The organism is Sphingobium sufflavum (genome assembly GCF_021403115.1).
Taxonomy (GTDB): Bacteria; Pseudomonadota; Alphaproteobacteria; order Sphingomonadales; family Sphingomonadaceae; genus Sphingobium; species Sphingobium sufflavum.
Map to the genome: position 1 here is coordinate 1 of NZ_JAJSSH010000011.1, position 57,671 is coordinate 57,671.

The window sequence follows — 57,671 nt, forward strand, 5'->3', positions numbered from 1 at the left end:
CGCCTGCCTCAGCTTCCCGCAGAACCCCGATAATCTGCTCTTCCGTAAACCGTATCCGCTTCATCAGTCCGTCCTTCCATGGGCCGGACTCTAATCGTATCTGGAGGAAAATCAGGGGGTCAGGTCACAGGAGCCACGGTCCCGGAGATCCTTGATGAAGCGTCTTCTCTATATCAGTACGGCTCGCTCGCCCCTACGCCCATCCGAGTTGGATGCCCTGCTGACTAGATCGCGCAAGGCGAATGCTGCTGCGGACGTGACAGGCTTGCTGGTGGTCGGCGGCCGTCGCTTTCTTCAGGTTCTCGAAGGCCCCGAGCAGGCTGTCACCGCTACCTACGAGCGGATTACGCGTGACCCGCGTCATTTTGCATTGGTCAAACTGCACGACAAAGAGGTCGCGACGAGGTCATTTCCATCGTGGGCCATGGGATTTGAGCAAGGCGGAGTAGCAGTGGCGTCGGCGTCGCTGGAGGAACAGGTAAATGCCATCGTAGCGCCGATTGCCGATCCTACGCTACGCGCCTATTTTACCGGCTTCGCCAAAACCCACACTTCGGCATAGGCGACTGTCGGCTTACCGGGCGCCGCTGTTGCTGGTCGAATGTCGGGAGATGGCGCGAAGCGGTCATCGCGAAAGCTCGTCCGGGCCTTCATCCATCTGATCTCTCCATCAGAGCCCCATTTGACTGTGCCCGGAAATGTGCTTGCGAATGTGCCATCCACTGTGCAAAATGCGGCCAGTCGCGGTGGTTCGCATGGCGGCAGGCCCGGTTTTCTGCGGTTTTTGGCTGGCAGGAAATAATGACTTGGGGATCCTGTCTCCCCGACCACTTTCCTTTTGATGATGAGCAAGACGCGGTCGCCGTCCATGCACGGCCTGTGTGCGTCGCTATCCTGAAAGTGATGCGCTGCGAGCGCCGTTCAGCGTTCAGGATCGAAGCCATAGTTCGGTGGGGTTGCGTAGAATAGGGCGATCCGCCGCTCGTCAGGCTATGTGGTGCCATGCATGGGCAAAATGGCAGCGGCATCAGCCGCAAGGCGCATCGGTAAGCCGCAAGACGCGTCCGTACAGCGCATCCGCTAAATCACTGGCTTAGTCCATGTCTCGAAATGGGACAGTTTTCCCCTGGGCCATGGTCGCTTTCCTGCTTCAGACGGGCCGGTTCAACCTGTGTTCAGGTGGAATGGCGGACAGGAAAAAGGGCGATCCCACACGAAGCGGGATCGCCCTGAATTCTTGCACCAAAGGCGCGCAGATTAGTGCGCGTTGGTGACGTTCGCAGCAGCGTTCTCGGTCGCGTTGGCGGCGTTCGAGAGGTTCGAAGCAGCGTTGTCGAGCGCGTTCGCAGCGTTCTCGGTCTCGTTGATGACGACCTCGTTGGCAGCGTTGTTCGTCTCCGCAGCGGGCTTCTCACCGCACGCAGCGAGGGCCAGCAGGCCGGTCGCGGCGAAAACAACAGCGATCTTCTTCATCTTGTAGGCTCCCATAGCAACAACCCCGCACATGGGAGAACCCATGCACGAGAGGCCCCAAATAACGACTGCATCGGTCAAATCAACGCTTTTTTATCAACTGAATGGGTCAGCATTTCCTCGGCGGACCGTTGTCCCTGCGCGACGGATCGTTTCGGCTCCACGGAAACGCTGGACGGGAGGTGGTTTTGCGCCCCTGTTCACGCCCCGGTTTGCGTTGCGCGCGACGCTCGTTTAGAAGCCGCGCCATACCGGCCGCCGCCCCTGGGCGCGGCCCGTTCGAACAGCTATTCTGACCGGAGTCGAGACCCAATGGCGGTGCAGTATTCCTTTGTGATGAAAGGTCTGACCAAGACCTTTCCCGGCGCCAACAAGCCGGTGTTCAATAATATCCATCTTCAGTTCCTGCCGGGTACGAAGATCGCCGTCATCGGCGTGAACGGCGCGGGTAAATCGACCCTGATGAAGGTCATTGCCGGCATGGATACCGATTTTCAGGGCGAGGCATGGGCCGCCGAGGGCCTGCGCGTCGGCTATCTGGCGCAGGAGCCGCAGCTCGACAACACGAAGACGGTGATCGAGAATGTGAAGGACGGCGTGCGCCCCGTCGCCGATCTGGTCGACCGCTTCAACGAGATCAGCGCGATCATGGGCGACCCGCCGGAAGATGTGGATTTCGACGCGCTGATGACCGAGATGGGCGAGCTTCAGGAGAAGATCGACGCCGTCGATGGCTGGACGCTCGACAATCAGCTGGAGATCGCCATGGAGGCGCTGCGCTGCCCGCCGGGCGACTGGGGCGTAGAGAGCCTGTCCGGCGGTGAAAAGCGCCGTATCGCGCTGTGCCGCCTGCTGCTGGAAAAGCCGGACATCCTGCTGCTCGACGAACCAACCAACCATCTCGACGCGGAAAGCGTGCAGTGGCTGGAACAGCATCTCATCAACTACACCGGCAACGTCATCCTCGTGACCCATGACCGCTACTTCCTCGACAATGTCGTGGGTTGGGTGCTGGAACTGGATCGCGGCCGGGGCATCCCGTACGAAGGCAATTATTCCGCCTGGCTGGAAGCCAAGGGCAAGCGGATGGAGCTGGAAGAGCGCGAGGAAGCGGGCCGCCAGAAGGCGATCAAGGAAGAGCTGGAGTGGATTCGCCAGTCGCCCAAGGCACGCCAGACCAAGTCCAAGGCGCGTATCCGGGCGTTCGACGAACTGGTCGAGAAGCAGGAAAATCGCGCGCCCGGCAAGGCCCAGATCGTCATCCAGACGCCCAAACGCCTCGGCGGGCAGGTGATCGAGGCGCATGGCCTGTCGAAAAGCTATGGCGACAAGCTGTTGTTCGAGAATCTCGAATTCCTGCTGCCGCCGGGCGGCATCGTCGGCGTGATCGGGCCGAACGGCGCGGGTAAGTCCACGCTGTTCAAGCTCATCACAGGGCAGGAGCAGCCGGACGAGGGCAGCATCAAGGTCGGTGACACGGTCCAGCTTGGCTATGTCGACCAGAGCCGCGATTCGCTCGACCCCAACCATAATGTCTGGGAGGAAATCTCCGGCGGTCATGACCTGATGACCATCGGCAAGCATGAGATCCAGACGCGGGCCTATGTCGGCGCCTTCAACTTCAAGGGACCGGACCAGCAGAAGAAGGTCGGCCAGCTATCAGGCGGTGAACGCAACCGCGTCCACCTCGCCAAGATGCTGAAGCAGGGCGGCAACGTGCTGCTGCTCGACGAACCGACCAACGACCTCGACGTCGAGACGCTGCGCGCGCTGGAGGATGCTCTGGAGAATTTCGCGGGTTGCGCCGTGGTCATCAGCCATGACCGCTTCTTCCTCGATCGCCTCGCGACGCACATCCTCGCCTTTGAGGGCGACAGCCATGTCGAATGGTTCGAAGGCAATTTCGAGGCGTATGAAGAGGATAAGCGCCGCCGTCTGGGCGATGCCGCCGACCGTCCGACGCGACTTGCCTACAAGAAGCTGACCCGCTGATTCGGCGGGCGGGGCAGGGGAGAGACATCCCCGGCCCAACCCATGGACATTGAAAAAGGCCGCCCGGTGGATGCCGGGCGGCCTTTTCATATCCGGGGCGCTTCCGGTTGGTTGGTCGTGGTTAGTTGGCCGCAGTTAGTTAGCGAGGTTCGCCTGCGTCGTGACCGTGGTGGTCGTGGTTTCGGCGGCGCGGACGGGCGTGCTGCTGGTGCTGCGACGCACGACCTTCTTCTTCGCCGCGGGCTTGGCGGTGGTGGAGACGGACACGCGCGGCGTCGTCACCTTCTCGGTCGTGACGGTGGTCGTGGTCGCCTGTGCGGCCTGCGACGCCCTCAACCGGGCCGCTTCGGCGGCGGAGGCAGCGGCGGCCTGCTCGGCATTGGCGGCGCGCGAGGTGGCGTCCTGTGCGCGGGCGCTGGCGTCTGCCGCCTGCTGGCGGGCGAGGTCGGCCGAAAGCTCTGCATCAGCCTTGGCGGAAGCCGCCGCTGTCTTGCGCTTCTGCGTCTCACCGATGGTCACGTCGGCGATCTGGGAGGCGCGGGTGGCGGTGGCGATGGCCTCCTCCTTGCGACCGGCGGCGAGATGCTCCTCCGCCGTTTTCAGCGTGGCGCGGGCCTCCGCCTGTTCGGCTGGCAATTCGGTGGTGGCGCCTGCGGCGTCGGCGGCGCCGATCTTGCCCTTGGCTTCCGCGATCGCCGCACGGGCGCGATCGGCTTTGCCCGCGCCGATGGCCGGACTGCCGAGCGCAAGGGCCAGCGCCGACAGCGCGAGGACGGGGGCGAACAGGGTTGGGTGACGCATGGGAAACTCCTCAAATCATGATAACCGCTCGGCGGCATCAAACGCGCCCAAAGACGGGGCGGTTCCGACTTGAGGAAAATCGTTACCCAGCCGATGGGCCGTGGCCGGGATGCGCGGGCCGGTTGGTCCAGTCGCCGGACGGGATGGCCCGCGACGGGTGGATCGGGAAATTATAGGTGTAGATCCAGGCGCTTACCCGCCCCTCTGTGATGACCGGGAGGCGCAGATATTCGGAGTCGTCGGGGCTGGCCGGATCATATAATTCAAAGGCGTCGAGCAGGGCGAGAACATCCGCGTCGCGCGGCATCAGCAGTTCTCCGACGATCCAGCCGGTGCCTTGCAAGGGAGCGGTTGGCAAGAGAGCGCCGGGATAATCGCCAAGGTCGTACAGCGTTCCCGCAACCCGGTCCGGGCCGATCCTGTCGACCCGCCCGGAGAGGTTCAGTTCGTCGAACCCTGGCTGTCCCGGTCGCAATGTCCCATAGACGAAGACCGGCAGCGGCCCCGCGTCGTCGCCCGTCACGCGGGAGCGAACTGGCCCGTTTCCTCGTCGAGGATATTGAGCAGGCCGTCCGCGATGGCGAAACGCGTGCCGATCAGCCGCAAGGTGCCCGCCGCTTCCTTCTCCTGCACGCAGGGGAAGGTGCGCAGGTTGGCGAGGCTGACCTTCACCGCCTCCTGCTCCATCGCGCGCAGGGCGTCGCGTCCCTGATCCTCGCCATGGGTCGCAACCACGGTTTCACGCGCGCCGTCCAGCATCTCGATCCAGTTGGCGATGAAGCCGCCCCGGCCCGGAGGAGCATCGCGCAATTCCTGCGTCAGCGCGGCCTTGCACCCGCCGCACAGGCCATGGCCCATCACGACGATCTCATCGACCTTCAGCACCTGCACCGCAAATTCCAGCGCGGCGGACACGCCATGATGGCCGGGCGTCGTCTCGAACGGGGGGACCAGAGCCGCCACGTTGCGCACGACGAAAATCTCACCGGGATTGGTGTCGAAAATCTGGGCCGGGTCGACTCGGCTGTCGGAACAGGCGATGATGAGAACGCGCGGGCTTTGTCCTTCGGCCAGTTCGTCCCATCGGTCCCGCTGGGCGACCCAGGCGTTGGAGCGGAAACGGGCATAGCCGGTGAGCATGTCGGAGAAGCGTGTCATACCATTGCCAATGCCCGATCATCTGCGGACTGGCAAGAAGCCGCCATCATCGCTATTTGCGCTATATGACTCAGCCGCCCCAGAACGCCGCCCCCGAAATGGCCCCGCAGATCACCACCGTCCAGCGTCCGCGCAAGCCGGACTGGATCAGGGTCAAGGCGCCCGCCGGATCGGCCTTTGCCGAAACCAAGCGGCTGATGCGGGAGAAGGGACTGGCGACCGTCTGCGAGGAGGCGGCCTGCCCCAATATCGGCGAATGCTGGACCAAGAAGCATGCGACCGTCATGATCCTGGGCGACACCTGCACCCGCGCCTGTGCCTTTTGCAACGTCAAGACCGGTATGCCGCGCGCGGTGGACGCGATGGAGCCGCAGCACACCGCCGACGCCTGTGCCGAAATGGGACTGGAGCATATCGTCATCACCTCCGTCGACCGGGACGACCTGCCCGATGGCGGCGCCGGCCAGTTCGTGAAGGTGATCGAGGCGCTGCGTCGCACCACGCCCAACACCACCATCGAAATCCTGACCCCCGATTTCCGCAACAAGCATGAGCGGGCGGTGGAGATGATCGTCGCGGCCCGGCCCGACGTGTACAACCATAATCTGGAAACGGTGCCCCGCCTCTATCCCACCATCCGTCCCGGCGCACGCTATTATGCGTCACTGCGCCTGCTGGAGATGGTCAAGCGGCTCGACCCGTCGATTTTCACCAAGTCCGGCGTCATGCTGGGCCTGGGCGAGCAGCGGCTGGAGATCCATCAAGTGATGGACGACATGCGCTGCGCCGACATCGACTTCCTGACGATGGGCCAATATCTCCAGCCGACGCCGAAACATGCGAAGGTGATCGAGTTCATCCCGCCGGACGGGTTCAAGGCCTATGCCGCCGTTGCGCGCGCCAAGGGCTTCCTCCAGGTCGCGGCCAGCCCGCTGACCCGGTCCAGCTATCATGCGGGCGACGACTTCGCTCAGATGCGGGCGGCGCGCGAGGCGAAACTGGCGAAGCAGGTGATGGCCAAGCATGCCACGGCATGAGGAGACGCGGCATCTGCCCTATTCGCCGGAGCAGATGTATGATCTGGTTGCCGATGTCGCCGCCTATCCGCAGTTCCTGCCCTGGGTAAGCGCGATGCGCCTCCGTTCGGACAGTCCGACGGAGACGGTCGCGGATATGATCGTCGGCTTCAAGGGGCTACGCGAGACGTTCACGTCGCGGGTGCGCAAGGTGCGACCCGATTCGGTGCATGTCGATTATGTCGACGGGCCGCTCAAGCATCTCTCCAACGACTGGCATTTCCGCAGCGACGGGGCGGGGGGCGTGCTGGTCGACTTCACCGTCGACTTCGCGTTCAAGAACCGGATGTTCGAGATGCTGGCCGGGCAGATGTTCGACAAGGCGCTGCGCAAGATGATCGGCGCGTTCGAGACGCGGGCGGCGGCGCTCTATGGCGAGCCGGCGGCGTAGGGGAACGGCCCGGTCTTGGCGGAACATTCCCTGTCATCCGCGCTGTACGTCATCCCGGACTTGATCCGGGATCACGCTACCTCTTCAACCGCGTGGCTTGAGGAAGGGTCAAACCCCGGATCACATCCGTGGCGACAGGATGAGGCCATAATTTTTCAGTACCCTCAGTCCGCTTGTTCGGGCAGCAACAGTTCCAGCGCGCACAGCGCCGCCTGAAGCCGCACCCCGGCGCGGCCATTATCGTCGAACAATTTCTGCTGGGCGATCACCTTGTCCGGGTCTTCGCCGCGCACGGCGCGGGCAAAGACGACGGTGCCCACCGGCTTGGCCTCTGATCCGCCCCCCGGCCCGGCGACGCCGGTGATGGAGACGGCGACATCCGCCTCCGACTTGTGCAGCGCCCCCTGCGCCATGGCCCAGGCGGTGGCGATGGACACCGCGCCGAAGGTGCTCAGCACATCCTCGTTCACGCCCAGCGCGCTCATCTTCGCCTCGTTGGAGTAGGTGACGAAGCCGATCTCCACCACGTCCGACGATCCCGGAATTTCGGTGAGGGCGGCGGCAACCAGACCGCCGGTGCAGCTTTCAGCCACGGCGATGCGGCGGCCGATGGCGGCATTTTCCTCAACCACTCGTCGGGCGAGCGTCACGAGGTTCAGCGGCAAAATCGTATCCATGGGGTTCACTTGCCTTCTTCACCATCGCACAGCCGAAAGGATGACGGGCGAGCCGCCCCCGTCTTGCCGGGGCTATTGCCCGCCCGCAGCAACATGCCAATCAGTTTAGCCATATTTTGCGGCGGAAGGGGAGCGGTCAATTCCACGACCGTGTCGACCGTGGTGCAATCCCTGGGCTTCAAATTGCCGCCGATCGCCTCCGCGATACCTATACCCAGCAGATCCCGCAGTGTCCCGTCCTGCATAGTCTTCATCTGTGCGGCTTTGATCCCGGTCATCTTGCCGAAAGCGTGGCGCGCGGTGGGCAGGGCGGGCGCCGCGGCCTGCCTGTAGCGTGCGATCAGATCGCCCCGGTTGCGGGTCAGATAGCCGGTGGCGGGCAGGCTGGTCGCGCAGGCGGCGCCCAACTGGTCGATGATGTCGGGCAGGGCGTATTGCACCAGTGCCTCCGCCTCTGCGTCCGTCATGCACGCGCCCTGGGTTGCCGCTATCGCGGCACAGGGCGTGAGCGCCAGCATCAGCACCATGGCAGCCGTTCGAACCTGTTTCATCCCTCAGCCCCCAGCAGCACGGTGGCGACGGCCTGCGCGGCTATGCCTTCGCGGCGGCCGGTGAAGCCCAGCCCTTCGGTCGTGGTCGCCTTGACGCTCACCCGGTCGGGGGCGATCGCCAGTATCTCCGCCAGCCGGGCGCGCATGGCGTCGCGGTGCGGGCCGACCTTGGGCGCCTCGCAGATGATGGTGACATCGACATGGGTGATGCGTCCCCCACGTGCCGCGACGCGATCCCGCGCGAACTCAAGAAATTGCCAGGACGCCGCGCCGCGCCATCGCTCGTCGCTGGGCGGGAAATGCTGGCCGATGTCGCCCTCCGCCAGCGCGCCGAGGATCGCGTCGACCAGCGCATGGATGGCCACATCGGCATCGCTATGCCCGGACAGGCCATGGCTGTGGGCGATTTCCACCCCGCACAGCCACAGCGGCTTGCCCTCCACCAGCCGGTGAACGTCATAGCCGGTGCCGGTGCGGATATCCGGCAGGCCGTCGATACCGTTCAGCGCGGCGATACGGGCGAAATCATCGGCCATGGTGATCTTCTCCAGCCGCTGGTCGCCCTCGACCAGCCGCACATCATGCCCGATGGCGCGGACCATCTGGGCGTCGTCGGTTGCGGCGGACCCTGCGGGCCAGCGATCATGCGCGGCGAGCAGGGCATCGAAGCGGAACGCCTGCGGTGTCTGCACGCGATAGAGGGCGTCGCGCGGCACTACGTCGACGGCGATCCCGTCCGCCCCGCGCACCAGCGTATCGGCGACCGGCAGCACCGGCATGGCGGCGACGGCCCCATCCGCCAGCGCCGCGACGAGCCTGTCCCACACCACATCCGGCACGAAAGGCCGGGCGCTGTCATGCACCATGATATGAGAGGGGGGCGAGGGCAGGGCGGCGGAATGATCCAGCGCGCGCCGCACCGACTCCTGCCGCGTCGCGCCGCCGGTGATGAAGGTCAGGGAGGCGGGAGGCGCGCCGATGGCCTGCTCCGCCTCTTCGCGGGCATCCGCGCCGACGACGACAATGATCCGCTCCGCCCGCGCCAGCGACCGCACGGCATGGGCCAGCACGCTCTGCGGCCCCAGCGTGCGATATTGCTTGGCAACGCCGCCGCCCGCCCGCTCGCCCTTGCCGGCGGCCAGCAGGATGGCGGTCAGCCCTGTGATGGTCGTGGTCGTGGTGATGGTCGTGCCCATGTTCGCCATGGCGCGCCCTTAACCGAGGCCATGCTTGTCGGCCAGCGCCTTTCGCGCTAAAGGGCTGCCTGTTTTTTAGGCAGTTTTGAACCATGGCGCGTCTTTCTCCCATCTCCATCGGTCCGGTAACCATTGCCGAACCCGTCATACTGGCGCCGATGACCGGCGTGACCGACCTGCCGTTTCGCAAGATGGTGCGGCGCTACGGCTCCGGCCTGAACGTGACGGAGATGATCGCGTCGCCCGCCGCGATCCGCGAGACGCGCCAGTCAATCCAGAAGGCGGCATGGGATCCGGTGGAGGAGCCGGTGTCGATGCAGCTCGTCGGCTGCGCACCGCACGAGATGGCGGAGGCGGCCAAGCTGTCCGAGCAGAAGGGCGCGGCGATCATCGACATCAACATGGGCTGCCCGGTGCGCAAGGTGACAAGCGGCGACGCCGGCTCCGCCCTGATGCGCGACCTGCCGCTGGCCGCCAGCCTCATCAAGGCGACGGTGGAGGCGGTGTCCGTGCCGGTGACGGTCAAGATGCGGATGGGCTGGTGCCATGACAGCCTGAACGCCCCGGAACTGGCCCATATCGCGGAGGATCTGGGCGCGAAGCTCATCACCGTCCATGGCCGCACCCGTAACCAGATGTACAAGGGGTCCGCCGACTGGGCCTTTGTGCGCGGGGTCAAGGATGCGGTGACACTGCCCGTCATCGTCAACGGCGACATCTGCACCGTCGAGGATGTCGACACCGCGCTGGAGCAGAGCGGGGCGGACGGCGTGATGATCGGCCGGGGCGCCTATGGCAAACCATGGCTGCTGGGGCAGGTGATGCACTATCTCGCGACCGGACAGCGCCGGGAAGACCCCGACCTGGAGGAGCAATATCATCTGATCGTCGAACATTATCGCGCCATGCTGGAGCTTTATGGCGAGACGGTCGGCGTCAACATGGCCCGCAAGCATATCGGCTGGTACACCAAGGGGCTGAACGGGTCGGCGGAGTTTCGCAACAAGGTCAACTTCGTGCCCGATTCCGCCGAGGTGCTGGACATGCTGGCCCGCTTCTACGACCCTTTCCTGTCGCGCGCGGCGGCGTGAGCCAAGCCGGCGGACCGGGCGTGGCCCGTCTGGTGTCGGGCGAGGGGGTGAGCGTGCGGGACGGCTTTTCCTCCCACCCGGTCGCCACTCTCATCATCGACGATGGCGACCTGATCGTATCCGCCAACCCGCGCGCGGAGAGCCTGCTCAACATGGCGCGTTCCGCATTGATCGGCAGCCGGTTGACCGACGTTCTGCGGCTGGACGATCCCGCGATGGACCCCAGCTTCTGGCACACGGACAAGCCGCTGTCGGCCTATGACGTGCGCCTCTATGCCGGGCGGTCCGACGCGGTGGAGATGGACATCCTCATCAATCCGCTGTCCGATGCGCCCGGCTGGCGGGTGCTGGCCATGCATATCCACAGCCAGAGCCACGCCATCGGCTTTCGCCGCGCGCCCAGCGGGGCCATGTCCGCGATGGGCGCGGCCGCGATGCTGGCGCATGAGATCAAGAACCCGCTGTCCGGCATCCGGGGTGCGGCGCAACTTATCCAGGGCGAACTGGCGGAGGGCAATCACCAGCTCACCGGCCTGATCGTGGCGGAGGTGGACCGCATCGCCTCCCTGATCGACCGGATGCAGGGCTTCACGACGGAGCAGCAACAGCAGGCGGTGACGCAGAATATCTATCCCCTGCTGGACCGCGCGGTCGATGTGGCGCTGGCCGGGTTCGGGAGCGGGGTTCGGCTCGACCGACAGTATGATCCGTCGCTGCCCGACGCGCTGGTCGATGCCGACCGGCTGGTGCAGGTGATGATAAACCTGCTCAAAAATGCGGTGGAGGCGGTGCAGGACACGCCCGGCGCGCGCGTCGTCGTCACCACGGCATTCAAGCATGGCTTTTCCATCATGCGCTCCGGCTCACGCGCGCCCGTCACCCTGCCGATCGAAATTCAGGTGATGGATAACGGCCCCGGCGTGAAGGAAAATATCCGCGACGTCCTGTTCAACCCCTTCATCACCACCAAGCGGACAGGGCAGGGCCTTGGGCTGGCGCTGGTCGACAAGCTGGTGCGGGACATGGGCGGATTGGTTCAATATGAGCGGATCAACGACAAGGGCAAGGGGAAGGCGATGACCGTGTTCCGCCTGTTGTTGCCCAAGGGAGCGAATGGATGACGGCGATGAGCGGACGGCGGATTCTGGTCGTCGATGACGATCAGGCGGTATGCGTCGTCATTGCGGAGGCGCTGAAGCGGCAGGGCTATATGGTCAAGACCGTCGGCTCCATCGCGGAACGGCGGGCGCAGATCGTGGATTTCCAGCCCGAACTGCTCATCAGCGACGTCATGCTGCCCGATGGCGACGGGCTGGAGGATATAGCCGCGATCATTGCGGAGCATCCGGCCCTGCGCGTCATCATCCTGTCGGCGCAGAACACGCTGGACACGGCGGTGCGGGCGACGGCGCAGGGGGCGTTCGAATATCTGCCCAAGCCGTTCGACCTCAACGACCTGGGCCAGGCGGTCGATGCCGCCCTGCGCCACAGCCTGGGCCATGCGCTGTCGGATCAGGCGGGCGACCGGCCGACCGACGACCTGCCCCTGATCGGCCGCTCCGCCGCCATGCAAGAGGTGTATCGCACCATCGCGCGCGTGATCTCCAACGACCTGTCGATCCTTGTGCTGGGCGAGTCGGGCACCGGCAAGGAACTGGTGGCGGAGGCGATCCATAATCTGGGCACGCGCCGCGAACGTCCCTTCGTCGCGATCAACATGGGTGCGATCCCGCGCGAACTGATCGAGGCGGAACTGTTCGGCTATGAGAAGGGGGCCTTCACCGGCGCGGCGACCCGCACGGCGGGCAAGTTCGAACAGGCGCAGGGCGGCACGCTCTTCCTCGACGAAATCGGCGACATGCCGATGGAGGCGCAGACCCGGCTGCTGCGTGTGCTGCAATCGGGGGAGGTGACGACGGTGGGCGGCACCCGGCCGATCCGGGTCGATGTCCGCATCATCGCGGCGACCAATCAGGATCTGCCCGCGTTGCTGACCGAGGGGCGGTTCCGCGAAGACCTCTATTACCGCCTCAACGTCGTGCCTATCCATCTGCCGTCGCTGCGGGACCGGTCGGACGATGTGCCGCTGCTGGCCCGCCATTTCCTCGATCAGGCGGTGGCGGACGGTCTGCCACGCAAGGCGCTGTCCGACGATGCGACCGCGTTGCTGCGCCTGTATAGCTGGCCGGGTAATGTGCGGGAGCTGAAGAACCTGATGCAGCGATTGACCGTGCTGGCGCGCGAGACGGTGATCGGGCCGGAACTGCTGCGGCAGGTGCTGTCGGTCGACAATCTGTCCGAACCGCGCGCAACGGCGGTGGAGGATAGCCTGCGGGAGGCAGTGCGCCGCTGGACGCGCGAACATCTGACCATCGGCGCGAGCAAGAGCCAGACCAACATGTACGACCTGATGCTGGACTGCGTGGAGCCGGTGTTGCTGGCCGAAACGCTGGCGGCGGTGGACGGCAACCAGATCAAGGCGGCGGCGATGCTGGGCATCAACCGCAACACGCTGCGCAAAAAGCTGACCGTCTATGACATCGACCCGGTGCAGCGCCCCAATCGCGGCTGGGCGCCCAACTGATCCCGACAAGTTGATCGCAGCGATCCGGTCGCGGCCCCCCGAACGCGCCAAAGGAACGACCGGAGACCGCCGGACACGCTATGATGCACATTTGCCGCGACCGGATGTGTAATGAAATCGGCATTTTGGCTTGTGTCTGATGCCATGCGTGATAATTATGCAACGATGATCGTTGACGGCGACCGGGACACAGATTCCGCCTTCCTCCACCGCATCCCGGTGCTTCGCCGGATGAATGGCGCGCGGCTCGTGCTGGCGGCAGAGGTGGGGACGTTCCTCGCGCTCGTCACCACGGCGTCCCTGACCTATTGGCTGATCGCGGGGCAGCATAGCAGCGACAAGCTGCTGACTCCGCCGATCGTGGCGCTCCTCCTTGTCGTCAACCTCGTGCCCGCGATCACCACGCTGGTGCTGATCGGACGGCGCATCGCAAAGCGGCGCGCGGCGGCCAGCCTCGTCGGCGGCGACGGGCGGTTGCATGTGCGGCTGGTGGCGATGTTCTCCATCATCGCCAGCGTGCCGACGCTGATGGTGGTGATCTTCGCCTCGCTGCTGTTCCAATATGGCGTGCAATTCTGGTTCTCCGAAAACGCCCGGTCCCTGCTCCAGAACGCCAGCGATCTGGCGCGCGGCTATTATCAGCAGAATTTGCGCGAAGTGGGGGACGAGACCGTCACCATGGCGGGCGACCTGCGCGATTATCTGACCCAGTCCAAGATCAGCAGTCCAACCTTTGCGGAAGGCTATATCTATCAGGTCGTCACGCGAAAACTGAACGGGTCGTCGATCATCGAGATCGGCAAGGACGGGGTGATGCGTACCGCCGCCACGGTGGAGGATGTCCGCCCGCCCGGCGACCTCATCACGCCTGCGATGGTCGAGCGGCTGCGGCGCGGCGAAACCGTGGTGGTGCAGGCCAAGCCGCGCCTGATCGAGGCCGTCACCCTGCTCTATCCCGGCTCCAACATCTTCCTCTACGCCAACCGTGATGCGGAGGCGCCCGCCTTCAGCCAGATGGAGCGGGCGCAGACGGTGCTGGCCGATTATGACATCTTCGCTAAACAGTCGCGCCAGTTGCAGCTCCGCTTCAACGTTGCGCTGTTCGGCGGGACGCTGGCGCTGGTCGGCTTTGCGGTGTGGGTCGCGCTGGCGGTGGCGGACCGGGTGGTCAGCCCGGTGGGCGAACTGGTGGACGCGGCGCGGCGGGTGACGGCGGGCGACCTGTCCACCCGCGTCGCCGGTCCCCATGCCCCGGACGAGATCGGCACATTGTCCAGCGCGTTCAACCGGATGACGCAGAGGCTGGAGGCGCAGACCGGCGCGCTGGTCAACGCCAACAGCCTGCTGGACGGTCGCCGCGCCTTCATCGAGGCGGTGCTGACCGGCGTCACGGCGGGAGTCGTCTCCGTCGACCAGTCGGGCATCGTCAAGCTTATCAACAGTTCCGCGCGCGCCATCCTGCTGCCCGACGGCAGCGAGCCGGAGGAGCGACCGCTCGCCGAAATTTCGCCCGACCTGGCGGAGGTGCTGGCCAGCGGCAGCAATGGCGACATCATCCAGGTCCGCTCCGGCTCGGAAATCCGTACGCTGGCGGTGAAGGTCGCGGCGGATGTGTCCGGCCATATCCTGACCTTCGACGACATCACCCAGCAATTGCTGGATCAGCGGCGCGCGGCATGGTCCGACGTGGCCCGGCGCATCGCGCATGAGATCAAGAACCCGCTGACCCCGATCCAGCTCGCCGCCGAGCGCCTCCAGCGCCGCTACGCCAAGGAGATCAACGCGGAGAGCGACAATGGCACCTTCACCCGCCTGACCCAGACGATCGTCCGGCAGGTGGGCGACCTGCGGCGCATCGTGGATGAATTCTCCTCCTTCGCGCGGATGCCCAAGCCGGTGTTCCGGGTGGAGGCGATGGACGACATCGCCCGCCATGCGCTGTTCCTGCACGAGGTCGCGCATCCCGAAATCCGCTTCGCCTTCGACATGGAGGGGGAGGATGGCGATATGGTGTGCGATCGCCGCCAGATCGGCCAGGCGCTCACCAATGTCGTCAAGAATGCGGTGGAGGCGATCGAGCAATGCCAGCGCGAGCCGGTGGACGGCGTCACCGGCCATGTCGGCATGGCGCTGTCGCGCAGCGACGGGGCGCTGACGATCACCATCACCGATGACGGCGTCGGCCTGCCGGACGAGCGCAACCGCATCATCGAACCCTATATGACCACCCGCGCCAAGGGCACGGGGCTGGGCCTCGCCATCGTCAAGAAGATCGTGGAGGAGCATCAGGGCGCGATCCGGTTCGAGGACGCGCAGGGCGGCGGCGCCCGCGTCATCATCCAGTTCGACACCCATCGCCTCGCGCGGCTTGCCGATGGCGACAACAGTAATTTTGAGAGAGGTTTGGAAACCGCCGATGGCGCTTGATGTACTCATCGTGGACGACGAAGCCGATATTCGGGAACTGGTTGCCGGCGTGCTGGAGGACGAGGGGTTCGACACCCGCACCGCCGCCAACAGCGACGATGCGCTGGAAGCATTGGACGCGCGGCGGCCGTCGCTGGTGCTGCTCGACGTGTGGTTGCAGGGGTCGAAGCTCGACGGGCTGGAACTGCTGGACGAGATCAAGCGGCGGGATGCGACGCTGCCCGTCCTCATCATCTCCGGCCATGGCAATATCGACACCGCTGTCGCCGCCATCCGCAAGGGCGCGGCCGACTTCATCGAAAAGCCGTTCGAGGCCGACCGCCTGCTCCACCTCGTCGCCCGCGCGACGGAGACGGAGCGGCTGCGGCGCGAGAACCAGCAGTTGCGCGAACGGGTGGGTCGCGACGATGAACTGACCGGCACCAGCACCGCGATCAATCAGGTGCGGGCCACGATCAAGAAGGTGGCGGGCACCGGCAGCCGCGTCCTCATCACCGGCCCGGCGGGCGTGGGCAAGGAAGTGGCCGCCCGCATGTTGCATAGCTGGTCCACGCGCGCCGATGCACCCTTCCTGGTGCTGGCCTGCGCCTGCATGGACCCGAACCGGGTCGAGGAGGAATTGTTCGGCGTAGAGGATGGCGCGGGGTCTGCGCGCCCCGGCCTGCTGGAGCAGGCGCATGGCGGCACCCTCTATCTGGACGAAGTGGCGGACATGCCGCTGACGACGCAGGCCAAGATATTGCGCGTGTTGACCGAACAGAGCTTCACCCGGATCGGCGGGCAGCGGCAGGTGAAGGTCGATGTCCGCATCATCTCCTCCACCGCGCGCGAACTGAAGGGGGAGATTGACCGGGGCACCTTCCGTGAAGATCTCTATTATCGTCTCAACGTCGTGCCGCTGGCCATCCCGCCGCTGGCGGGGCGGCGTGACGATATTCCGCCGCTGGTCGAGCATTTCCTCGCCCGCCTCGCCGCGGATCGGCGCATCGCGGCACCGGAAGTCGCCGCCAACGCCATGGCCGCGTTGCAGGCGGACCAGTGGCCGGGCAACGTCCGCCAGCTCCGCAACCTGATCGAGCGCACGATGATCCTCGCCCCCGCCGATCGAATCGCGCGGATCGAGATCGACATGCTGCCGGTCGAGGGCGGCGCGGATGCGGAGCGGGACGGGCTGGTCAGCGGCGAGATCATGGGCGCCCCCCTGCGCGAGGCGCGCGAGAGTTTCGAGCGGGAATATCTGCGCGTCCAGATCAAGCGGTTTTCGGGCAATATTTCCCGCACCGCCAGCTTCATCGGCATGGAACGCTCCGCCCTGCATCGCAAGTTGAAGCTGCTGGGACTGACCGACGACAAGGAGGGCTGAACTCCGCCGCATTGCGCCATGCAATTTTGTGCAACGCACACGGGGAGAGGTAGATTTCGGTTTGCCTTTCCCCTATCCATAGGGCGAGCCGGGTTGATCCGGACATGCAGATCCCCGGATGAACGGGGCAATCGCGAGCTACGACTCGCCAATAATGGAGCGTTGAAATGGCCGACAAGATCAACAATCTCCAGGATGTGTTCCTCAACACCCTGCGCAAGACCAAGACGCCCGTTACCATGTTCCTCGTCAAGGGGGTGAAGCTACAGGGAATTATCACCTGGTTCGATAATTTCTCCGTGCTGCTGCGCCGCGACGGACAGACGCAGCTCGTCTACAAACACGCCATTTCCACCGTCATGCCCGCGCATCCCGTGGACCTGAGCGCGGTTCGCAAGACGTTCGAGGCGAATGATCGCAAGCCCCGCCTGTTGCAGGAAATCTTCCTGAGTGCGGTGCACAATTCGAACGAGCCTGTCACTATGTTCCTCGTGAACGGCGTGATGCTCCAGGGCGATATCGCCGCCTTCGACCTGTTCTGCATGCTGCTTCAGCGCGACGGTCTGGTCCAGCTTGTCTACAAGCATGCGATTTCGACAGTGCAACCGCTCCACGCGCTCGACTTGTCGGGTGAGAACGACGACGATGACGACGATTGACCGTCGCTGAGGATATTTAGGCATTTCGACCTTTTCAGAACGTGAGGAAGTGTCGCGCGGTGCGCGTGCCATTGTCGTTCATGCGGACCTTGGCAGCCGCCACGACCGCGACCTCGACGCCCGGCTGGAGGAGGCGAGGGGCCTTGCCCGCGCCATAGGCCTCGACGTGGTGGATACCAAGGCGTATCGCGTCCGCCAGTCCCGCCCCGCGACCCTGTTCGGCGCGGGCCAGGCGGACGAGATCGCCACTCTGGTCCTCCAGAATGAGGCGGAACTGGTGGTGGTCGACAACGGCCTGACCCCGGTCCAGCAGAGCAACCTCGAAAAACTGTGCAATGCGAAGGTGATCGACCGGACCGGCCTGATCCTCGAAATCTTTGGCGAGCGGGCCGCGACCGCCGAAGGGCGATTGCAGGTCGAATTGGCCCATCTCGATTATCAGGCGGGCCGCCTTGTCCGCAGTTGGACCCATCTGGAGCGGCAGCGCGGCGGTTTCGGCTTCCTCGGCGGTCCCGGCGAAACGCAGATCGAGGCGGATCGCCGCATGATCCGCGACCGCATGGCCCGCATCCGCCGTGAACTGGAGCAGGTGACGCGCACCCGCGCACTCCACCGCGAACGCCGCCGCCGCGCGCCATGGCCGGTGATCGCCCTGGTCGGCTACACCAATGCGGGCAAATCCACCCTGTTCAACCGGCTGACCGGGGCAAAGGTCGTCGCGCAGGACATGCTGTTCGCGACGCTCGACCCCACCATGCGCGCCATCCGCCTGCCGGGCATCGACAAGGCTATTCTGTCCGACACGGTGGGCTTTGTCTCCGACCTGCCGACGCAGTTGATCGCGGCCTTCCGCGCCACGCTGGAGGAGGTGGTGGCCGCCGACCTGATCCTGCACGTCCGCGACATCGCCCACCCGGACAGCGACGCGCAGCGCGACGATGTGGTCGACGTGTTGCAGGAGCTGGGCCTCGCCGACCCGGAGGCGCCCGACGCCCCGGACGGACCGCATATCCTGGAGGTCTGGAACAAGATCGACCTGCTGCCCGCCGACGACCTGCCCGTCATCCGCGAGCGCGCGGGGCGGGAGGATGCCGTGCTGATCTCCGCCGCGGAGGGCGAGGGGGTGGAGCCGCTGACGCTGGCCATCCGCGACCGGCTGCTCAAGGATCTGGGCCTGCACAGCCTGTTGCTGGGCGAGAGCGACGGCGCGGCGCTGGCCTGGCTGCATGAACATGGCGATGTGCTGGCCACCGATGCGCGGGAGGATGGCCGGATCGCCATCGACGTGCGGCTGAGCGGCGCCGAATATGCGCGCTTCCTCTCCCGCTTTGGCGCGGGAGCGACGGAGGACGGCGCATGACGATCATCGCCGCCGTCCATTATGAGGAGGGCGCGCCGGCCGCCCGCATCGACATTACCGACGGAACCGCGCCCGCAACCGGTTTCGACTGGATCGGCCTGTTCCAGCCGAGCGCGGAGGAGATGGCCGCCGTCGCGCGCCGCTATGGCCTGCACCCGCTTGCGGTGGAGGATGCGGTCAACGGCCGCCAGATGCCGAAGCTGGAAAGCTATGGCCAGCAACTGTTCCTGATCGCCCGCACGGCCAGCCTTGTCGATGGCAACGGCCATATCGACTATGGCGAGACGGCGATCTTTCTGGGGCGCAGCTTCATCATCACGGTCCGCCATGGCTCCGCACGCAGCCATACCCGGCTGCGTGAGCAACTGGAGACGTCGCCCAACCTGCTGGGCCATGGTCCCGACTATGTGCTGCACGCTATCCTCGACTATATCGTCGACGGCTATTTCCCCATCGTCAACACGATCGAGGAGGATGTGCTGGCGATGGAGGATCGCCTGCTGGAGGGCTATCTGCAACGTGAGGATGTGGTGAGCCTGTTCACCCTGCGCCATGATGTGGTGCGGTTCCAGCGGGTTCTGGGACCGATGCAGGAGGTCGCGCGGCGGCTGGTGAACCTGGAGTTTCCCTGTATCGACCAGAATACCATGCCCTATTTCCGCGACGTTCTGGACCATGTCCTGCGCGCGGAATATCGGGTGACGGGCCTGCGCGAAGTCCTGTCCTCCGCCATCGAGACCAGCAATCTGGTGGAGCAGCAGCGGCAGGGTGAAATCACGCGGCAACTGGCGGCATGGGCGGCGATCCTCGCCGTGCCGACCGCTATCGCGGGCATTTACGGCATGAACTTCGACATCATGCCGGAACTGCGCTGGAAATATGGCTATTTCGCCGTCATCGGCCTGATGGCGGTGGTGTGCGGCACGCTGTATCGCCGGTTCAAGAAGAGCGGCTGGCTTTAGCGCCTACAGGCCGCGCCGTTTCGCCTCGCTCCACAAGGCCTCCTTCTCGTCGAGGCTGAGCGCCGCAAAACCCTCCCCGGCCAGTTCTTCCATCATGCGGAAACGGCGCTCGAACTTCGCATTGGCGCGGCGCAGCGCCACCTCCGGGTCCACGCCGCGATGGCGGACCAGATTGACGACGGCGAAGAGCAGGTCGCCCGCCTCATCCTCCGTCTCGTCCGGGGTCGCGGCGGCGTCCAGTTCCGCCACCTCTTCCGCGATCTTGGCCTTCACCCCTTGTGTATCCGGCCAGTCGAAGCCGGTCCGGGCGGCGCGTTTCTGGAGCTTCAGGGTGCGCAGCAGGGCGGGCAGGGCGACCGCGACGCCATCCAGCGCGCCCGCCGATCCTGCCGCCTTGCGCTCCTCCTCCTTGATGCTCTCCCACCCCGGCGTCGGGGCGTCGTCCTCAAACACATGGGGATGCCGCCGGATCATCTTGCCGGTGATGCCCGCAATGACATCCGCCAGCGTAAAGGCGCCCTGTTCCTCCGCCATCCGGCTGTGGAACACGACCTGAAGGAGGAGGTCGCCCAGCTCGTCGCGCAGGCCGGGCAGATCGTGCCGCTCGATGGCGTCGGCCACCTCATAGGCTTCCTCGATCGTATAGGGCGCGATGCTGGCGAAATCCTGCGCCACGTCCCACGCGCAACCCTGGTCGGGATCGCGCAGCCGCGCCATGACCTGCGCCAGGGGGGTGATGTCCGGTTCGTTCATGGGAGGGGTGCGCCGATCGTTCAGGAGAGGTTCCGCCTTTAGGCAGGCCGGGCCGCCTCGGCAATCTCCCGCGCTCCATGGCGGGTCGCGTTCCCAGCCGCACGGGGGAGGCTTTACAGCCCCGCCGAAGAGATGATAGCGTTACCATAACTGATAATCCCATCATCCCAACATCAGGAGAGCGCATGTCCGGTCATTCGATAGATCCCGATTCCCATCTGGCCGGGGACTGGCGGACGGGCCGGTTCGTCGGGCGGTTCGAGACGGCGCAGGGACCGTCGCCCTTCCTGCTGATCGACGGGCAGGCGCATGACATGTCCGCGGTCGCGCCCACCGTCTCCGCGCTGGTGGAGCGGGGCGATTTCAGCGGGGCGGGCGGGCGCGTGCTCGGCGATTTCGCGGATCTGGACCTGCCGCTGCTCAGCCCTGTCGACCTGCAATGCGTCAAGGCGTGTGGCGTGACCTTTGCCCTCTCCGCTATCGAGCGTGTGATCGAGGAACGGGCGCGGGGCGACGCCCAGGCCGCGCAGGCCCTTCGTGCGCGGCTGGAGGAGCGGATCGGTGGGACGATCCGCTCCGTCGTCCCCGGATCGGCCGAGGCGGAGGCGCTGAAGCAGGCGCTGATCGAGGATGGCGTCTGGTCGCAATATCTGGAGGTCGCCATCGGCCCGGACGCGGAAGTCTTTACCAAGGCCCCGGTGCTGGCCACCATGGGCAACGGGCAGGACATCGGCATCCGCTCCGATTCCACCTGGAACAACCCGGAGCCGGAAATCGTGCTGCTGGTTGACAGCCGGGGGCAGGCGGTCGGCGCCACTTTGGGCAATGACGTCAACCTGCGCGATTTCGAGGGGCGATCGGCCCTGCTGCTGGGCAAGGCGAAGGACAACAACGCCTCCTGCTCGCTCGGCCCGCTGGTCCGCCTGTTCGACGACTACTTCACGCTGGACGACGTGCGACAGGCGGAAGTGGACCTGCTGATCGAGGGGCCGGACAATTACCGGCTGGAGGGGCGCAGCAGCATGAACCAGATCAGCCGCGATCCGCTGGAACTGGTGCGCCAGACGTTGAGCGAGCATCAATATCCCGATGGGTTCGCGCTGTTCCTCGGCACTCTCTTCGCGCCGGTGCAGGACCGGGACGAGGCCGGTCGCGGCTTTACCCACAAGGTCGGCGATGTGGTGAGCATCAGCACGCCGCGCATCGGCCGCCTCGTCAACCGGGTGGTGACGTCGCGGGATGCCGCGCCATGGTCGCAGGGGATCGGCGCGCTGATGGCCAATCTCGCCGGTCGGGGCCTGCTGGCATGAGCGGCCGGGCGATCTACCCCAGCCTGTCGGGCAAGCGGGTCGTCGTCACCGGCGGCGGCAGCGGCATCGGCGCGGGTCTGGTGGAGGCGTTCGTGGCGCAGGGTGCGCGCGTCGCCTTTCTCGACGTGGTGGAGGACGCATCCCGCGCGCTGGTCGACCGGATCGGGGCGGGCGCGGCCCATGCGCCGGTCTTTCACCCTTGCGACCTGCGCGACCTCGACGCGCTGGGCCATGTCATGCAGCGGATCGTGGCGAGCTTTGGCGCGGTGGACATCCTCGTCAACAATGCGGCCAGCGACGACCGCCACACCGTCGACGCTATCACGCCCGCCTATTGGGACGAGCGGATGGCGGTCAACCTGCGCCATCTTTTCTTCGCGGCGCAGGCGGTGGTGCCCGGCATGAAGGCGGGCGGCGGCGGCGTCATCCTCAACCTCGGCTCGATCAGCTGGCACCTCGCCCTGCCCGAACTGCTGCTTTACGAAACCGCCAAGGCGGGGATAGAGGGCATGACGCGGGCGATGGCGCGTGATCTGGGCCGCGACGGCATCCGGGTCAACAGCGTCATCCCCGGCAATGTCCAGACACCCCGGCAGGAACAATGGTACACGCCGGAGGGCGAGGCGGAGATCGTCGCCGCCCAATGCCTGAACGGTCGGGTGCAGCCGGAGGATGTGGCCGCGCTCATCCTGTTCCTGGCGTCCGACGATGCGCGCATGTGCACGGGCCATGATTATTGGGTCGATGCGGGCTGGCGGTGACAGCCGCCGCTATGCTTAATGGCGAAACGACTTAACAGGGAGGGGGATGCGACCATGACCATCGGGACGCAGGAACAGGCCCGTCAGCAAGAGGACAGTCAGCAAGAAGGCCGTCTGGCGCAGGTCAACATGGCGTTCATCGCCGCCATCGTCGCGGTCGCGACCATCGGCGGCTTCATGTTCGGCTATGACAGCGGCGTCATCAACGGTACGCAGGAGGGGCTGGAGAAGGCGTTCGACCTCTCCAAGCTGGGCACGGGCCTCAATGTCGGCGCGATCCTGATCGGCTGTGCGGTCGGCGCGTTCCTGGCGGGGCGGCTGTCCGACCGTTTCGGGCGGCGCGGCGTGATGATGATCGCGGCGGTTCTGTTCCTCGTCAGCGCGCTGATCGCGGGAGCCGCACCCTCGTCCGCCATCTTCATTCTGGGTCGCCTGCTTGGTGGGCTGGGCGTCGGCGCGGCCAGCGTGCTGTCCCCCGTCTATATCAGCGAGGTGACGCCCGCCGAAATCCGGGGCCGTCTCTCCTCCGTGCAGCAGGTGATGATCATCACCGGCCTGACTGGCGCGTTCCTCGCCAATTATGCGCTGGCGCATAGTGCGGGCGGGTCGCAGGGGCTGCTCTGGGGTGGCTATCCGGCCTGGCGCTGGATGTTCTGGATGCAGGTCATCCCGGCGGCGGTCTATTTCCTCGCCCTGCTTGCCATCCCGGAAAGCCCGCGCTTCCTGATCCTGCGCGGGCGCGATGCGGAGGCGCTGGCCGTGCTGACCCGCCTGTTCGGCCGGGACGCGGCGGTGCGCAAGGTGGCGGATGTCCGTGCGACCCTGATCCAGGATCACCGGCCCCGGCTGGCCGACCTGAAAGACCCCGCCACCGGCCGGCTGCGCCCTATCGTCTGGGCGGGCGTGATGCTGGCGATCTTCCAGCAGTTCGTGGGCATCAACATCGTCTTCTATTATGGATCGGTGCTGTGGCAGTCGGTGGGGTTCAGCGAGGATGACGCGCTGGCGACCAACATCATCTCCGGCTTCGTCTCCATCGCGGCCTGCGTCGCCACCCTGTTCCTGGTCGATCGGGTCGGGCGCAAACCGCTGCTGCTGATCGGATCGGCGGGCATGGCGGTGACGCTGGCGGCGATGGCCTATGCCTTCTCCACCGGCACATTCGACGCGGCGGGCAAGCTGGCGCTGGCGCCGGGGATCGGCCGCATCGCCTTCATCAGCGCGCTGGCCTATTCAGCTTTGTTCAACCTGAGCTGGGGACCGATCATGTGGGTAATGCTGGGCGAGATGTTCCCGACGCAGATCCGCGGGTCGGCGCTGGCCGTGGCGGGGTTCGCGCAATGGACCGCCAATTTCGCCATTTCGGTCAGCTTTCCGGCCTTGCTGGCCAATGTCGGCCTGCCGCTGACCTACAGCTTCTATGCCGCGTCCGCTTTCATCTCCTTCTTCCTGGTGCAGCGCCTGATCCATGAGACGGCGGGGCGGGAGCTGGAGGATATGGCCGGGTGACGGACATTGCTCTGGCGGCAGGGGCGTGGCGGATGGCGCTGCGTCCGGGGGCGGGCGGCCTCATCACCCGCCTCGACCATGGCGACCGGCCCGTGCTGAGGCCGATGGCCGCGGGGCAGGACGATCCGCTGGCCGCCAGCAGCTTTCCACTGGTGCCTTACGCCAATCGCATCGCCCATGGCCGCTTCCGGGCGCAGGGGCGGGATCATCGCCTGCCGCGCAATTTCGGCGATCATCCGCACAGCCTGCACGGTCTGGGCTGGCACCGCCCATGGACGGTGGAGCATCAGGATGCGACCTCCGCCCGCTTTCTCCATCGCCATGACGGCGGGGCGGGGTGGCCGTGGCGCTACCGGGCGGAGCAAAGGCTGGCGCTCGGCCCCGCCGGGCTGAAGGCGCAGATCACCCTGACCAATGAGGATACAGAGGCCATGCCCGCCGGGCTGGGCTTCCATCCCTATTTCGCCTGCGGTGCGGAAACGCGAGTGCGGTTCCTGTCCGCCGCCGTGTGGGACGCCGATGCCGACTGCCTCCCGACGCAGCGCCTGCCCGCCGATTATTTCGGGGACTGGACCGACGGCGCGCCGATCCGGGGCGATACGCTGATCGACCATGCCTATGATGGCTGGCGGGGCAGCGTGTGGATCGACCATGGCGACGGCGCGCGCTATCATCTGACAGCCACAGGCGCGCCTTGGCTTCATCTCTACCGTCCGCCGGGGCTGGATTTCTTCTGCGCGGAGCCGGTGAGCCATGGGCCGGACGCCATCAACCGGGGGGGTATGCCCCTGCTCGCGCCGGGCGAGGCGCAGGTGCTGACCATGCGGATCAGCGCAGGGGACTGACGCTCAAGCCGGGGTTTCCGCCGGGGGCGGGGCGTCCGACTGGCGGCGCACCAGCCTATGGTCGACCAGCACATGGCGCGCATCCGCCGCGATCGGCGTGCGGGCGCGAATGTCCCGCACCAGCATCTCCACCGCGATCCGCGCCATCTGCGCGGTCGGCTGGCGGATCGTGCTAAGCTCCGGCCAGATGGTCGTCGCCAGCGCCGTATCGTCAAACCCGCATATGCTGAGGTCGCCCGGCACATCCAGCCCGCGCCGGTGCGCGATGGCGACCGCCGCCGCCGCCATGTCGTCGTTACTGGCGAATATGGCGGTGGGCCGGGGCGATGCGTTCAGCAGATGCGCGGCGGCGGCCAGCCCGGACCGATAGGTGAAATCCCCCTCCGCCACCCATTGCGCGCCGCCATCCAGCCTTTCATCACCCAGCCCGCAGTCGGCCAGCGCCGCGCGATAACCGCGCAGCCGCTCGCCACTGGCGCTGAGGTTGGCGTTGCCGGTGATGAAGCCGATGCGTCGATGGCCCAGCGTGGCGAGATGGCGCGTCATCGCATAGGCCGCAGCCTGATCGTCGATGCCGACCGACAGCGCCCATTCCGGTGCCTTGCCGGTCGCGACGGCGACGACGGGAATGGCGGCGGCCTGCAACACACTCAGGATCGGTCCCGAATCGCACAGCGGCGGGGGCAGGACGATGCCGTCTATGCGCCCCTCGACGAGGTGCGTGACGGCCTCCACGTCCCGTTCATCCGCGCATTTCTCCACCACCAGTTGCACATTGCTGCGACTGGCCGCGTCCAGGCTGCCCATCAGGAAGTCGCTGAGATAGGCGAAGCTGGGATTGCTGTGGAGCAGGCCGATGCGGATCTGCTCGCCCCCGGCCAGCGCGCGGGCGGCGGCGCTGGGGGCATAGCGCAGCTCCGCGATGGCCGCCTCCACCTTTTCGCGGGTGGAAGGGCGGACATTGGCCTCCTGATTGATGACGCGCGATACCGTCATGGCGGATACGCCCGCGGCGGCGGCCACGTCGCCGATGGTTGGCCCCTTGTGCCGCTTGCGTCCCGTGCGCCGTACCAATGCCCTTTGTCCCCCGCCGATCCGGTCTCACCCGATCCGTATCGCGAGCATCCACAGCTTTGGCGGCATGAAGTCAATGGCCGAAAGCCCCGTCACCGCCTCGCCCCCCACCCGGCGATCCGGGTCGACTGTCGCAATAGCGCAACATTCACGGCCCATGGCGCAGGCGATCATTTCCATTGCGGTGCCACCCTTGACGCGGGGATAAGGGCCGCCGCCCTCCCGAACCCAAGGATCATGGCATGACCTTCCCCCTCAACCGTCGCCAATGGCTTGCCGGCGCGGGCGTTTCCGCCGCCATCCTGAGCATGGGCGCACGGGCGGCGGGGCTGGGGCCGGACCGGCTGTTCACGTTGGGCGTCGCGTCAGGGGAGCCTCTTCCCGATGGCGTGCTGCTGTGGACCCGCCTCGCGCCCGCGCCGTTGCAGGGCGATGGCGGCATGCCGTCCCGGTCGGTGCCGGTCCGATGGCAGGTGGCGGCGGACGAGGGCTTTGCCCGGATCGTCGCATCCGGCACGGCCCGCGCTCGCCCGGAATGGGGCCACAGCGTCCATGTCGCCGTGTCGGGCCTCCAGCCCGGTCGCCCCTATTGGTATCGCTTCATCGCCAATGGCGAGGAAAGCCCCATCGGTCGCACGCGCACCGCCCCCGCACGCGGCGCGGCGGTGGAGCGGCTCCGCGTCTGCTTCGCCTCCTGCCAGAAATATGAGGCGGGCCATTATGCGGCGTGGCGGCATATGGTGGCGGAGGAGCCGGATCTGATCCTGTTCCTGGGCGATTATATCTATGAAGGCGCGCCCAATCCGAAAAATGCGGTGCGGCTGCACCAGAACCCCGAACCTGTGGACCTTGCGGGCTATCGGGTGCGCTATGCCACCTACAAGCTCGACCCGCTTTTGCAGGGCGCGCACCATGCCGCGCCATGGGCGGTGACATGGGACGATCATGAGGTCGCCAATGATTATGGCAGCGCGCTGGACGAGAATAACAGCGATCCGGCCCGTTTCCTGCGCCGCCGCGCCGCCGCCTATCAGGCCTATTATGAGCATCTGCCGTTGCGCCCCGCCCAGCGTCCGCATGGGCCGGACATGCAGCTTTATCGCACCCTCGACTGGGGACGGCTGGCGCAGTTCCAGATCGTCGACGACCGCCAGTATCGCGGCGCGCGCGCCTGCCAGCCGCCGGAGCTGGTGGCGGCGCACCGGCCCAACCACAGTCTGGTCGCCCCTTGCGCCGACCTGACCGACCCGGCCCGCTCCATGCTGGGCGAGCGGCAGGAACGGTGGCTGCTGGACCGGATCGGCAACAGCGGGGCGCAGTGGAACCTGCTTGCCCAGCAGACGCAGATGCACCCGCAACTGCGCACCGATCCGGCGGCGCCCGGCGGCCCGCTGAAGGTGCCGGTGGACAATTGGGTCGGCTATCCCGTCTCGCGCGATCGCATCCTGCGCCGCTGGGCAGAGGCGGGGACCAGCAACCCCGTCGCGCTGGGCGGGGACATCCACGCCTTTGCCGCCGCCGACCTGCGCCATCCCGACCGGCCCGACGGCGCGCCGGTGGCATCCGAATTTGTCGGCGGCTCCATCTCCTCCCTCAACCTGGACAAGAGTTTCAAGCCCATTGCGAAAGCCGGCGGCGTCGCCTTTGCGGAGAATGAAGTGCGCGGCTATGGCCGCCTCGACATCCGGCCGCAGGGCGCGACCATCCTGTTCCGGGGACTGGCCGATGCGCTGCGGGAGGATTCCGCGATCCGCGACCTCGCCGGTTTCGCGCTGGAGGCGGGACGGCCCGGCCTGCATGTCGAAGGATAATTGCATCCTGCAACGCAATGTCACAATAGATACATAAATCACCCCTAGCGGCGCATCATCGCAAACGCGGTCTGGATAGCCATAACAATGGACCCCGAAAGTCATCATGCCCTGATTTCAGGGCGATGACGCCGTGCGTGCGGCCTATGTTTATCTGGGGATTTCTCGATGCCGTCATTGTTCAGCCGGCCGTTCATCAGGAACGGCGGATACTTCCTGCTGTCTGCTAGTCTTCTTTCCATGACCACCGTTTCCCATGCGGAGATCGCCGCTGCCGCCGACGACGCCGCATCGGATGCGGGCGCATCCGCCGCGGAGTCCGAGTCCGGCACTGAAATCATGGTGCTGGCGCGCAAGCAGTCGGAGAATATCCAGCAGGTTCCGATCCCCATCACCGTCATCACGGCGGGCGAACTGACGCGGCAGAACCTGACCAACTTCACCAACTTCCAGACGAAGTTCCCGGCCTTCTCCGTCTATCTGACCAACCCGAAGCAGCTCAACCTGGGCATCCGCGGCATCGGCAACAATGGTTTCAACACGGACGGCATCGACGGGTCCGTCGGCGTGTTCGTGGACGGCGTCTACACCGGGCGTCAGGGCATGGTGTCGAGTGATTTCAACGACATCGCGGACGTGGAGCTGCTGCGCGGTCCGCAGGGCACGCTGTTCGGCAAGAACACCACGGCGGGCGCGGTCATCATCAACACGCTGCGGCCCGGCAATGATTGGGGCTTTTCGGGCGAGGCCAGCGTCGGCAACTTCCACTTCCGCGAAGTGAAGGGCAGCATCACCGGCCCGCTCATCAAGGACAAGCTGGCCTTCCGACTCTCCGGCTTCTATTCCGACCGCGACGGCACCTACACCAACCTGTTCAACGGCAGCCGCCAGAACGCGCGGCAGGGTTCGGGTATCCGCGCGCAGTTGCTGGCGACGCCGACCGACACTCTCTCCATCCGCCTGATCGGCACGCATGGTCGGCAGGAGTTCAACACCATGTCGCCGGTTGCGCCGTCGGTGTACAACAGCGCGGCGCTTCAGGCGCGCATGGCGGCGGCTGGCTATACGCTCAACGTCTCCAACGCGAAGGACCGGCTGCTCAATATCGACAGCCCGCTCAACGCGCAGACGGAACTGGACGCGGGCAGCGGCGAGATCAATCTGGACCTCGGCTCGGCGGGCACGCTGACCTCGCTGACGGCCTATCAATATTGGTCCTGCTTCACCAACAACGACAATGACTATACGCAGCTGGACGCGATCCGCGACTATGGCTCATGCAACCGCGAGGACCAGTTCAGCCAGGAACTGCGCTGGTCGTCGAAGCGGGGCGAGATGATCGAGGCGACCTTCGGTGGCTTCCTGAGCCGCCAGCGGCTGAAGGTGGACTCCCGTATCCAGTTCGGCGCGCAATATCATATCTTCGCCGCCAACCCCAGCGCGACCGTCTTCACCAACGGCACCGGGGCCAACGCGGGCCGGACATGGGCCAATGGCCTCTACGCCAGCCAGCTGACCGGCGCGGGCTTCCGCAGCTACGCCATGTTCCGCACCAACACGGATGCGGTCTTCGGCAATGTCAGCATCCGCCCGGACAGCGAACGCCGCCTGTCGATCGACCTCGGCCTGCGCTACACTTGGGAGCGCCGCTCGCAGACCTATGACGGCTGGGTGGAGTCCAATCCCGGTGGCCTGTCGCTGGCGCAACTGCGCGCCCTGTCGCCCAGCGGCGCGAACGCCCAGCTCGGATCGGTCGATACCCGCCTCAGCGACAAGGCGCTCTCGGGCGAGGCAGGCGTGAACTATAAGGTCACGCCGGACCTGTTCCTCTATGCGAAATATGCGCGCGGCAACAAGTCCGCGGGCTTCAACCTGCTGCCCTACAACGCCTCCAACCCGGATACGGGCGTGGCCTCGGCCATCGCGCTGGGCGCGAAGCAGACCGTCGCGGGCGAGAAGGCGGACAGCTTCGAGGTCGGCTTCAAGTCCAGCTTCCTCGATCGCAAGGTGCAGTTCAACCTGACCGCCTTCCACACCGTCGTCCGCAACTATCAGGCCAATCAGGCGCAGGGCGCTTCGGCCACCCGCTTCCTCGCCAATGTCGGTTCGCTGACGTCGGACGGCGTGGAGGCGGAACTGGAGACATGGCTGGCCAAGGGCCTGCATACCAAGGGCTTCCTGGGCTATAACCATGCCTTCTACTCGTCCTTCACCAATTCGGTCTGCCCGGCGCAGCTGGCCGCGGCGACGATCTGTGACCTCACCGGCCGTCAGGTCGCATGGGCGCCCAAATGGACGGCCAGCGCGACCGTCGACTATACCCATCCGATCGACGAGAAGACGGAGCTTTACGGTCTGGTCGACGTCAATTGGCGGTCGAAGCAGAACACCACCATCACGCTGGACCCGGCGGCGGAGATCAAGGGGTATGCGCTGGCCAGCGTCCGGGCGGGCGTGCTGGTCGACGATGGCAAATATGACATCCAGCTGTGGGTCGAGAATCTCTTCGACAAGGCCTATTACAACAATCTGCTCGGCCTGACGCGCGGCACCGGCGTGGTGCAGGGCTATCCCGGCAATCCGCGCACCTGGGGCGTGACCACCCGCGTCAAGATCTGACCGGCCCGGTTTATCCGCCTGGCGGATAAAGGGCAGGGCGGACTGGCCATCGGCCATGATGCAGTGCACAACGACCTTGCCTTTCAGGCATCCTCTCCTAAAAACTCGCAAGGGTCGCCCATCACGGGCGGCCCTTTTTTTGTGCGCGTGACCCAATGGCGGCAGGGGCAATAGGCCGATACCGCCTTTTGTATGCGTAATAAGGCTTGCACCCCGACGCCGGGCGGGCAATCTCTCCGCCATGGAATCCGGCGGGCCGGGATCGCGCCGCAGAAGAAGGGGAGAGGGACATGAGCGAGGCCATCAATCCGGTGGGCATCTTCGTGCCGGTGCTGGTCATCGTCGCGCTGACCTTTGTTGCCTTCGTGCGGATGGCGGCGGCGCGGGCGGCGGCGGTCAGGGCCGGGCAGGATCCCGCCTATTACCGCGCGCATCTCGGCACCCCGGAACCGGAAGCGACCGTCGCGGCGGTGCGCCATTATGGCAATTTGTTCGAACTGCCCGTGCTCTTCTACACCGGCTGCCTGACGGCCTTCGTGCTGGGCGCAGTGAGCGGATGGACGCTGCTTTTCGCATGGGGCTATGTCGCGGGGCGGGTGGTGCAGAGCCTCGTCCACCTGACCGCCAACAATCCCGCCCATCGCGGGCTGGGCTTCGTGGTCGGCATGTTCTTCATCATCGCGCTCTGGGTCAATCTGGCGCTGGCCATCTTCGCCCGGCTCTGATGCCGGTTCCTTCTTTCACCATCACCCGCACTTTCTGGGGACATGACCGATGACGATACACCTCGACCGCCGCGCCCTTCTGGCCTCCCTTGCGACGGGGGGCGCGATGGCCGCGCTGGGCGGCCATGCCATTGCCGCGTCCCGCAAGCCCTTCTTCGCGCGTGTCGGCCTGCCCATCGGCCTGCAACTCTACACGCTGGGGGACGAGCCGAAGAAGGATCTCGACGGCACGCTGACCCGGATCGCCGCGATCGGCTATCGCGAGATCGAACTGCCCGAACTTTATGGCAAGACCCCGGCGCAGTTTCGCGCGGCGGCGGACAAGGCGGGCGTGAAGCCCAGTTGCATGCATCTGGCGGTCGGCGGCATGGCGACGGGAGCGGCCCTGTCGCTGAACAGCGCGCCGCAGCGCATTGCGGACGATCTGGGTACGCTGGGTATCCGCCAGGCCGTGCTGCCCATCGTCCCCTTCCCGGAGGGCATGAAGCCGCGCCCCGGCGAGAATTTCTTCGCGACGATCAGCCGCTCGCTGGCGGAGGGCGGGGCGGATTACTGGAAACGCACCGCCGCGCAGTTGAACGAGAAGGCGGCGGCGCTGAAACCACATGGCATCTCGCTCGGCTACCACAATCATAATGTCGAGTTCATGAAGGTGGGAGAGGGCACGGCGTGGGATATATTGGTTCGCGAGACCGATCCGGCGCTGGTGTCCTTCGAGGTGGACATAGGCTGGATCGCCGCCGCCGGGCTGGACCCCGTGGCCTTCCTGCGCCGGCACAAGGGGCGGGTGCGGCAATTGCATGTCAAGGATCTGAAGGCCTCGACCAAGGTGAACACCGTCCTGTCCATGGACCCGGCGGAAGTGGGATCGGGCAAGCAGGACTGGGCGCGCATCCTGCCCGCCGCCTATGACGCCGGGGTCAGGAATTTCTATGTGGAGCAGGAACCGCCCTTCGTCATCCCGCGCATGGACGCGGTGGAGAAATCCTTCGCCTATCTGTCGAAGCTCGTTGCCTAGAGCGTTTTCCAGGCAGGTGGAATCACCGGCTGACTCGGGAAACGCGCCAAACCAAAAACTGAGAGCAGCCGGTCCGATGCAATCGGATCGGAAACGGCTCTAAAGGACGGTCGCGTCAGGCCCGGCCAGTCACGAGGTCGGCCGGGCACAAACCCTCGCACCCCCTCAATAGACGTCGCGGACATAGCGCCGTTCCTGCGCCATCTGGGCGACATAGTCGTCCGCCTGGTCCGCCTTCATGCCGCCATGCCGGGCGACGATCTGTTTCAGCGCGCCGTCCACGTCCTTCGCCATGCGGCTGGCGTCGCCGCAGACATAGAAATGCGCGCCCGCCTCCAGCCAGCGCCACAGGTCGGCCCCTTCCTCGATCATGCGGTTCTGGACATAGATTTTCTCCGCCTGATCGCGGGAGAAGGCGGTGTCGAGGCGGTTGAGATGGCCGCTGTGCCGCCAGGCCTCAATCTCGTCCCGATAATAATAGTCGGTGCCCGCATGTTGTTCGCCAAAGAACAGCCAGTTGGCCCCCGTCGCCCCTGTCGCCTGCCGCTCGTACAGGAAGCCGCGGAACGGCGCGATGCCGGTGCCGGGGCCGACCATGATGATCGGGCGCGACAGGTCGGCGGGCGGGTGGAAATGGGCGGACGGTTGCAGGAACAGTCCCACCCGCTCCCCCTCCGCCCGGTCGGCGAGGAAGGTGGAGCACACGCCCTTGCGCCGCTGTCCCCGGCAATCATAGCGGATGGTGGAAACGGTCAGTTGCACCTCGCCCGCCTGCGCCTTGGGACTGGAGGCGATGGAGTAGAAGCGCGGCTGGAGCGGGCGCAGGATGGCGGACAGGTCGGCGATGTCCATTGCCACACCCGTCTCGCGCAGCACGTCCGCGATCTGGCGGCCCCACAACCACTGGTCGAACTCCCCCTTGCGCGCGGGGTCGAGCAGGGGCGCGAAACCGGCCGACGGCGCGCGCTCCGCCACCAGTTCCAGGAAGTTGCGGGTGAGCTTCGCAATGTCCCAATGGTCGGTCATCGCGGCGGACAGCGCCATGTCGCCGCGATCCTTGATCGTGACCATGGCGTCGCCGCGCAGGTCCAGCAGCGTGAGAATTTCCTCGACCAGCGCGGGGCAGTTGACCGGCCAGACGCCCAGCGCATCGCCCGCCGCATAGTCGAAACCCGTGTCGGCGATCGCAAAGCCGAATTGCCGCACTTCCTTCTGCGCGCCCGCCCCGCTGAGCAGGTTGTTCCGAACGAAGGGGGCGAGCAGGGGCGTCTTGCGCGTGAATCCGGGCACAGCGGCGACAAGCGGGGTGTCGCTACCCGCAGGCGATGCCGGGAGGGCCATGTCGCCGCCCTTGTCCCCATCTTTGTCACTATCCCCGCCGCCACCCGGCGCCGGCCCTTCCTCGGCCAGCCGGGCGATGATGCCGTCCAGCCACGCCTTGCCGCTTTCCTCGAAATCCGGTTCGCAATCGACCCGTTCCATGGTCCTGACGCCGCCCAGAGCCGCCAGCCGCGCGTCCAGCTTGCGCCCGAAACCGCAGAACTGCCCATAGCTGGAGTCGCCCAGCGCCAGTACGGCGAACGGCAGGCTGTCGAGGCTGGGCGCGCCATCCCGGTTGAGCAGCGACCAGAAACCCTCGCCATTGTCCGGCGCGTCGCCATCGCCGAATGTGCTGGTGATGAGCAGGGTCAGCCGCGCCTTGCGCAGATCGTCCGGCTTTACCTCGTCCATCGGCAGCAGGCGGACGTTGTGCGCCTCCGCGACGAGCCGGTCGCGGCAGCTTTGGGCGAAACTTTCCGCATTGCCGGTCTGGGACGCCCACAGGATGATGATCTCCCGCGCGTCCGCCCTCTCGCTGGCGGCGGGCATTTCGACGCCAGCCGGCGATCGCGCGAACAGGCCCGCGAGCAGGCCGTTCACATAATGGCGGCGCGTCGGGTCGAAGGGGGCGCTGTCCGGCAGGAAGGGCACGCCGCCCACCGCCCGTCCATCGGGTGAGCGCAGCGCGGTGGAGAAGCCGGAGAGATAGCTGGTCTCCGCGCCATTCCAGTGCGGCACCGCTCCCTCGGCCAGCCCCATCACCCGCATGAAGGCATCGACGGCGGCCTGCTGGTGGACGGCGATAGGTGCGGGGTCGGTGCCGGCGGGCAGGGGCGCTGTCTCCTGTTGGGTGGGGGCGGGCAGGGGCGCAGCCTCCTCGACCGGGCCTGACACCCGGCTGAGCGCCACCGCGCTGAACTTGAATTCGGGCTGGAGGGAGATCGGATCGACCGCGTCGCTCGTCACCGCATTGATCGCCAGATGATCGCCGAACACGTCGTTCCAGTGAAAGGGCGCGAAGCAATTGCCCGGCCGCACCCGGTCGGTGACGGTGGCGGGCAGGACGGCATTGCCCCGACGGGATCGGACCTCCACCCGGTCCCGGTCCGCGATGCCCAGCGCCAGCGCATCCTCCGGGTGGATTTCCACGAAGGGGCCGGGGTTGAGCTTGTTGAGCGTGGGCACCTTCCCCGTCTTGGTCAGCGTGTGCCATTGGTGCTGGAGGCGACCGGTGTTGAGCACCATGGGAAACGTCCCGTCCGGCATCTCCGCCGGGTCCATGTGCGGGCGCGGCAGGAAGAAGGCCCGGCCCCGCTCCGTGGGAAAGGCGATCGCGGGCCGCGCTCCATCGTCGTCGACTCGCACCGTCTGGCTGACGCCATCGTTGCGATAGCGGATGGGGTTGCGATCCCCCGCGCCTTCGGGCGGGCAGGGCCATTGCAGCGGCGTGTCGCGCAGCCGCTCATGGCTGGCCCCGCGGAGGTCATATCCAGTACGCGGGTTCCAGAAACCGGCGATCTCCGCGAACACCTCCGCCGCGGAGGCATAGGAGAAGGCATCGGCATAGCCCATCTCGCAGGCGACGCGGGCGATGATCTGCCAGTCGGGCATCGCCTCGCCGGGGGGCGCCACGGCCTGTTGCATCAGGGTCAGGTTGCGTTCGGAGTTGATCATCACCCCCTCCGCCTCCGCCCACAGCGCACCGGGCAGGATGATGTCCGCGTAACGGTTCGTCTCGGTGTCGAGGAAGGCGTCCTGCGCGATGACCAGTTCCGCCGCTTCCAGCCCGGCGATCACCGTCTGCCGGTTCGCCATGCTGGCGACGGGATTGGTGCAGATGATCCAGCACGCCTTGATGCGGCCCGCCGCCATCTCCTCGAACAGCGCCACGGTGCCGGGGACAATGTCGGTGCGCAACGTGCCCGGCGCTATGCCCCATGCCGCCTCCACAAAGGCGCGGTCCTCCGCACTGGTCGTCGCGCGCTGGCCCGGCAGGCCCGGCCCCATATACCCCATCTCCCGCCCGCCCATCGCATTGGGCTGCCCGGTCAGGGAGAAGGGGCCGCTGCCGGGGCGGCAGATGGCGCCGGTGGCCAGGTGCAGGTTGCAGATGGCGTTGGTGTTCCAGGTGCCATGGCTGCTCTGGTTCAGGCCCATGGTCCAGCAGCTAATCCATTCCTGCGCGTCGCCGATCATCGCGGCGGCCGCGCGCAGGTCATCCTCCGCAATGCCGGTGATCGCGGCGACGGTGGCGGGCGGATAGTCCGCCAGGAAATCGGGCATCGCCTCCCACCCCTCCGTATGGGCGGCGATGAAGTCCGGGTCGGTCCTGCCGCCCTCCACCAGCAGGTGCAGCAGGCCGTTCAGCAGGGCCAGGTCGGTGCCGGGGCGCACTTGCAGGAACAGGTCGGCCTTGTCGGCGGTCGCGTTGCGGCGCGGGTCCACGACGATCAGCTTCGCGCCCGCCTTCACCCGGTCCATCATCCGCAGGAACAGGATCGGGTGGCAATCGGCCATGTTCGCTCCGATGACGAAGAACAGGTCGGCCTTTTCGAAATCCTGATAGGAACCGGGCGGGCCGTCCGCGCCGATGGACAGCTTGTACCCGCTCGCCGCGCTGGCCATGCACAGGCGCGAGTTGGACTCGATATTGTTGGTGCCTATGAAGCCCTTGCACAGCTTGTTGGCGAGATATTGCGCCTCCAGCGACATCTGGCCGGAGACATAGAAGGACACCGCGTCCGGCCCGTCCCGGTCGATGATGGCGCGCAGGCCCTGCGCGGTGCGGCTGATCGCGCTGGCCATGGGGATCACGCCCTGATCCGTGTCCCCTTCGATCCGCGCATAGGCGCTGTCCGCGCGCCCGGCGGCGGCGACGGGGACGTGCGCGCTGCTACCCTTGGTGCACAGGCGGCCGAAGTTGGCGGGATGGTCCTTGTCCCCGGAAACCTTGACGATCCGGCCATCCGCCACGTCCATCACTATGCCGCAGCCGACGCCGCAATAGGGGCACACGCTCTTGACGCTCTTCTTCGTCATGTCCCGGTCTTCAGCCCAAAAAAAAGCCGCCACCGACCTGTGCCCGAAAGCACTGGTCGATGGCGGCGTTGCCTATGGTCGCACCCCTTGCGGGGTCGTCTGGACCGGCACCCCTCCATTGGAGTGCCCGTCGTGAATGTCAGCTCATATTTTGCGGGACATCGGGCCGCGGTGCAAGCGATTCTTTTTGCACTGCAACAATATGCCGGGAGAGAGTCAGGATGAGGGGAGGGATCAGGCCGCGCGGATTGCGGCGCTGCCCGCCACCACCTCCAGCGGCTGCACCACCAGCGTGGCACGGTCATGGCCCACCGCCAGGTCCAGCACCTGTCCGGCGCGCACCTGGATCGGCTGCGGGAAGCTGTGCAGCACCTGCAACCAGCCGCCGTCGCTATACCCGTCAGGGTGGTTGTCGAAGGTCACGCCCTCGGCCAGGTCGACATGCATCCACTGGACGATGCCCGTGGCCATGCCATCCTCCAGCACGGGGATGCTCAGGATATGCAGGTCGCTCTCGTGGCGACGCTGGGTCAGGTCGACACGGACCAGTTCCACATCCTTCGACAGGCGGCGCCAGTCGGTCATCGTGCCATGGATGGGCAGTTTCTGCGCGGCAAAGGCGCCAAAGCGGGAGACGTTGAAGCCCGACACCTGATCGACGAAGCTGTATCCGGCGAGCACGTCGCTCTCCACCAGACAGCCGATGGCGCTGGCGGCGCGCGGGATGATGATCGCGTCCGGCTTGAGCAGGCGGGCATGGGCGTCCTCGAACGTGTCCAGCACCGCCTCGGTCAGCAGGTCGCTCGACAGGATTTCGGAGACGAGGATGTCCGCCTTTGCGGGCAGTTCGACACCGACCTGCAATTCGGTGGAAGGCTGGGCGAAGATGGTGATCTGGTCGGCATAGCCGTTATCGGCCACGATCTTCTGCGCCATGTCGGCGATGATCGGCACGATTTCGCACGCCACCACCGATTCCGCACCCGCGCGGGCCGCCATCATGGACAGCAGGCCGCTGCCGGTGCCGATGTCCAGCACCTGCGCGTCGGAACCGACCGTCGCGATGGCCGCCTTGATCGCCGCTTCGAACGCATCGTTGCGGCGCACGTCGTTCATCATGGGGACGTGCCAGAAGGGCACCTGCTCCGCGCCCAGTCGGCGCAACTGGTGGCGAACATGGACATTTTCCGGTTGCAGGTCGAGCGCGCGCTGGAACTCGCGCAGCGCCTCCCGCTTGCGCCCGGCGTTGGAGAGCATGACGGCCAGGTTGTTGGCCGCGACCGGATTTTCGGGGTCGGTGCGGCAGGCATGTTCCATGCTGACGATCGCCTCGTCCGTCTGGCCAAGGCGATTGAGGATCAGCGCCATTTCATGATGGGCGACGGCATGATCCGGCTCGACCGCCAGCAAGGCGTTCCACTGCTCCATCGCCTCCTCGACCGCGTCGAGCTGCGCCAATATGCCGGCCAGGATGGGGCGGACCTCGGTCACGCGATAGCCCTGTTCGATCACCATCCGGTATCGCGGGGCCGCCGCCGCCAGATTCCCGGCGGACTGAAGTTCCATGGCTTCGTGCAGCACGCGCCTCGCCGCGGCGATCTCATTCTCAATGCTCGACATGGTGTATCCCTTGCAGCCCGTGTCATCAGACCCGTTGCTGCCGTTATTGAGGGATATGGTTAATTCGGAGTAACCATGGCGCGCCGGATTAAAGTTTTTGTCAGGCCGGTCGTTATGGAGAGATTCGGCGCGCGCCGGGGCGTTGGGTGGTCTATTCTATAACCCATTGATATATATGGCGGAAAGGGTGGGATTCGAACCCACGGATACTTGCGCATCGGCGGTTTTCAAGACCGCTGCAATCGACCACTCTGCCACCTTTCCGTGGATCGCGGGGCGGGCGCTGCTGTTCGTCGGGGCGCGCCGCCGGTCCGCGATGCCCGTCGCTAGAACATCTGGCGCGGCGGGAGCAAGGTGAAAAGGGCGATGAGGGCCGTCTCCTGCACAAATTGGCGCATCGACGGCGGGGAGGGGTTCCGTGACGGCGCAAAGCCGTGCAAACTGGCGGGATGATGATGAACCCGGCCCGCCTGACGAGACAGATACGCACCATCGCCGCCTGCCTGATGCTGTTCGGCATCAGCGCGGCTGACGCACAGGGACCATTTGCGGCGACGCGTGGCAGTGGCGTTGCGTCCTCCGACAGCGCCTTCTCCGCCTATCTGGCGCAGGTGCGCGGGCGGGCGCTGGCGCAGGGCGTGCGGTCCGCCACGCTGGATTCGGCCTTCTACGGCCTCACCCCCAACCCCCGCGTGATCACGCTGGATCAGGGACAGCCCGGCGGCAGCTTCGATTCGGCCATTCCCGCCTTCGAACCCTATCGCGTCAAGCATGTCGATGCCGCGCGCATCCGGCGCGGGCGCACCGCCTATGCGGCCAATCGCGGCAAGCTGGGCGCGATCGAGCGGGAGACCGGCGTGCCGGAGGCGATCATGGTCGCCATTTACGGGCATGAGACCAATTATGGCTCCTACACCGGCGATTTCGACCTGATCCGGTCGCTGGCGACCCTGGCCTATGAGGGGCGGCGGCGCGACCTGTTCGAACCGGAACTGATCGCGGCGCTCAAGATGCTGGACCGGGGCGTGCCGCGCGCGCGCCTCGTCGGCAGCTATGCGGGCGCGACCGGCTATCCGCAGTTCTTGCCGTCCGTCTATCTGCGCGTGGCCCGCGACGGGGACGGGGACGGGCGGGTGGACATATGGTCCAGCGAGGCGGATGCGCTGGCCTCCATCGGCAATTATTTCGTGAAGGCGGGCTGGCGGCCGGGCGAGCCATGGGGCGTCGCCGTCGCGGTTCCCGCCGGGCTGGACCGGGCGCGGATCGCCAATCGCACGGCGGCCCCGCGTTGCCCGCGCGTGATGGAACGGCACAGCCGCTGGCTGACCATGGCGGAATGGCGCGCGCTGGGCGTCGCACCGGTGGGCGGTCGCTCGCTGCCCGATACGGCGCTGGCCACGCTGCTGGAACCGGACGGGCAGGGCAGGACCGCCTATCTGCTGACCAGCAATTACCGGGTGATCCTCGATTATAATTGCTCCAATTTCTATGCGCTTTCCGTGGGGTTGCTGGCCGATGCCGTTGCGAATTGATGATGGGGTCCGGCGGGCCGGACGGTTCGCCCTGCGTGCCTGCGCTCTCCCTGTTTTTGCCCTCTATGCCTGCGCCCTGATCCCCGCCGTCGCACTGGCGCAGCCGGACCAGGCCGGCGAACCGCCCCGGTCACGCCCGTCATCGCGTCCCTCCCTCGACGAGGTCGGCTATGCCGGTGTGGGTGATCCGGGCGGTGCGCCCGGCGCCATCCTCGCCACCCATGGCAGCCTGCCGGTGGCCAGCTTTGCGGAGGTGACATCGCTCGCCACCGGACGGACGATCCTGGTGCGGATCGGCGCGCAGGGGCCTGTCCCCGGCGGCCGGGTGCTGGACCTGTCCTGCGCCGCCGCCCGCCAACTGGGCCTTGCGACCCTGCCCGCGCCGGTCCGCGTGCGCCGCGTCTATCCGCCGGATCAGGAACAGGTGCAGCTGGGCGATGGCAAGGCGGTGGCCGAGCGGCTTGCCTCCCCGCCGGGCCTGCTGTCCGCGCTCCGCCGCAAATTGCCCGCCGCCCCGCGCGGGGGAAGCCGCGATCTGGATTGCGGGCTGGCGTCGCCGCCTGCGGTCGTCGCCGAAGGCGCGCATTGGGGGGAGAGGGCCGCCGCCGGACCATCCCAGACCACCAAAACGGCCCAGCCCGCCCGCACGGTAAAACCTTCCAAACCGCCGCGTGCAAAGCCCGCCCCGCTTCCCGCGCCCGTGGCGGACGCACCCCGGCCCGCACCGTCACAGCCCGCGCGCCCACTTGCGCAACCCGCCCGCCCGGACGAACCCCGCGCGAAAGGCCCCGCCTTCGCCATTCAGGTCGCGGCCCTCTCCGACCGGGGCCGGGCCATGGCGCTCGCCCGGTCGCTCGGCGGCTATGTGCAGGGGGCGGGCGGCATTTCCCGTGTTCGCAAAGGCCCTTACTCCTCCGAAGCCGCCGCCCGCGCCGCCTTGCCGAATATCCGCGCGAAGGGCTTTGCAGACGCCCATGTGGTGCCTAATGAGGGCCGCTGAATCCTTGGTCCTATCATCCTTGGCCCTATCCCCCCTTTGTTGCTGGACGAACCCATGACGTTCTCACCCCGACCAATTGCCCTGTTTCTGGCCGCCGTGGCTGTTTCGACCAGCGCCTTTGCGGTGCAGGCCCCTCCCTATGACTCGGTGGCGCCGGTCGCCTATATGATCGACCTGTCGTCGGGCAAGGTGCTGTACAGCCGCGACGCGGATCGCCAGATCCCGCCTGCGTCCATGGCAAAGATGATGACGACCCATGTCGCCTTTCGCCTGATCCAGCAGGGCAAGCTGAAGCTCGACACCAAATTCACCGTGCGCCCGGAAACATGGGCGCGCTGGCACGGTCCCGCCGCCGGATCGACCATGTTCCTGAGCGTCAATGAACAGGTGTCGGTCGAGAATCTGCTGCACGGCATCGTCACCCTGTCCGGCAACGACGCCTGTGTCGTGCTGGCGGAGGGCATTGCCGGGACGGAGGAAGCCTTTGTTCAGATGATGAACGAGGAGGCCCGCCGCATGGGCCTGAAGAACAGCCGGTTCGGCACGTCGAACGGCTGGCCGGACGAGGGGCGGACGCAGGTGACGGCCCGCGATCTCGCCACCATCGCCCGCGCTACGCTGGAGGAGACGCCGGACCTCTACAAGCGTTTCTACGCCACCCGCTCCTTCACCTGGGGCCGCACCATGGGCGGTGCGGACATCACGCAGGGCAATCGCAACCCGATCCTGGGCAAGATCGCCGGAGCGGACGGGCTGAAGACCGGCCATACGGAGGAGGCCGGTTTCGGCTTCACCGGATCGGCGGAGCAGAATGGCCGCCGTCTCGTCATGGTCGTCGCGGGCCTGCCCACCTTCAACAGCCGCATCACCGAATCGGTGCGCTTCATGGATTGGGGCTTCAAGGCGTGGCGCGCCGTGCCCCTGTTCAAGAAGGGGGCGGAGGTCGAGACGGCGGAGGTGCAGGGCGGCAGCGACCGCACCGTCGCGCTGGTCGCGCCCCGCAACCTCGCCATGACCCTGCCCGTGTCCGCGTCGGATCAGGTGAAGGTCAGCGTCGTCTATGACGGTCCGATCAAGGCGCCCATCGCCAAGGGGCAGCAGATCGCCGAACTGGTCGTGCGCACCAATGACGGCGAGACGCAGACCATGTCGCTGGTCGCGGGCGCGGATGTGGAGGAAGCGGGCATCTTTGGCCGTCTGTGGAACGGCATCCGGTCGCTGTTCGGATGAGCGGGAGCGCCGGGCGCTTCATCACGCTGGAGGGGGGCGAGGGCGTTGGCAAGTCCACCCAGGCCCGCCTGTTGCAGGAGGCGCTGAAGACACGCGGCATCAACGCGCTGCTGACCCGCGAACCGGGCGGCAGCGGCGGTGCGGAGATGATCCGGGAGCTGCTGCTGGGCGGTGACGAGGAACGGTGGAGCGTGCGGAGCGAGGCGCTGCTGTTCGCGGCGGCGCGCGCCGACCATATCCGCCGGACGATCAAGCCCGCGCTGGCCGTGGGCCGCTGGGTCATCTGCGACCGGTTCATCGACTCCAGCCGCGCCTATCAGGGCGGGGCGGGGCTGGTGGCGGACGACGACATCATGGCGCTGCACCAGTTCGGCAGCCGCGGCCTGATGCCCGACCGCACCATCCTCCTGACCCTGCCCATCGACGAGGCCGCGGAGCGCATCCGCAAGCGCGACGGCGACAGCAGCGACCGGATCGGCAGCCGGTCGGACGATTATCATCTGGAGGTCGCGTCTGTCTTCCTGACCATTGCGCAGGCGGAACAAAAACGGGTGCGCATGGTCGATGCGCTGGGCACGGTGGACCAGGTGTCCGGTCGCGTGCTGTCCGCCATTGCCGACCTGTTGTGATGGGCGGCTGGCGCGGTCAGGATCGGGCGATCGCCGAACTGATGGCCGCGCTGGGCGGCGAACGGCTCCACCATGCCTGGCTGCTGGGCGGGCAGGCGGGCATCGGCAAGGCGGGGGTCGCCTTCGACTTCGCCAAGCGCCTGTTGGGAGCGCAATCCGATACAGGCGTTTTGGTTGGTAATCTTGTAATAGCGCCCGACGATCCGGTCGCCCGGCTGGTGGACGCAGGCACGCATCCCGACCTCGTCCAGATCCGCCGCCTGCCCCGCGACACCAAGAAGGGCGAGGCCCCGACCCTGGCGCGCAACATCACCGTGGACCAGGTCCGCAGCCTGTCCCGCTTCCTCCATCTCGCGCCCTCCATGGCGGCGAGGCGCGTCATCCTCATCGACGCCGCGGAGGATATGGAGCGCGGCGCGGCGAACGCGCTGCTCAAAAATCTGGAGGAGCCGCCCCGCAATACCATTTTCCTCCTCATCAGCCATATGCCGGGTCGCCTGTTGCCCACCATTCGCTCCCGGTGCCGGACGCTGCATTTCCAGCCGCTGGACGATGCCGCAATGGAGGATGTGCTGACAGGGATATTGCCCGATCTTCCGCCGGCCGAGCGTCAGGCGCTGATCCGGGGGGCGGAGGGCGCGCCGGGACGGGCACTGGCGATGCGCGACCTCGATCTGGCCGGGCTGGAGGCTGCGCTGGAACGCATTGCGCAGGGCGGCGACCCCACGCACCGCGAACGAATCCAGCTCGCCCGCGCGCTGTCGCCCAAAGCGGCGCAGGCGCGCTACGAAGCGTTCCTGGACTATGTTCCCCATTATATCGCCCGCCGCCTGCGCGCCGCCCGCAGCGGTGCGGACGGCCAAAAGGCCGACGCCTGGCTGGAGGCTGTGCAACTGGGGCAGGGGGCGATCACCCTCTCGCTCGACCCTTCGGCCACCATATTCGCGCTTTGCGGCACGGTTGCCCGGTTGGCGGAGCGGAAGAGCTAGGCAGGACGGTGCGGCTCCCCTAGAGAACGGACAGCCCATCCCAATCCTTTTTCCAGAGTATAGCATGTCCGTGCCAGCGACCATCACGACCGCGATCAGCTATCCCAACGGCCGCCCGCATATCGGGCATGCCTATGAGACGATCGCGACCGACGCCTTCGCCCGTGCGCTCCGCATGGCCGGACGCGACGTGTTCTTCCAGACCGGCACCGATGAGCATGGCCTGAAGATGGCGCAGACGGCCCGCGGCAAGGATATGGAGCCGCAGCAACTGGCCGATGAGATGTCGTTCCATTTTAAGGAAATGAACGACCGGCTCAACATCAGCTATGATCGCTTCATCCGTACCAGCGAGCCGGCGCATCATCATGCAAGCCAGAGCCTGTGGCAGGCGATGGAGGCCAATGGTGACCTGTACCTAGGCCGCTATGAAGGCTGGTATTCCGTCCGCGACGAAGCCTTCTACGACGAGAAGGAACTGGTCGACGGGGAGGGTGGGGCGAAACTTTCGCCGCAGGGTACGCCGGTCGAATGGACCGTTGAGGAAAGCTGGTTCTTCCGCCTCTCCAAATATCAGGACCGATTGCTGACGCTTTATGCGGACCAGCCCGATTTCATCCGGCCCGACAGCCGCCGCAATGAAGTGCTGCGCTTTGTCGAGGGTGGCCTCAGCGACCTCAGCATATCGCGCACCAGTTTCGATTGGGGTGTGAAGGTTCCCGGCAGCGATGGCCATGTCATGTATGTCTGGGTCGATGCCCTCACCAACTATATTACGGGCAGCGGCTATCCCGACGATCCTGAACGCTTTTCACGCTATTGGGCCGAGGGCGGCGACATCACCCATATCATTGGTAAGGATATCGTCCGCTTCCACGCGGTCTATTGGCCAGCCTTCCTGATGAGCGCCAAGCTGCCCCTGCCGAAGCAGATTTTCGGTCATGGTTTCCTGCTCAACCGGGGCGAGAAAATGTCCAAGTCGCTGGGCAATGTCGCAGACCCACTGGAACTGGCGGAACGGTTCGGTGTGGACCAGTTGCGCTATTTCCTTCTGGCTGAGGTGACATTTGGCAATGACGGCAGCTACAGCGCGGAAGCCATTGTCCAGAAAGCGAACAGCGATCTTGCCAACAGCTTTGGCAATCTGGCGCAGCGTACCTTGAGTTTCATCGCGAAGAACCTCGACGGGCGTCTCCCCGCTGGCGAAGCGGTTGAGGTGGACAGGGCGTTACTCGCCGATGTGCTGGCCGTCTGTGGCACGGACGTCCCTGCTGCCTTCGACACTCTCGCGCCATCGGCGGCGATCGAGGCGTGGATGCGCGCCGTCTTCGCCTGCAACGCCTATATCGATGCGCAGGCACCTTGGGCGCTCCGCAAGACGGACCCGGAACGAATGGAAGCAGTTCTTGCGGCGCTCTATGTCGCGATTGGTCAATTGACCATTGCCATTGCGCCAGTCATTCCGTCCAGCGCCCACGCGCTGCTGGACCAGATGGGCATACCGGCAGATGCCCGAACCTATGCAGGTCTGGGGCAAGATTGGTATGCCGCTTTGCAGGCGTCAGGCTTCACCCTCTCGCCGCCTAGGCCCTTGTTCCCTCGCCTGGAAGTTCCGGCGGACGAGGCCTGAAATGTTCACCGACAGCCATTGTCACCTCAACTACAAGGGACTTGTTGAGGAACAGACCGCCGTGCTGGAGCGGGCGCGGGCGGGCGGCGTATCACGCATGCTCAATATCGCGACACGCGCCAGCGAATGGGCCGATGTGTTGGCAACAGCGGAACGGGAGCCGGATGTATGGGCCACCATCGGTATCCATCCACATGAAGCCGACGCCCATCCCGACGTTGATACGCAGCGACTGGTGGAGGGCGCGCGCCATCCCCGGATCGTAGGTATCGGTGAAACCGGCCTCGACTATTACTATGACCATAGTGACCGCGTCCGGCAACAGGACAGCTTTCGCGCCCATATCGGCGCCGCACGCGAGACGGGGCTGCCGCTGATCGTCCACACCCGTGATGCGGAAGAGGACAGCGCCGCCATGTTGCGTGAGGAGATGGGGAAGGGGGCCTTCAGCGCCGTCATTCACTGTTTTACCGCCAGTGACGCCTTTGCAGACATCGCACTCGACCTGGGCTTCTACATCAGCCTGTCCGGCATTGTGACGTTCAAGAGCGCACGGGCGTTGCAGGACACGGCGCGGCGTATCCCCGACGATCGTCTGTTGATCGAAACAGACTCACCCTTTTTGGCGCCGGTGCCACATCGCGGGCGGACCTGCGAACCCTTGTTCGTTGCGGATACAGCGCGCTTTCTGGCCACGCTTCGCGGCGTGGAGGTGGAAACGCTTGCTGAACAGACAAGCCGTAATTTCAATGCCTTGTTTGGCAAATGCACGATTGACTAGGGCGTCGGGTCAATGCTCAGGCTAACCATATTGGGATGCGGGACATCGTCAGGTGTTCCACGCATCGGCAACGACTGGGGGGCATGCGACCCCACTGATCCACGCAACCGGAGAACCCGTGCGTCGATCCTGATCGAAAGCACCACGACACGGATATTGGTGGATACCGGACCGGATTTGCGCGAGCAGTTGCTCAATGCAAATGTTGTGCAATTGGACGCGGTACTCTGGACGCATGACCATGCCGATCATTGCCATGGCATAGATGATATTCGCCAGGTCGCACAGGTGAACAAATCTGCGATACTCGGCTACGCCCGAAGACAAACCATGGATTTGCTGAAAAGCCGCTTCACTTATGCCTTTTCGGGCAGAGCGGGTTATCCGCCGATCATCATGGGGGACGTCCTCCCGCAGGAAGGGCTACAGGTAGGTGACATCCATATTTCCGCAGTGGACATGCCTCATGGGGAAATTTTCTCGACCGGATTCCGCTTCGCCACCCATGGGCACACTGTTGGCTATGCCACTGATTTCCATGATGTGACCGAGGAGATGTTGGGTTTCTTTGCGGGTGTGGACATATGGGTCGCGGATGCCCTGCGTGACAGGCCGCATCCGACCCACTCCCATCTGGCGCTCACGCTGGACGCGGTCGCAAGGGTCAATCCCGGCCGCGCTCTCCTGACCCACATGGACCAGAGCATGGATTATGCCGATCTGGCAGACCGACTTCCGGACGGGATCGCGCCCGCTTACGACGGTTTGGTCGTGACGCTGGGTGACATGGAGAGATCCCATGGCTGACGAGGTGGCGCGGACAATTTGGATCGTCTTGGTATTGCTGGTCGTCCTGAGTTCGTTGTTTGCACGACGCGTGCCATTGGCGCGGCTGATAGGCTGGTCCGCAGGATGGGTTGCGCTGTTTCTGGGCGTTTATTATCTGTTTACCCTGATCGAACCTAAACTCTCAGCATGGCAAAACGGTCATCGTGGTGGAGAAGTCCAGAAGATCAATACGGGTAGAGCAAACGGCATCTCAACTCTCGGAGGCCAAGGTGCTGCATCTGGTGCAGGCGTCAGCATCACGATGCGCGACGACGGCCATTATTGGGTCGATGCCATAGTGAATGGGCAATCGGTCCGTTTTCTGGTGGACAGCGGCGCCAGCATGACAGCCGTATCGAAAGAGACAGCCGACAGGTTGGGCCTTCCGCCGGATAATTTGAGCCGGACGATGACTATCCAGACCGCCAACGGCGAAGTCGTTGCGACCCGGTCGACTATCGCCACGATGCAGATTGGTGCGATCCAGGCATCGGACATGCCGGTGGTGGTTTCCCCGTCCTTTGGTGAGATTAATGTGCTGGGGATGAACTTCCTCAACAAGCTGAAAAGCTGGCGGGTTGAAAACGGGACGATGCTGCTGGAGCCACAATGAATAAGTGAAATTCAGTTTGGTTTAACATAATCATTATTATCATGCCAAGTGATTGTAAGCGCAACTTAGAAATGTCACTCCCCGCAACTTAGAGATGTCACACCTCTGGGACGTCTCGCAGTCCCGGTGGCATGGTCTCCTTCTGGCTGGGAGGACGCGCTTATGTAGGTGGTGGCTATGAGCCATGGCGAGCTTTCGCGATACGATACGCTGCGTCGTTTCGAGCGTGGCGAACTGAGGATCGAGGACGCTGCCATTCTGCTCGGCGTGAGCGGCCGACAGGTCTATCGGCTTCTTGGCCGATTGCGCGCCGATGGTCCGGAGGCGCTCGTTTCCTGGAAGCGCGGACGTCCGAGCAACCGGGATTTCGGCGATGATTTCCGTGTCCACGTGCTCAGCCTGGTACGCGAGCACTATCACGATTTCGGACCGACCCTGATCAGCGAGTACCTCGCCGAACGGCATGGCATCACCCTTTCGCACGAGACCTTGCGCAAGTGGATGATCAAGAGCGGAATGTGGAAGGACCGCGAGGCAAGGCGGCCGCGCCCTTATCAACCCCGCTACCGGCGGGATTGCCGCGGCGAACTGATCCAGATCGATGGCTCGAAGCATTGGTGGTTCGAGGACCGCGGACCGCAGTGCACATTCGCCTACAAGGAGGCGACGCGCGAGTATATCGAGCGGCACGGCAAGCCGGTGGCGTTCTACTCAGACAAGCACTCTGTGTTCCGCAACAACACGGCCTCGGCCAAGGGCGACGGGATGACGCACTTCGGCCGCGCGATGGAGGCGCTCGCCATCGAGATCATCTGCGCGCATTCGCCGCAGGCCAAAGGTCGGGTCGAGCGCGCGAACGGGACGCTGCAGGATCGCCTGGTCAAGGCGATGCGGCTTGAGGGAATCGCGACGATCGCAGAGGCCAACGCGTTCCTGCCCGGCTACATGGCGCGCCACAATGCGCGCTTTGCCAGGCCGCCGTTTGACCCGCGCGATCTGCATCGCCCCCTCGCCCTGCACGACGATCTGCGCGCCGAGATGGTGTGGCGCGAGCATCGCACGGTGACCGCAGCGCTGACGCTACATTACAACAAGGCGCTGTTCGTTCTCGATCCGACCGAGATCAGCCGGCCGCTGGCGGGCAAGCGCGTCGAAGTATGCGAGTATCCCGATGGCCGGCTCGAGATCCGGCATGAGAGCCATGCCCTTCCCTACCGGATGTTCGACAAGATCCGGCAGGTGAACCAGGCGGCGATCGTTGAGAACAAACACCTCGATGCTGCGCTGGCGATGGCCAAAGCGATGCAGGAGATGTTGCCGCCGCGGAAGCGCAATAACAACGAGCCGTGTCGGCGCTCGCAGGGCAGTCACCAGTTCCCGACGCCCGAGCCGACGAACGAGATGCCGGTGAAACGCAAACGCGGGCGCCCTCCCCTGCGCCGGCTCACCCCGATCGAGGCAGCGCAGCGGATTGTCGAAAGCCGTTGAGGGAGCCCCCTGCTATAGCAGCGGGTCCGGGGCGCCCTGACCGCCAGACCTGCGCATCAGCAGGGGCTGCGCGCGATCGACAGGCTCCGCGCAGCCCCTGCTGTTCGTAAGCGTGTGACATCTCTATCTGGCGGAAATAGTGTCTTCTCTAAATTGCAGGAACAGTGGCAGTCTATCGTATGCGTCATAAGCAAATCTCATCCGTCTTATATTTGGTGCTTGGTTTCCACCCGCCGCATTGACCGACGACAACGCCTAACGAACTTATGACGTGAATCTGTCGATATCGAAGTTCGACAGCTCAATCAAAGCACTGGCTAACGACAGGAAACTTGCGAGGTATTGTGGCTTCCGCTGCCTCGCTATGTACCGAACGGTATAGGTCCTTCACCTGCACCTGATGAGTGGATGACGCTCGCTACCTCGGCCAATTCGTTATCATCCAGAGTTATCATGGCACCAGCCAGCCAACCATCCACCTGAGCCGGATCGCGTGCACCGACGATGGCGCCCGTCACCCCCGGCATAGCCAGTACCCAAGCAATCGCGATGGTTGCTGGTGTAACGCCCCGCCGCGTCGCGATGGCTCGGAAAGCATCGGCAACGATCAGGTTTCGCCGCAATGCATCGCCGGTGAAATCGGGATGTCGGGAACGCCAGTCATCCTGTGCCAGATTGGCAGCCCGCTCTGCGGAAAAGCCCCCGGACAAAAGTCCCGATTGCATTGGACTATATACTATGACCCCCGTGCCATGAGCATCGCACCAGGGCAGTTCTGCGCTGATCGCCGACCGGCGGAGCGCCGAGAGCGGTGGCTGGAGCGTATCGACATGACCTAGCACCTCCGCTGCGGCGAGTTGCGCTACATCATGGTTGGACAGCCCGATTGCACGCACTTTCCCCTCTGCCTTTAGTCGCAGGAGCGCGCTCCAATACTCCTCCAGCGGCGATCCGTCCTCGGCGGGCCAGTGCATCTGGTACAGGTCAATGACATCGACGCGCAGACGACGCAGTGAATCCTCCACCTCGCGTCGGATGCTGTCTGCCCGGCCAACCCTGTTCTTGCTGTTGCGGTCGTCGGGATCCCAGACCTGCCCGCACTTGGTGAAGACATAGGGACGTTCATGCGAGGGCATCTCCGCCAGCGCACGTGCCACGACCTCCTCCGAATGGCCCAGACCGTAGATAGCGGCAGTGTCAATCCAATTGATGCCGCGTTCAACGGCATGACGGATCGCGCGAATGGACGCAGAATCATCCTGCTTGCCCCAGCCGACAGCCCAGTCCGGTCCGCCGATGGCCCATGCGCCAAAGCCGACCCGGCTGATCGTCATGCCTGTCTGTCCCAGCGATCGCATGGCAAGCGAAGTGGTGGTGGTCGAGTTCAATCTGGCCTCCTGTCCGTGCGCCTCATTTCTTGATCCGCACTTATGCGACCGAAAGTGCTCCGTCTTGTCGCTGCCCCCCCTCCCCTTGACGGCTGACGCAGAGAGTTACCCCTGCACTCTCTGGGAAAGGCCATTATGCGATGTCGCGCGACCGGAAATGGGGCTTCGCAACGACGCGCTCGGCTCTCTCTCGCCCCTATCGGGCACCTCCCCGTCAACTACTTATTCGCACTCGCACAAGACCGTCAGCCGCCGAACGAACAGATTTAGGATCAAGCGGCAAGGCTTCCGGAATCATTGCGGAGACACAGGCCGCTGGCCGGAGAGGCAACAAAATCAAGGATCGGGGGCATCATGGTCAGGATCACGCATCTTAACAGCTTGCTGACGGCGAGTGTTTCACTGCTCGCCTTCACCACCAGCGCAGTGCAGGCGCAGCAACCAGTCCAACTCGCCATGGCGAACAGCATCGCCGCAGACAACGCCGACTCCAGCAGCGATGTTGCAGCCGCTGCGGACGCGGAGGGCCTCACTGACATCGTGGTGACGGCGGAGCGGCGCGAGGTCAGCCTCCAGCAAACGCCGTTGTCTGTCTCCGCCCTGACGGCGGACATGCTGAAGGCCGCAAATATTACCGACATCACCGGTCTTAACGGCACCGTACCCGGCCTTGTCATCGCCAAGAGCGGCGGCGGCGAACGAATGATCTCCATCCGTGGCATCGGCTCGGAAACGCCGGAGAACACCAATACGCAGCCGGGCGTCTCCTATCACATTGACGGCGTCTATATCTTCAACAGCATCGCAGCGAGCGCGGCCTTCATCGACGTGGCGCAAGTGGAGGTGCTGCGCGGTCCGCAGGGTACGCTGTTCGGCCAGGGATCGACGGGCGGCACGATCAACATCGTGTCCATAGAGCCGTCTGCCAAGGATCTTTCCGGCACCGCCAGCCTTGGTGTCGGCAATTATCATTATGTCGAGAGTAATGCCGCGCTGAACGTGCCGATTGGTGACAGGCTGTCGATCCGCGGTGCGATTCAGCACGTAAAGCATGACGGCTATTCCAACGCGACCGATGTGCCCGGTTATCGGCTCTATGAACTGGATGACGCCAATGACACCAGTTGGCGCATCGGAGCCAAATGGTCGCCACTCGACAATCTGTCGATCACGCTTAACACCATCCAATATTATGGAACCAACAACGGTCCAGCGCAGAAGAACATTCTCGATCCCCAGCCGGATGCGCGCCTGCTGACGCAGGATTATGCCGGGCGTTCACTGGTCCATACGCAGTTGTACAGCGGCGTGATACGCTGGGACACGGACTTCGCTACGATAAAGTCGATCAGCAGCTATCAAAAACTTCATAGTGAGCAGTCTTGGGATGGTGATGGCCTCAACACCACCCTCTTCTTTCCTGTATCCGGCAACACCTCACGCTACGACCATGTCGCGCTTTGGCAGCAGGATACGGAAAGCTACACCTCCGAACTCAACCTTGCGACCCATATGAATGGCCCGCTCAACTTCGTGCTCGGTGGCGTCTACCTCTGGTCGAAGAACAACCAGTATATCAATGAGTACCGCGCCAATAACCTTCTCATCCAAAGGCCCGCCTTGTCGCAGGACACATCGTCCACCGATCCACGCGTACAAGATCTGACCTATGCGGAGTTGTCGTCCATCACCCGTGAGCAATATGCATTTTTCGGGCAGGCGACCTATGACATCACCAGCCAACTCAAGCTCACCGGTGGCATCCGCTACAATCATGACAAGTCGACGGGTTTGAGCGACAGCGGTCCGAAACGGGGCGCGGCCGTCTATCCCACCGGCGCTTATCTGCAACCGCGCGCCAGTGCCCCCCGTTCGGCTGACGAGATCACCGGCAAGGCGGCAGTGGAATATCAGTTCACGCCAACCAACATGATCTATGCCAGCTACACCCGTGGCTTCAAGCCGGGCGGTATCAACAGCGCGGCATCGGCGGGGAGTTCCGCTTACGCATTGGGCTTCCGCGATAATATCAAGCCAACCTATGAATCGGAAACGGTGGATAGTTTTGAGATCGGTTCCAAAAATCGTTTCGTAGGCAACAGCATCCAGATCAACGCATCTGGCTTCCTCTATAATTACAAGAATATGCAGTTTCTGGAGGAAGACCCCGTGCTGTTCGGCGAGGGTATCGCCAACGCGCCCAAGGCCCGCGTGTATGGCGCCGAACTGGAGGGGAGCTGGCTCCCTGTGAAGGGACTACGGTTCGACGGGTCGATGTCCTGGCTGGAGGGGAAGTTCACGGCGGATTATCTGGCGCTCGATCCGACCAACGCCCAAAATGCCCAGAACGCGGCGGGCTATGCTGGCACCGGCGGCTTCTTCGCTAACTATTTCCCGGCAACCCTTGCCCGCTACGCCGCCCGCGCCAACATCAACGGCAACCGCGTGCCCAAATTGCCGCGTTGGCAGGGGAATATTTCCGCCACTTACACCGGCGAAATCGGTCCCGGCCTGCTCACCTCACGCGCGCAGTTCATCTATCGCGGAGATTATCAGTACCGGCTGTTCAACGAAGGCGCGGTCGATACCACGCCGTCCTACACACAGGTCAATCTGATGTTCAAATATGAACCGCTGGAGAGCGGAGCGGACATCACCCTGCGTGTCACCAATCTATTCGACACGAATGGCATCAACTCCCGCTTTTCCGATCCCTATGGCAGCAGCCAGGTGATGGACACCTATATCCCACCCAGACAGATCATCCTGTCGGTCGGCTATAAATTCTAAATCCGCATACAGCGGGTCGCAGGGAAGGGCGTGACGGTGAAAGCCGTTGCGCCCTTTTTGTTGCATCTGCGTCCATTGATCGCCGCCGCCGTGCATCAACAGAAACCGTTTCAATCCGCAATCAACTCTTCGGGCGTGAGCCATCAAGAGCATGCGGGGCAGCCATGCGAGGTTGCACAGGTGATCGTTGGGGCATCGTGCCGCGACGCCGGAAAGCCGCATCAGGAGATTGTATGCCCCGCAACCTTCTCGTCATGATCGTCGCGTCACTTGGTTTCTTTTTCGTAACGGCGACGACATTCACCTCCCTAGGCTATGTGCTCTACACTATGGTCGCGGAACTGGGCTGGTCCCAGGCTGCCGCAGGCCTCAGCTTCTCGCTGCTCGGTCTTGCATGCGGTCTCAGCAGCCCCCTGCCCCCGCTCCTGATGAAAATGATCGGCACCCGCCTCACCATGTTCGCGGGTTGCATGATCCTGGCCGCCGGTTTCGGCACCGCTTCGGTGATCGAGAATCTCGGCCTTTTCTTCATGGCGACGACGTTGATGGGTATCGGCTTTTCGCTCGTGGCCCCCTCGCCCGCCATCTACCTGCTGGCGACATGGTTTCCGAAAAGCTCTTCGCGCATGATCGGCTTTTATTTCATGTCCGGTTCGGCGGGCGGTATCGCCGGGCCGCTCATCGTCGGGACAATTGTCGGCTTGACGGGTAGCTGGCGCCTGCACTGGATGGTCATGGCCGCCATGGCAATCGTGCTTGGCATCTTGTGCCTCATCGCCATCCGTGATGCGGTCAAGGTCGAAAGTGTGGAACAGGTGAGGGGCGCAGGTTCCGGCCATGCCGTCGCGGCGGGCGAGTCCCCGTGGACGGTGCGTGAAGCCCTCTTCAGCCCCACCTTCCTAATCCTCGCCTTCGCCATGACCGTTGTTCAAACCGTCGTAACCACCACGCACAGCGCGCTCGTCTCCCATGTCGCCAACATGGGCATGGGCGCAGCGGCAGGCGCCATCGCCATGAGCCTCGTTGCGCTGGCCGGTACGCTGGCCAAGGGCGTCACAGGGGCGCTGTGTGAGCGGATCGACCCCAAGCGGCTGCTGGTCGGCGGCCTGGCCCTGCAAAGTGTCGCCATCGCCATGCTCTGCACAGCGACCGGCCTTGCAGGCGCCTACACCGCCTCACTGTTGTTCGGTATCGGCTGGGGCCTCGCCTGGCTTAGCGCCCATATCCTGCTGCTGCGCTATTTCGGGGCGGCGATCGCGGGTGACATGACCGCCATGGCGACCACAGCGACGACCTTTGCGGTGTTCGGTCCCATCTTTGCGGGGCGGATCGCGGATACGACGGGCGGTTTTGGCCTGGCACTGGCCACCTTCGCGGTCCTGCTGGCCATCGCCACCCTGTCGACGGCCCTGTTCCTGCGGCCGCCGGTCCGGGTGAAGGCACGGATGGAGCAGGACGTGCTGCTGATCGAGCCGGAGGTCGTAGCCGCCGAATGACTGAACCCGCGCGCCGTCGTGAAAGCGACGGCGCCAGAACAGATGGCGGGATGACGCCGCCATTTCAGACGATAAGCCCTCACCGGGTCGCCATTGACGGGATGTGACTATGACGCTTCTGACCGACCAGTTTTTCGACAGCTTCGCCAGCTCGATCGCGGACACGCTGGAAGCGGACACGTTGCCGCCCGCCTGCTACACCGACGAGGAGTTCTTCCAATTCGAGCGGCAGGCAATCTTCTACCGTGAATGGCTGTGCGTCGGGCGGGTCGAGTGGCTGGAGAAGCCGGGCGATTTCTTCACCGCCACCCATGCGGGCGAACCGATCATCGTGGCCATGGACCGCGATGGCGAAATCAACGCCCTATCCGCTGTGTGTCAGCATCGGGCGATGCTGGTGGCGGAGGGGAGCGGCAATACGCGCGCCTTCGTTTGTCCCTATCATCACTGGACCTATGATCTGAACGGCGCTCTGGTCGGTGCGCCCGCGATGAACCGTACCTGCGATTTCGACAAGGCCAGCGCCAGTCTGCCCCGTCTCAAACTGGAGACATGGCATGGCTTTGTCTTCATCAATTTCGATCCGGTGGCCGCACCACTGACCCCACGCTTGGCCGGGATTGAGGATGTTGTCGCCCATTATGACTTCACCAGTGCGCGTGGCCCTCGTCCCGATGCGCCGCCATCCCTGCCATGGAACTGGAAGGTGATGTTCGAGAATAACAACGATGGCTATCATGCCAATCGCCTGCATGCCGGGCCTTTGCACGATATCGTGCCCAGCTCGCTTGCCAGCTTCCCCGAACTGCCAACCGAAACGGCGGGCTATTATCGACTCAATGGGTCATTGCACGCCGATGCCAGTTTCAACGCCACGCAAAAGGCGGTGTTTCCGGTTTTCCCTGCACTGACGGAGGAGGAACGCAACCGCCTGCTGTTCGTCAACCTGCCGCCCAGCCTTTCGCTTGTCGTGATGGCCGACATGGTGATCTACATGATTCTCTACGCAGAGGGAGCAGGCCACCATTCGATGACCACCGGCATCCTGCTCCACCCCGAAGCCATGGCTGATCCGCTTTATGAGCATAAGATGCGGATGAATTTGGACGCGGTGACGGAGATCGTCGCGCAGGACATGCATGTGGACTTGCTCGTCCAGCAGGGCCTGAAGTCGAAATTCGCGCCGCGCGGTCGCTATAGCTGGCAGGAAGGCGCTCAGCGGCAATTCAATATGTGGCTGGTCGAACGCTATTGGGGCGAGCGGGATCGCCAGCGTGGTCCTTCTGCTCCCGTCACCCAGATCCGGCGCAGCAACACCGCCTGAATCTGGCTCCTGTCTCTGTGTCGTTCCTGTGCGGCGCCCATCATTGGTGGGCGCCATTTTTATGTGGGAACTCAAATGGGTTCGCACTTGTCCCGACGCCCCCGGTCAACCTTTTGTGCGTCCGCCGTAGAGCGCGGTTCAGCTCCGCTGATACCCCTTGAGGGGACATATGGGAGACCCTGATGACAAACAGCCTGATCTTTGTTGACCTTGCTTCCGACGATCCGGCGGCCGCCGGCGCCTTCTATGCCGAAGTCTTTGGCTGGCAAAATGATGCACGGCCCCAAGGCGTCTATCACCGTATGGTGCCCGGCGGCTTCTTTCCCAACAAGGATGGCTCGGACAGTGAGATCGGAAACCTCCATTTTGGCATTTTCGACGCGGCCAATGCACTCCCCCATCCCCAACCCGGTGGCGTCGAGCCGCGGAGCCTTTCTACCGGCGGACGCAAACCGCGCATCTGGGTGCTGGTTTCCGACGAGGACACGCCGGAACGTATATTGGACACGGCCGAGCGGCTGGGCGCTACGATCCTGTGGCGCAACCATTATTGGAAGGAGTTCAACGGCTTCAACCATGCCTTTGCCGATCCGTGGGGAAATGAGATCCTTTTGTGGGTGAAGGCTGGAGAAAATCCCGTAATTCCCGACAATTATACGAAGCAATAGGCGCGAACAGTCCGGTGAAGCGCGCAACTGATTGTGCGCTTCACCACAAGACTGCACCACCCTCCCCCTCATAGCTTTTCTCCTGCAAATTCCCAGCATGACGAGCATCTTCATCGGCGCTGCATGATCTGGTCCTGTCCTTTCAACCTGCCTCAGAGGAGTTCCGATGGCACTGATCAGCCTTAAGCCCGCAGCGGTTCGCGAGGATGTCCAGCCAAGTGCCCTGCATTATCTGAGGGCGACACCGGAAACGGTCCATTGGGGCTATTTCTCACCGGACATCAAACCATCGCTGACCGTGAAGAGCGGCGACCTGATCCAGGCGCAGGCGGTGACCCATCATGCGGGCGATGATCCCGTTTTGATGTTCGACGACGACATCCGACGCATCTTCACGGAAATCGACCCGGCGACCCGTGCGCCGGGTTGCCATATCATGACCGGTCCCATCTATGTCGAAGGTGCGGAGCCGGGCGACATGCTGGAAGTGCGCTACTTCGAGATGAAACCCCGTTTCAATTATGGTTCCAATCTTCAGGCGAACTGGGGTCATCTCTACAAGGAGTTTGGCGAGACGGAGCGGGTAACGATCTACAAGATCGACCGGAACGCCAACACCGCCAGCGCCCTTTACGCCTATGATGTGGATGAGACCTATATCACCCCCGGCCGCATTACCCACTGCCCGGACTGCGACCGACAGGCCGCATTGCCCGGCATCACCATCCCGGCTCGCCCTCACCTCGGCACGGCGGGCGTGGCCCCTGCGGTCAATGCGCCGGTCAGCACCATTCCGCCGGGCCTGCATGGCGGCAATATCGACAACTGGCGCATCGGCGCGGGAGCACGCATGTATTATCCGGTACAGGTGAAGGGCGCTCTTTTCTCCATCGGCGATCCCCATATCAGCCAGGGCGACGGCGAGATCAGCGGAACCGCCATCGAAGCCTCATTGGATGTGCTGTTCCAGATCATCCTGCGCAAGGATTTCAGCTTCCCCTCGCCCCTCCTTGAGACGGACGATTGCTGGATCGTCCATGGCTTTGGCGCGGATCTGGACGAGGCGATGAGAAGCGCATCGCTCGACATGCTCCACCTCCTGACCGAACATCAAGGTCTT

At 64.8% G+C, this 57,671-nt stretch carries 49 protein-coding genes and 1 tRNA gene (1 of these 50 running past the window's edge); 36 read left to right on the plus strand and 14 right to left on the minus strand.

Annotated features, from left to right (window positions below; all coding sequences use genetic code 11):
* Positions 1 to 154 precede the first annotated feature (154 nt).
* Positions 155 to 562, plus strand: coding sequence for a BLUF domain-containing protein (locus LWE61_RS15530; RefSeq protein WP_234151568.1), 408 nt, complete (start codon positions 155 to 157; stop codon positions 560 to 562).
* 695 nt (positions 563 to 1,257) lie between these two features.
* On the opposite strand, the gene LWE61_RS15535 is transcribed toward LWE61_RS15530, so the two are convergent.
* Complete coding sequence (locus LWE61_RS15535; RefSeq protein ID WP_234151569.1) at positions 1,258 to 1,473, minus strand: hypothetical protein; 216 nt, start codon at positions 1,471 to 1,473, stop codon at positions 1,258 to 1,260.
* A gap of 312 nt (positions 1,474 to 1,785) precedes the next feature.
* Here LWE61_RS15535 and ettA point away from each other — a divergent pair, with 312 nt between their 5' ends.
* The gene (ettA, locus tag LWE61_RS15540; RefSeq protein WP_234151570.1) at positions 1,786 to 3,465 is read left to right on the plus strand and encodes an energy-dependent translational throttle protein EttA; all 1,680 of its coding nucleotides are present in this window, start codon (positions 1,786 to 1,788) and stop codon (positions 3,463 to 3,465) included.
* Positions 3,466 to 3,600: 135 nt separating this feature from the next.
* On the opposite strand, the gene LWE61_RS15545 is transcribed toward ettA, so the two are convergent.
* From LWE61_RS15545 to LWE61_RS15555, 3 genes are all read right to left on the minus strand, one after another.
* Positions 3,601 to 4,266 (minus strand): hypothetical protein, encoded by a 666-nt coding sequence (locus tag LWE61_RS15545; RefSeq protein WP_234151571.1) that lies wholly within the window; start codon positions 4,264 to 4,266, stop codon positions 3,601 to 3,603.
* Between the two features lie 82 nt (positions 4,267 to 4,348).
* The gene (locus LWE61_RS15550; RefSeq protein ID WP_234151572.1) at positions 4,349 to 4,789 is read right to left on the minus strand and encodes a gamma-glutamylcyclotransferase family protein; all 441 of its coding nucleotides are present in this window, start codon (positions 4,787 to 4,789) and stop codon (positions 4,349 to 4,351) included.
* Positions 4,786 to 5,424: a carbonic anhydrase gene (locus LWE61_RS15555; RefSeq protein ID WP_234151573.1), complete on the minus strand. Its 639-nt coding sequence runs from the start codon at positions 5,422 to 5,424 to the stop codon at positions 4,786 to 4,788. Before LWE61_RS15555 ends, LWE61_RS15550 begins: the two co-directional genes overlap by 4 nt.
* A 65-nt stretch (positions 5,425 to 5,489) precedes the next feature.
* Here LWE61_RS15555 and lipA point away from each other — a divergent pair, with 65 nt between their 5' ends.
* Positions 5,490 to 6,461: a lipoyl synthase gene (gene lipA / locus LWE61_RS15560; RefSeq protein WP_234151574.1), complete on the plus strand. Its 972-nt coding sequence runs from the start codon at positions 5,490 to 5,492 to the stop codon at positions 6,459 to 6,461.
* Positions 6,448 to 6,891, plus strand: coding sequence for a type II toxin-antitoxin system RatA family toxin (locus tag LWE61_RS15565; protein ID WP_234151575.1), 444 nt, complete (start codon positions 6,448 to 6,450; stop codon positions 6,889 to 6,891). The genes lipA and LWE61_RS15565 overlap by 14 nt, the downstream gene beginning before the upstream one ends.
* A gap of 164 nt (positions 6,892 to 7,055) precedes the next feature.
* Here the strand turns inward: LWE61_RS15565 and LWE61_RS15570 are convergent, their stop codons facing one another.
* From LWE61_RS15570 to LWE61_RS15580, 3 genes are read right to left on the minus strand one after another with little or no spacing between them, the layout of a single operon-like run.
* Positions 7,056 to 7,568, minus strand: a complete 513-nt coding sequence (locus LWE61_RS15570; protein ID WP_234151576.1) for a CinA family protein — start codon at positions 7,566 to 7,568, stop codon at positions 7,056 to 7,058.
* A 5-nt stretch (positions 7,569 to 7,573) separates the two neighbouring features.
* Complete coding sequence (locus tag LWE61_RS15575; RefSeq protein WP_234151577.1) at positions 7,574 to 8,119, minus strand: hypothetical protein; 546 nt, start codon at positions 8,117 to 8,119, stop codon at positions 7,574 to 7,576.
* A complete protein-coding gene (locus LWE61_RS15580) occupies positions 8,116 to 9,324 on the minus strand; it encodes a bifunctional 2-C-methyl-D-erythritol 4-phosphate cytidylyltransferase/2-C-methyl-D-erythritol 2,4-cyclodiphosphate synthase (protein WP_407696249.1) in 1,209 nt (402 codons plus the stop codon). The genes LWE61_RS15575 and LWE61_RS15580 overlap by 4 nt, the downstream gene beginning before the upstream one ends.
* A gap of 83 nt (positions 9,325 to 9,407) precedes the next feature.
* On the opposite strand from LWE61_RS15580, the gene dusB reads away from it, so the two are divergent.
* The 8 genes from dusB (at position 9,408) to corA (ending at position 19,761) form a co-directional block, all read left to right on the plus strand.
* A complete protein-coding gene (gene dusB, locus LWE61_RS15585) occupies positions 9,408 to 10,406 on the plus strand; it encodes a tRNA dihydrouridine synthase DusB (protein ID WP_234151578.1) in 999 nt (332 codons plus the stop codon).
* A complete protein-coding gene (locus tag LWE61_RS15590; protein WP_234151579.1) occupies positions 10,403 to 11,527 on the plus strand; it encodes a two-component system sensor histidine kinase NtrB in 1,125 nt (374 codons plus the stop codon). Before dusB ends, LWE61_RS15590 begins: the two co-directional genes overlap by 4 nt.
* Entirely contained in the window at positions 11,524 to 12,990 is a 1,467-nt protein-coding gene (ntrC, locus tag LWE61_RS15595) for a nitrogen regulation protein NR(I) (protein ID WP_234151580.1), read from the plus strand. The genes LWE61_RS15590 and ntrC overlap by 4 nt, the downstream gene beginning before the upstream one ends.
* A 231-nt stretch (positions 12,991 to 13,221) precedes the next feature.
* A complete protein-coding gene (locus tag LWE61_RS15600; RefSeq protein WP_407696251.1) occupies positions 13,222 to 15,417 on the plus strand; it encodes a sensor histidine kinase in 2,196 nt (731 codons plus the stop codon).
* Positions 15,407 to 16,780 (plus strand): nitrogen assimilation response regulator NtrX, encoded by a 1,374-nt coding sequence (gene ntrX / locus LWE61_RS15605; RefSeq protein WP_234151582.1) that lies wholly within the window; start codon positions 15,407 to 15,409, stop codon positions 16,778 to 16,780. The genes LWE61_RS15600 and ntrX overlap by 11 nt, the downstream gene beginning before the upstream one ends.
* 167 nt (positions 16,781 to 16,947) lie before the next feature.
* A complete protein-coding gene (hfq, locus tag LWE61_RS15610) occupies positions 16,948 to 17,439 on the plus strand; it encodes an RNA chaperone Hfq (RefSeq protein ID WP_234151583.1) in 492 nt (163 codons plus the stop codon).
* A gap of 22 nt (positions 17,440 to 17,461) precedes the next feature.
* Positions 17,462 to 18,799, plus strand: coding sequence for a GTPase HflX (gene hflX, locus LWE61_RS15615; RefSeq protein ID WP_234151683.1), 1,338 nt, complete (start codon positions 17,462 to 17,464; stop codon positions 18,797 to 18,799).
* Positions 18,796 to 19,761, plus strand: coding sequence for a magnesium/cobalt transporter CorA (corA, locus tag LWE61_RS15620; protein WP_234151584.1), 966 nt, complete (start codon positions 18,796 to 18,798; stop codon positions 19,759 to 19,761). The genes hflX and corA overlap by 4 nt, the downstream gene beginning before the upstream one ends.
* 3 nt (positions 19,762 to 19,764) lie before the next feature.
* Here the strand turns inward: corA and mazG are convergent, their stop codons facing one another.
* Positions 19,765 to 20,514, minus strand: coding sequence for a nucleoside triphosphate pyrophosphohydrolase (gene mazG, locus LWE61_RS15625; RefSeq protein ID WP_234151585.1), 750 nt, complete (start codon positions 20,512 to 20,514; stop codon positions 19,765 to 19,767).
* Positions 20,515 to 20,699: 185 nt separating this feature from the next.
* Between mazG and LWE61_RS15630 the strand changes: the two genes are divergently transcribed.
* The 4 genes from LWE61_RS15630 to LWE61_RS15645 are packed head-to-tail and all read left to right on the plus strand — an operon-like array spanning position 20,700 to position 24,939.
* Positions 20,700 to 21,824, plus strand: a complete 1,125-nt coding sequence (locus LWE61_RS15630) for a fumarylacetoacetate hydrolase family protein (RefSeq protein WP_234151586.1) — start codon at positions 20,700 to 20,702, stop codon at positions 21,822 to 21,824.
* Positions 21,821 to 22,585 (plus strand): SDR family NAD(P)-dependent oxidoreductase, encoded by a 765-nt coding sequence (locus LWE61_RS15635; RefSeq protein WP_234151587.1) that lies wholly within the window; start codon positions 21,821 to 21,823, stop codon positions 22,583 to 22,585. The genes LWE61_RS15630 and LWE61_RS15635 overlap by 4 nt, the downstream gene beginning before the upstream one ends.
* 54 nt (positions 22,586 to 22,639) lie before the next feature.
* On the plus strand, positions 22,640 to 24,094 hold the full coding sequence (locus LWE61_RS15640; protein WP_267961757.1) for a sugar porter family MFS transporter: 1,455 nt from the start codon (positions 22,640 to 22,642) through the stop codon (positions 24,092 to 24,094).
* A complete protein-coding gene (locus LWE61_RS15645) occupies positions 24,091 to 24,939 on the plus strand; it encodes an aldose 1-epimerase (protein WP_234151588.1) in 849 nt (282 codons plus the stop codon). The genes LWE61_RS15640 and LWE61_RS15645 overlap by 4 nt, the downstream gene beginning before the upstream one ends.
* Before the next feature lie 3 nt (positions 24,940 to 24,942).
* Here the strand turns inward: LWE61_RS15645 and LWE61_RS15650 are convergent, their stop codons facing one another.
* Positions 24,943 to 26,013, minus strand: coding sequence for a LacI family DNA-binding transcriptional regulator (locus LWE61_RS15650; protein WP_234151589.1), 1,071 nt, complete (start codon positions 26,011 to 26,013; stop codon positions 24,943 to 24,945).
* A gap of 27 nt (positions 26,014 to 26,040) precedes the next feature.
* Positions 26,041 to 26,193 carry a hypothetical protein gene (locus LWE61_RS15655; RefSeq protein WP_234151590.1) on the minus strand — a complete coding sequence of 51 codons (153 nt, stop codon included), beginning with the start codon at positions 26,191 to 26,193 and terminating at the stop codon, positions 26,041 to 26,043.
* A 62-nt stretch (positions 26,194 to 26,255) separates the two neighbouring features.
* On the opposite strand from LWE61_RS15655, the gene LWE61_RS15660 reads away from it, so the two are divergent.
* The 4 genes from LWE61_RS15660 to LWE61_RS15675 all read left to right on the plus strand — a co-directional run bounded on the left by LWE61_RS15660 (position 26,256) and on the right by LWE61_RS15675 (position 32,186).
* Positions 26,256 to 27,824: an alkaline phosphatase D family protein gene (locus LWE61_RS15660; RefSeq protein WP_234151591.1), complete on the plus strand. Its 1,569-nt coding sequence runs from the start codon at positions 26,256 to 26,258 to the stop codon at positions 27,822 to 27,824.
* Positions 27,825 to 28,064: 240 nt separating this feature from the next.
* Entirely contained in the window at positions 28,065 to 30,443 is a 2,379-nt protein-coding gene (locus LWE61_RS15665) for a TonB-dependent receptor (RefSeq protein ID WP_234151592.1), read from the plus strand.
* Between the two features lie 290 nt (positions 30,444 to 30,733).
* Complete coding sequence (locus LWE61_RS15670) at positions 30,734 to 31,168, plus strand: MAPEG family protein (RefSeq protein WP_234151593.1); 435 nt, start codon at positions 30,734 to 30,736, stop codon at positions 31,166 to 31,168.
* Between the two features lie 49 nt (positions 31,169 to 31,217).
* Positions 31,218 to 32,186, plus strand: coding sequence for a sugar phosphate isomerase/epimerase family protein (locus LWE61_RS15675; RefSeq protein WP_234151594.1), 969 nt, complete (start codon positions 31,218 to 31,220; stop codon positions 32,184 to 32,186).
* A 165-nt stretch (positions 32,187 to 32,351) separates the two neighbouring features.
* Here the strand turns inward: LWE61_RS15675 and LWE61_RS15680 are convergent, their stop codons facing one another.
* From LWE61_RS15680 to LWE61_RS15690, 3 genes are all read right to left on the minus strand, one after another.
* On the minus strand, positions 32,352 to 36,545 hold the full coding sequence (locus LWE61_RS15680; protein WP_234151595.1) for a bifunctional nitrate reductase/sulfite reductase flavoprotein subunit alpha: 4,194 nt from the start codon (positions 36,543 to 36,545) through the stop codon (positions 32,352 to 32,354).
* A gap of 234 nt (positions 36,546 to 36,779) precedes the next feature.
* Complete coding sequence (locus tag LWE61_RS15685; protein WP_234151596.1) at positions 36,780 to 38,165, minus strand: 50S ribosomal protein L11 methyltransferase; 1,386 nt, start codon at positions 38,163 to 38,165, stop codon at positions 36,780 to 36,782.
* A gap of 176 nt (positions 38,166 to 38,341) precedes the next feature.
* Positions 38,342 to 38,429, minus strand: a tRNA-Ser gene (locus tag LWE61_RS15690).
* A gap of 242 nt (positions 38,430 to 38,671) precedes the next feature.
* Between LWE61_RS15690 and LWE61_RS15695 the strand changes: the two genes are divergently transcribed.
* The 10 genes from LWE61_RS15695 (at position 38,672) to LWE61_RS15740 (ending at position 48,885) form a co-directional block, all read left to right on the plus strand.
* Positions 38,672 to 39,697, plus strand: coding sequence for a lytic murein transglycosylase (locus LWE61_RS15695; RefSeq protein WP_407696252.1), 1,026 nt, complete (start codon positions 38,672 to 38,674; stop codon positions 39,695 to 39,697).
* Positions 39,681 to 40,697, plus strand: a complete 1,017-nt coding sequence (locus LWE61_RS15700; RefSeq protein ID WP_234151598.1) for an SPOR domain-containing protein — start codon at positions 39,681 to 39,683, stop codon at positions 40,695 to 40,697. Before LWE61_RS15695 ends, LWE61_RS15700 begins: the two co-directional genes overlap by 17 nt.
* Positions 40,698 to 40,751: 54 nt before the next feature.
* Entirely contained in the window at positions 40,752 to 41,927 is a 1,176-nt protein-coding gene (locus tag LWE61_RS15705) for a D-alanyl-D-alanine carboxypeptidase family protein (RefSeq protein WP_234151599.1), read from the plus strand.
* Complete coding sequence (gene tmk, locus LWE61_RS15710) at positions 41,924 to 42,556, plus strand: dTMP kinase (protein WP_234151600.1); 633 nt, start codon at positions 41,924 to 41,926, stop codon at positions 42,554 to 42,556. Before LWE61_RS15705 ends, tmk begins: the two co-directional genes overlap by 4 nt.
* Positions 42,556 to 43,545: a DNA polymerase III subunit delta' gene (locus LWE61_RS15715; RefSeq protein WP_234151601.1), complete on the plus strand. Its 990-nt coding sequence runs from the start codon at positions 42,556 to 42,558 to the stop codon at positions 43,543 to 43,545. The genes tmk and LWE61_RS15715 overlap by 1 nt, the downstream gene beginning before the upstream one ends.
* A 64-nt stretch (positions 43,546 to 43,609) precedes the next feature.
* Positions 43,610 to 45,175 carry a methionine--tRNA ligase gene (metG, locus tag LWE61_RS15720; protein WP_234151602.1) on the plus strand — a complete coding sequence of 522 codons (1,566 nt, stop codon included), beginning with the start codon at positions 43,610 to 43,612 and terminating at the stop codon, positions 45,173 to 45,175.
* 1 nt (position 45,176) lies between these two features.
* Positions 45,177 to 45,956 carry a TatD family hydrolase gene (locus tag LWE61_RS15725; protein WP_234151603.1) on the plus strand — a complete coding sequence of 260 codons (780 nt, stop codon included), beginning with the start codon at positions 45,177 to 45,179 and terminating at the stop codon, positions 45,954 to 45,956.
* A gap of 12 nt (positions 45,957 to 45,968) precedes the next feature.
* Positions 45,969 to 46,763: an MBL fold metallo-hydrolase gene (locus LWE61_RS15730; RefSeq protein ID WP_234151604.1), complete on the plus strand. Its 795-nt coding sequence runs from the start codon at positions 45,969 to 45,971 to the stop codon at positions 46,761 to 46,763.
* Positions 46,756 to 47,397 (plus strand): retropepsin-like aspartic protease family protein, encoded by a 642-nt coding sequence (locus LWE61_RS15735; protein WP_234151605.1) that lies wholly within the window; start codon positions 46,756 to 46,758, stop codon positions 47,395 to 47,397. Before LWE61_RS15730 ends, LWE61_RS15735 begins: the two co-directional genes overlap by 8 nt.
* 177 nt (positions 47,398 to 47,574) lie before the next feature.
* Positions 47,575 to 48,885, plus strand: a complete 1,311-nt coding sequence (locus LWE61_RS15740) for an ISNCY family transposase (RefSeq protein WP_234151606.1) — start codon at positions 47,575 to 47,577, stop codon at positions 48,883 to 48,885.
* A 362-nt stretch (positions 48,886 to 49,247) separates the two neighbouring features.
* Here the strand turns inward: LWE61_RS15740 and LWE61_RS15745 are convergent, their stop codons facing one another.
* Positions 49,248 to 50,273 (minus strand): aldo/keto reductase, encoded by a 1,026-nt coding sequence (locus tag LWE61_RS15745; RefSeq protein WP_234151607.1) that lies wholly within the window; start codon positions 50,271 to 50,273, stop codon positions 49,248 to 49,250.
* 354 nt (positions 50,274 to 50,627) lie between these two features.
* Here LWE61_RS15745 and LWE61_RS15750 point away from each other — a divergent pair, with 354 nt between their 5' ends.
* From LWE61_RS15750 to LWE61_RS15775, 6 genes are all read left to right on the plus strand, one after another.
* On the plus strand, positions 50,628 to 53,063 hold the full coding sequence (locus tag LWE61_RS15750; RefSeq protein ID WP_234151608.1) for a TonB-dependent receptor: 2,436 nt from the start codon (positions 50,628 to 50,630) through the stop codon (positions 53,061 to 53,063).
* A 30-nt stretch (positions 53,064 to 53,093) separates the two neighbouring features.
* Complete coding sequence (locus tag LWE61_RS15755; RefSeq protein WP_234151609.1) at positions 53,094 to 53,321, plus strand: hypothetical protein; 228 nt, start codon at positions 53,094 to 53,096, stop codon at positions 53,319 to 53,321.
* On the plus strand, positions 53,297 to 54,559 hold the full coding sequence (locus LWE61_RS15760; protein ID WP_234151610.1) for an MFS transporter: 1,263 nt from the start codon (positions 53,297 to 53,299) through the stop codon (positions 54,557 to 54,559). The genes LWE61_RS15755 and LWE61_RS15760 overlap by 25 nt, the downstream gene beginning before the upstream one ends.
* A 109-nt stretch (positions 54,560 to 54,668) precedes the next feature.
* Complete coding sequence (locus tag LWE61_RS15765) at positions 54,669 to 55,883, plus strand: aromatic ring-hydroxylating oxygenase subunit alpha (RefSeq protein WP_234151611.1); 1,215 nt, start codon at positions 54,669 to 54,671, stop codon at positions 55,881 to 55,883.
* 182 nt (positions 55,884 to 56,065) lie between these two features.
* Positions 56,066 to 56,551, plus strand: a complete 486-nt coding sequence (locus tag LWE61_RS15770) for a VOC family protein (RefSeq protein WP_234151612.1) — start codon at positions 56,066 to 56,068, stop codon at positions 56,549 to 56,551.
* Positions 56,552 to 56,717: 166 nt separating this feature from the next.
* Positions 56,718 to 57,671, plus strand: the 5' portion of a protein-coding gene (locus LWE61_RS15775) for an acetamidase/formamidase family protein (RefSeq protein ID WP_234151613.1). It continues 141 nt past the right edge of the window; 954 of the gene's 1,095 nt are visible here — the first part of the coding sequence; the start codon lies at positions 56,718 to 56,720; the stop codon falls past the right edge of the window.

What these genes read in the sequence shown, in the direction of transcription:
- LWE61_RS15530 (WP_234151568.1), top strand. Translation starts at nt 155, where the DNA reads ATGAAGCGTCTTCTCTATATCAGTACGGCTCGCTCGCCCCTACGCCCA.
- LWE61_RS15535 (WP_234151569.1), bottom strand. Translation starts at nt 1,473, where the DNA reads ATGAAGAAGATCGCTGTTGTTTTCGCCGCGACCGGCCTGCTGGCCCTC.
- ettA (WP_234151570.1), top strand. Translation starts at nt 1,786, where the DNA reads ATGGCGGTGCAGTATTCCTTTGTGATGAAAGGTCTGACCAAGACCTTT.
- LWE61_RS15545 (WP_234151571.1), bottom strand. Translation starts at nt 4,266, where the DNA reads ATGCGTCACCCAACCCTGTTCGCCCCCGTCCTCGCGCTGTCGGCGCTG.
- LWE61_RS15555 (WP_234151573.1), bottom strand. Translation starts at nt 5,424, where the DNA reads ATGACACGCTTCTCCGACATGCTCACCGGCTATGCCCGTTTCCGCTCC.
- lipA (WP_234151574.1), top strand. Translation starts at nt 5,490, where the DNA reads ATGACTCAGCCGCCCCAGAACGCCGCCCCCGAAATGGCCCCGCAGATC.
- LWE61_RS15565 (WP_234151575.1), top strand. Translation starts at nt 6,448, where the DNA reads ATGCCACGGCATGAGGAGACGCGGCATCTGCCCTATTCGCCGGAGCAG.
- LWE61_RS15570 (WP_234151576.1), bottom strand. Translation starts at nt 7,568, where the DNA reads ATGGATACGATTTTGCCGCTGAACCTCGTGACGCTCGCCCGACGAGTG.
- LWE61_RS15575 (WP_234151577.1), bottom strand. Translation starts at nt 8,119, where the DNA reads ATGAAACAGGTTCGAACGGCTGCCATGGTGCTGATGCTGGCGCTCACG.
- LWE61_RS15580 (WP_407696249.1), bottom strand. Translation starts at nt 9,324, where the DNA reads ATGGCGAACATGGGCACGACCATCACCACGACCACGACCATCACAGGG.
- dusB (WP_234151578.1), top strand. Translation starts at nt 9,408, where the DNA reads ATGGCGCGTCTTTCTCCCATCTCCATCGGTCCGGTAACCATTGCCGAA.
- ntrC (WP_234151580.1), top strand. Translation starts at nt 11,524, where the DNA reads ATGACGGCGATGAGCGGACGGCGGATTCTGGTCGTCGATGACGATCAG.
- LWE61_RS15600 (WP_407696251.1), top strand. Translation starts at nt 13,222, where the DNA reads ATGAATGGCGCGCGGCTCGTGCTGGCGGCAGAGGTGGGGACGTTCCTC.
- ntrX (WP_234151582.1), top strand. Translation starts at nt 15,407, where the DNA reads ATGGCGCTTGATGTACTCATCGTGGACGACGAAGCCGATATTCGGGAA.
- hfq (WP_234151583.1), top strand. Translation starts at nt 16,948, where the DNA reads ATGGCCGACAAGATCAACAATCTCCAGGATGTGTTCCTCAACACCCTG.
- corA (WP_234151584.1), top strand. Translation starts at nt 18,796, where the DNA reads ATGACGATCATCGCCGCCGTCCATTATGAGGAGGGCGCGCCGGCCGCC.
- mazG (WP_234151585.1), bottom strand. Translation starts at nt 20,514, where the DNA reads ATGAACGAACCGGACATCACCCCCCTGGCGCAGGTCATGGCGCGGCTG.
- LWE61_RS15630 (WP_234151586.1), top strand. Translation starts at nt 20,700, where the DNA reads ATGTCCGGTCATTCGATAGATCCCGATTCCCATCTGGCCGGGGACTGG.
- LWE61_RS15635 (WP_234151587.1), top strand. Translation starts at nt 21,821, where the DNA reads ATGAGCGGCCGGGCGATCTACCCCAGCCTGTCGGGCAAGCGGGTCGTC.
- LWE61_RS15640 (WP_267961757.1), top strand. Translation starts at nt 22,640, where the DNA reads ATGACCATCGGGACGCAGGAACAGGCCCGTCAGCAAGAGGACAGTCAG.
- LWE61_RS15655 (WP_234151590.1), bottom strand. Translation starts at nt 26,193, where the DNA reads ATGGAAATGATCGCCTGCGCCATGGGCCGTGAATGTTGCGCTATTGCG.
- LWE61_RS15660 (WP_234151591.1), top strand. Translation starts at nt 26,256, where the DNA reads ATGACCTTCCCCCTCAACCGTCGCCAATGGCTTGCCGGCGCGGGCGTT.
- LWE61_RS15665 (WP_234151592.1), top strand. Translation starts at nt 28,065, where the DNA reads ATGACCACCGTTTCCCATGCGGAGATCGCCGCTGCCGCCGACGACGCC.
- LWE61_RS15670 (WP_234151593.1), top strand. Translation starts at nt 30,734, where the DNA reads ATGAGCGAGGCCATCAATCCGGTGGGCATCTTCGTGCCGGTGCTGGTC.
- LWE61_RS15675 (WP_234151594.1), top strand. Translation starts at nt 31,218, where the DNA reads ATGACGATACACCTCGACCGCCGCGCCCTTCTGGCCTCCCTTGCGACG.
- LWE61_RS15680 (WP_234151595.1), bottom strand. Translation starts at nt 36,545, where the DNA reads ATGACGAAGAAGAGCGTCAAGAGCGTGTGCCCCTATTGCGGCGTCGGC.
- LWE61_RS15685 (WP_234151596.1), bottom strand. Translation starts at nt 38,165, where the DNA reads ATGTCGAGCATTGAGAATGAGATCGCCGCGGCGAGGCGCGTGCTGCAC.
- LWE61_RS15695 (WP_407696252.1), top strand. Translation starts at nt 38,672, where the DNA reads ATGCTGTTCGGCATCAGCGCGGCTGACGCACAGGGACCATTTGCGGCG.
- LWE61_RS15700 (WP_234151598.1), top strand. Translation starts at nt 39,681, where the DNA reads ATGCCGTTGCGAATTGATGATGGGGTCCGGCGGGCCGGACGGTTCGCC.
- LWE61_RS15705 (WP_234151599.1), top strand. Translation starts at nt 40,752, where the DNA reads ATGACGTTCTCACCCCGACCAATTGCCCTGTTTCTGGCCGCCGTGGCT.
- tmk (WP_234151600.1), top strand. Translation starts at nt 41,924, where the DNA reads ATGAGCGGGAGCGCCGGGCGCTTCATCACGCTGGAGGGGGGCGAGGGC.
- LWE61_RS15715 (WP_234151601.1), top strand. Translation starts at nt 42,556, where the DNA reads ATGGGCGGCTGGCGCGGTCAGGATCGGGCGATCGCCGAACTGATGGCC.
- metG (WP_234151602.1), top strand. Translation starts at nt 43,610, where the DNA reads ATGTCCGTGCCAGCGACCATCACGACCGCGATCAGCTATCCCAACGGC.
- LWE61_RS15725 (WP_234151603.1), top strand. Translation starts at nt 45,177, where the DNA reads ATGTTCACCGACAGCCATTGTCACCTCAACTACAAGGGACTTGTTGAG.
- LWE61_RS15730 (WP_234151604.1), top strand. Translation starts at nt 45,969, where the DNA reads ATGCTCAGGCTAACCATATTGGGATGCGGGACATCGTCAGGTGTTCCA.
- LWE61_RS15735 (WP_234151605.1), top strand. Translation starts at nt 46,756, where the DNA reads ATGGCTGACGAGGTGGCGCGGACAATTTGGATCGTCTTGGTATTGCTG.
- LWE61_RS15740 (WP_234151606.1), top strand. Translation starts at nt 47,575, where the DNA reads ATGAGCCATGGCGAGCTTTCGCGATACGATACGCTGCGTCGTTTCGAG.
- LWE61_RS15750 (WP_234151608.1), top strand. Translation starts at nt 50,628, where the DNA reads ATGGTCAGGATCACGCATCTTAACAGCTTGCTGACGGCGAGTGTTTCA.
- LWE61_RS15760 (WP_234151610.1), top strand. Translation starts at nt 53,297, where the DNA reads ATGCCCCGCAACCTTCTCGTCATGATCGTCGCGTCACTTGGTTTCTTT.
- LWE61_RS15765 (WP_234151611.1), top strand. Translation starts at nt 54,669, where the DNA reads ATGACGCTTCTGACCGACCAGTTTTTCGACAGCTTCGCCAGCTCGATC.
- LWE61_RS15770 (WP_234151612.1), top strand. Translation starts at nt 56,066, where the DNA reads ATGACAAACAGCCTGATCTTTGTTGACCTTGCTTCCGACGATCCGGCG.